General features: G+C 41.0%; 44 protein-coding genes. 18 read left to right on the top strand and 26 right to left on the bottom strand.

Annotated features, from left to right (window positions below; translation table 11 throughout):
- Positions 1-356 precede the first annotated feature (356 nt).
- Positions 357-1,334, top strand: coding sequence for a 6-phosphofructokinase (gene pfkA / locus PR725_RS14920; protein WP_004265237.1), 978 nt, complete (start codon positions 357-359; stop codon positions 1,332-1,334).
- Between the two features lie 186 nt (positions 1,335-1,520).
- Positions 1,521-2,531, top strand: a complete 1,011-nt coding sequence (locus tag PR725_RS14915) for a sulfate ABC transporter substrate-binding protein (protein ID WP_375372761.1) — start codon at positions 1,521-1,523, stop codon at positions 2,529-2,531.
- 319 nt (positions 2,532-2,850) lie between these two features.
- On the opposite strand, the gene PR725_RS14910 is transcribed toward PR725_RS14915, so the two are convergent.
- The 5 genes from PR725_RS14910 to PR725_RS14890 form a co-directional block, all read right to left on the bottom strand.
- On the bottom strand, positions 2,851-3,807 hold the full coding sequence (locus tag PR725_RS14910) for an OmpG family monomeric porin (RefSeq protein WP_004907017.1): 957 nt from the start codon (positions 3,805-3,807) through the stop codon (positions 2,851-2,853).
- Between the two features lie 125 nt (positions 3,808-3,932).
- On the bottom strand, positions 3,933-5,813 hold the full coding sequence (locus tag PR725_RS14905) for a glycoside hydrolase family 3 protein (RefSeq protein ID WP_117163000.1): 1,881 nt from the start codon (positions 5,811-5,813) through the stop codon (positions 3,933-3,935).
- A gap of 424 nt (positions 5,814-6,237) precedes the next feature.
- The gene (locus tag PR725_RS14900) at positions 6,238-7,182 is read right to left on the bottom strand and encodes an OmpG family monomeric porin (RefSeq protein WP_004907022.1); all 945 of its coding nucleotides are present in this window, start codon (positions 7,180-7,182) and stop codon (positions 6,238-6,240) included.
- 434 nt (positions 7,183-7,616) lie between these two features.
- Positions 7,617-8,387: a triose-phosphate isomerase gene (gene tpiA / locus PR725_RS14895; RefSeq protein WP_004907024.1), complete on the bottom strand. Its 771-nt coding sequence runs from the start codon at positions 8,385-8,387 to the stop codon at positions 7,617-7,619.
- A 178-nt stretch (positions 8,388-8,565) separates the two neighbouring features.
- Positions 8,566-9,195: a DUF1454 family protein gene (locus PR725_RS14890; protein ID WP_181937089.1), complete on the bottom strand. Its 630-nt coding sequence runs from the start codon at positions 9,193-9,195 to the stop codon at positions 8,566-8,568.
- Positions 9,196-9,230: 35 nt separating this feature from the next.
- Here PR725_RS14890 and PR725_RS14885 point away from each other — a divergent pair, with 35 nt between their 5' ends.
- On the top strand, positions 9,231-9,650 hold the full coding sequence (locus PR725_RS14885; protein WP_272569552.1) for a DUF805 domain-containing protein: 420 nt from the start codon (positions 9,231-9,233) through the stop codon (positions 9,648-9,650).
- Positions 9,651-9,723: 73 nt separating this feature from the next.
- On the opposite strand, the gene fpr is transcribed toward PR725_RS14885, so the two are convergent.
- Positions 9,724-10,470 carry a ferredoxin--NADP(+) reductase gene (gene fpr / locus PR725_RS14880; protein ID WP_109912962.1) on the bottom strand — a complete coding sequence of 249 codons (747 nt, stop codon included), beginning with the start codon at positions 10,468-10,470 and terminating at the stop codon, positions 9,724-9,726.
- Positions 10,471-10,948: 478 nt separating this feature from the next.
- On the opposite strand from fpr, the gene emrD reads away from it, so the two are divergent.
- A complete protein-coding gene (gene emrD / locus PR725_RS14875; RefSeq protein WP_196718897.1) occupies positions 10,949-12,133 on the top strand; it encodes a multidrug efflux MFS transporter EmrD in 1,185 nt (394 codons plus the stop codon).
- A gap of 42 nt (positions 12,134-12,175) precedes the next feature.
- On the opposite strand, the gene PR725_RS14870 is transcribed toward emrD, so the two are convergent.
- From PR725_RS14870 to PR725_RS14860, 3 genes are all read right to left on the bottom strand, one after another.
- Entirely contained in the window at positions 12,176-15,988 is a 3,813-nt protein-coding gene (locus tag PR725_RS14870; RefSeq protein ID WP_272569548.1) for a hypothetical protein, read from the bottom strand.
- A gap of 198 nt (positions 15,989-16,186) precedes the next feature.
- Positions 16,187-17,713 (bottom strand): glycerol kinase GlpK, encoded by a 1,527-nt coding sequence (glpK, locus tag PR725_RS14865; protein ID WP_115168153.1) that lies wholly within the window; start codon positions 17,711-17,713, stop codon positions 16,187-16,189.
- A 3-nt stretch (positions 17,714-17,716) separates the two neighbouring features.
- On the bottom strand, positions 17,717-18,577 hold the full coding sequence (locus PR725_RS14860; RefSeq protein ID WP_004265297.1) for an MIP/aquaporin family protein: 861 nt from the start codon (positions 18,575-18,577) through the stop codon (positions 17,717-17,719).
- A gap of 305 nt (positions 18,578-18,882) precedes the next feature.
- Here PR725_RS14860 and zapB point away from each other — a divergent pair, with 305 nt between their 5' ends.
- On the top strand, positions 18,883-19,122 hold the full coding sequence (gene zapB, locus PR725_RS14855) for a cell division protein ZapB (protein ID WP_004265299.1): 240 nt from the start codon (positions 18,883-18,885) through the stop codon (positions 19,120-19,122).
- A gap of 208 nt (positions 19,123-19,330) precedes the next feature.
- Here the strand turns inward: zapB and rraA are convergent, their stop codons facing one another.
- The 7 genes from rraA to priA all read right to left on the bottom strand — a co-directional run bounded on the left by rraA (position 19,331) and on the right by priA (position 27,578).
- A complete protein-coding gene (rraA, locus tag PR725_RS14850; protein ID WP_004907040.1) occupies positions 19,331-19,855 on the bottom strand; it encodes a ribonuclease E activity regulator RraA in 525 nt (174 codons plus the stop codon).
- Between the two features lie 119 nt (positions 19,856-19,974).
- Positions 19,975-20,898, bottom strand: coding sequence for a 1,4-dihydroxy-2-naphthoate polyprenyltransferase (locus tag PR725_RS14845; protein ID WP_004907041.1), 924 nt, complete (start codon positions 20,896-20,898; stop codon positions 19,975-19,977).
- A gap of 187 nt (positions 20,899-21,085) precedes the next feature.
- Positions 21,086-22,420: an HslU--HslV peptidase ATPase subunit gene (hslU, locus tag PR725_RS14840; protein ID WP_004265302.1), complete on the bottom strand. Its 1,335-nt coding sequence runs from the start codon at positions 22,418-22,420 to the stop codon at positions 21,086-21,088.
- Positions 22,421-22,431: 11 nt separating this feature from the next.
- Positions 22,432-22,962 (bottom strand): ATP-dependent protease subunit HslV, encoded by a 531-nt coding sequence (gene hslV, locus PR725_RS14835; RefSeq protein ID WP_004265304.1) that lies wholly within the window; start codon positions 22,960-22,962, stop codon positions 22,432-22,434.
- Positions 22,963-23,128: 166 nt separating this feature from the next.
- The gene (gene ftsN / locus PR725_RS14830) at positions 23,129-23,935 is read right to left on the bottom strand and encodes a cell division protein FtsN (protein ID WP_109912967.1); all 807 of its coding nucleotides are present in this window, start codon (positions 23,933-23,935) and stop codon (positions 23,129-23,131) included.
- A 73-nt stretch (positions 23,936-24,008) separates the two neighbouring features.
- Entirely contained in the window at positions 24,009-25,037 is a 1,029-nt protein-coding gene (cytR, locus tag PR725_RS14825; RefSeq protein ID WP_004907050.1) for a DNA-binding transcriptional regulator CytR, read from the bottom strand.
- A gap of 342 nt (positions 25,038-25,379) precedes the next feature.
- Positions 25,380-27,578: a primosomal protein N' gene (gene priA / locus PR725_RS14820; RefSeq protein ID WP_272569544.1), complete on the bottom strand. Its 2,199-nt coding sequence runs from the start codon at positions 27,576-27,578 to the stop codon at positions 25,380-25,382.
- Between the two features lie 218 nt (positions 27,579-27,796).
- Between priA and rpmE the strand changes: the two genes are divergently transcribed.
- Positions 27,797-28,012, top strand: coding sequence for a 50S ribosomal protein L31 (gene rpmE / locus PR725_RS14815; protein WP_004265313.1), 216 nt, complete (start codon positions 27,797-27,799; stop codon positions 28,010-28,012).
- A gap of 263 nt (positions 28,013-28,275) precedes the next feature.
- Here rpmE and metJ read toward each other — a convergent pair whose 3' ends face one another.
- Positions 28,276-28,593: a met regulon transcriptional regulator MetJ gene (gene metJ / locus PR725_RS14810; RefSeq protein ID WP_004265315.1), complete on the bottom strand. Its 318-nt coding sequence runs from the start codon at positions 28,591-28,593 to the stop codon at positions 28,276-28,278.
- A gap of 315 nt (positions 28,594-28,908) precedes the next feature.
- Between metJ and metB the strand changes: the two genes are divergently transcribed.
- The 3 genes from metB to ppc all read left to right on the top strand — a co-directional run bounded on the left by metB (position 28,909) and on the right by ppc (position 35,565).
- Positions 28,909-30,069, top strand: coding sequence for a cystathionine gamma-synthase (metB, locus tag PR725_RS14805; RefSeq protein WP_109912969.1), 1,161 nt, complete (start codon positions 28,909-28,911; stop codon positions 30,067-30,069).
- 11 nt (positions 30,070-30,080) lie between these two features.
- Complete coding sequence (locus PR725_RS14800; protein WP_004907068.1) at positions 30,081-32,522, top strand: bifunctional aspartate kinase/homoserine dehydrogenase II; 2,442 nt, start codon at positions 30,081-30,083, stop codon at positions 32,520-32,522.
- A gap of 403 nt (positions 32,523-32,925) precedes the next feature.
- A complete protein-coding gene (gene ppc / locus PR725_RS14795; RefSeq protein ID WP_272569541.1) occupies positions 32,926-35,565 on the top strand; it encodes a phosphoenolpyruvate carboxylase in 2,640 nt (879 codons plus the stop codon).
- A 72-nt stretch (positions 35,566-35,637) separates the two neighbouring features.
- Here ppc and gadC read toward each other — a convergent pair whose 3' ends face one another.
- The 5 genes from gadC to argE all read right to left on the bottom strand — a co-directional run bounded on the left by gadC (position 35,638) and on the right by argE (position 43,350).
- Positions 35,638-37,188 (bottom strand): glutamate:gamma-aminobutyrate antiporter, encoded by a 1,551-nt coding sequence (gene gadC, locus PR725_RS14790; protein WP_004907073.1) that lies wholly within the window; start codon positions 37,186-37,188, stop codon positions 35,638-35,640.
- 112 nt (positions 37,189-37,300) lie between these two features.
- Positions 37,301-38,701 (bottom strand): glutamate decarboxylase, encoded by a 1,401-nt coding sequence (locus PR725_RS14785; protein WP_004907076.1) that lies wholly within the window; start codon positions 38,699-38,701, stop codon positions 37,301-37,303.
- Positions 38,702-39,552: 851 nt separating this feature from the next.
- The gene (locus tag PR725_RS14780) at positions 39,553-40,965 is read right to left on the bottom strand and encodes a hypothetical protein (RefSeq protein WP_117163004.1); all 1,413 of its coding nucleotides are present in this window, start codon (positions 40,963-40,965) and stop codon (positions 39,553-39,555) included.
- A gap of 118 nt (positions 40,966-41,083) precedes the next feature.
- A complete protein-coding gene (metF, locus tag PR725_RS14775; RefSeq protein ID WP_004907080.1) occupies positions 41,084-41,968 on the bottom strand; it encodes a methylenetetrahydrofolate reductase in 885 nt (294 codons plus the stop codon).
- 227 nt (positions 41,969-42,195) lie between these two features.
- The gene (gene argE / locus PR725_RS14770) at positions 42,196-43,350 is read right to left on the bottom strand and encodes an acetylornithine deacetylase (RefSeq protein WP_164529264.1); all 1,155 of its coding nucleotides are present in this window, start codon (positions 43,348-43,350) and stop codon (positions 42,196-42,198) included.
- A 102-nt stretch (positions 43,351-43,452) separates the two neighbouring features.
- Here argE and argC point away from each other — a divergent pair, with 102 nt between their 5' ends.
- The 4 genes from argC (at position 43,453) to argH (ending at position 47,968) form a co-directional block, all read left to right on the top strand.
- Positions 43,453-44,457: an N-acetyl-gamma-glutamyl-phosphate reductase gene (gene argC / locus PR725_RS14765; protein ID WP_272569536.1), complete on the top strand. Its 1,005-nt coding sequence runs from the start codon at positions 43,453-43,455 to the stop codon at positions 44,455-44,457.
- A gap of 14 nt (positions 44,458-44,471) precedes the next feature.
- Complete coding sequence (gene argB, locus PR725_RS14760; protein WP_004907091.1) at positions 44,472-45,248, top strand: acetylglutamate kinase; 777 nt, start codon at positions 44,472-44,474, stop codon at positions 45,246-45,248.
- Positions 45,249-45,292: 44 nt separating this feature from the next.
- Complete coding sequence (locus PR725_RS14755; protein ID WP_004907093.1) at positions 45,293-46,513, top strand: argininosuccinate synthase; 1,221 nt, start codon at positions 45,293-45,295, stop codon at positions 46,511-46,513.
- 78 nt (positions 46,514-46,591) lie between these two features.
- Positions 46,592-47,968 (top strand): argininosuccinate lyase, encoded by a 1,377-nt coding sequence (gene argH, locus PR725_RS14750; RefSeq protein ID WP_109912973.1) that lies wholly within the window; start codon positions 46,592-46,594, stop codon positions 47,966-47,968.
- A gap of 63 nt (positions 47,969-48,031) precedes the next feature.
- On the opposite strand, the gene PR725_RS14745 is transcribed toward argH, so the two are convergent.
- Positions 48,032-48,382, bottom strand: coding sequence for a hypothetical protein (locus tag PR725_RS14745; protein ID WP_004907098.1), 351 nt, complete (start codon positions 48,380-48,382; stop codon positions 48,032-48,034).
- A gap of 986 nt (positions 48,383-49,368) precedes the next feature.
- Here PR725_RS14745 and oxyR point away from each other — a divergent pair.
- Positions 49,369-50,274: a DNA-binding transcriptional regulator OxyR gene (oxyR, locus tag PR725_RS14740; RefSeq protein WP_004907100.1), complete on the top strand. Its 906-nt coding sequence runs from the start codon at positions 49,369-49,371 to the stop codon at positions 50,272-50,274.
- A gap of 74 nt (positions 50,275-50,348) precedes the next feature.
- On the opposite strand, the gene sthA is transcribed toward oxyR, so the two are convergent.
- Positions 50,349-51,746: a Si-specific NAD(P)(+) transhydrogenase gene (gene sthA / locus PR725_RS14735; RefSeq protein WP_004907101.1), complete on the bottom strand. Its 1,398-nt coding sequence runs from the start codon at positions 51,744-51,746 to the stop codon at positions 50,349-50,351.
- A 462-nt stretch (positions 51,747-52,208) separates the two neighbouring features.
- Here sthA and fabR point away from each other — a divergent pair, with 462 nt between their 5' ends.
- Both fabR and PR725_RS14725 read left to right on the top strand, forming a co-directional pair.
- Positions 52,209-52,865, top strand: a complete 657-nt coding sequence (fabR, locus tag PR725_RS14730; RefSeq protein ID WP_004265350.1) for an HTH-type transcriptional repressor FabR — start codon at positions 52,209-52,211, stop codon at positions 52,863-52,865.
- Positions 52,866-52,877: 12 nt separating this feature from the next.
- Positions 52,878-53,267, top strand: coding sequence for a YijD family membrane protein (locus PR725_RS14725; RefSeq protein ID WP_004907104.1), 390 nt, complete (start codon positions 52,878-52,880; stop codon positions 53,265-53,267).
- 79 nt (positions 53,268-53,346) lie between these two features.
- Here the strand turns inward: PR725_RS14725 and trmA are convergent, their stop codons facing one another.
- Both trmA and PR725_RS21885 read right to left on the bottom strand, forming a co-directional pair.
- Positions 53,347-54,444 carry a tRNA (uridine(54)-C5)-methyltransferase TrmA gene (trmA, locus tag PR725_RS14720; RefSeq protein WP_004907106.1) on the bottom strand — a complete coding sequence of 366 codons (1,098 nt, stop codon included), beginning with the start codon at positions 54,442-54,444 and terminating at the stop codon, positions 53,347-53,349.
- 111 nt (positions 54,445-54,555) lie between these two features.
- A complete protein-coding gene (locus PR725_RS21885) occupies positions 54,556-54,681 on the bottom strand; it encodes a hypothetical protein (protein WP_421667221.1) in 126 nt (41 codons plus the stop codon).
- A gap of 244 nt (positions 54,682-54,925) precedes the next feature.
- Between PR725_RS21885 and btuB the strand changes: the two genes are divergently transcribed.
- Together btuB and murI are read left to right on the top strand one after the other, a co-directional pair.
- Entirely contained in the window at positions 54,926-56,812 is a 1,887-nt protein-coding gene (gene btuB / locus PR725_RS14715) for a TonB-dependent vitamin B12 receptor BtuB (RefSeq protein WP_196718893.1), read from the top strand.
- Entirely contained in the window at positions 56,757-57,620 is an 864-nt protein-coding gene (murI, locus tag PR725_RS14710) for a glutamate racemase (protein ID WP_004907112.1), read from the top strand. Before btuB ends, murI begins: the two co-directional genes overlap by 56 nt.
- The last annotated feature ends 51 nt before the right edge of the window (positions 57,621-57,671 follow it).

Raw genomic sequence — 57,671 nt, 5'->3', positions numbered from 1 at the left:
TGCTTTTCTTTTGTTTTATAGGTACAGCATCGAAGGAATTTAAGTGTTATCATCAATACTTAATTTTTATTTCAAACTAAGATTCAACTAGGGTAATTCGCTTTAGTTGGTACTCTAGGGCTTTTTTTGCATTGAAAGATTTACCTATTGGGGTGATCGGCTAGAATTATGTAAACTGGATCACAATAAAACATAAAAGCTTGATGGAAAGCAGATGCATAATTCACTCTTTGCCGTATTATGCTGCTAGGTGAATCAATTCAGCACTAGTAAGCCAGCGTAATTAGCGTTAAAAAGATTAGCAGCGTAACGGTTTTATCGATTTGCAATTTTATGTTCATTAATCAGAGGTCATCATGGTCAAGCAGATTAAAAGAATTGGGGTTTTAACGAGTGGTGGTGACGCGCCAGGCATGAATGCAGCGATCCGCGGTGTGGTTCGCGCGGCATTAGGTGAAGGTTTAGAAGTCATGGGTATTTTTGACGGGTACCTTGGCCTATATGAAAACCGCATGAAGCAATTAGACCGGTATAGCGTGTCAGATATGATTAACCGTGGTGGTACCTTCTTAGGCTCAGCTCGTTTTCCACAATTCCGTGATGAAAAAGTGCGTGCTGTCGCATTCGATAATCTGAAGAAAAATCATATTGACGCATTAGTTGTTATTGGTGGTGACGGTTCTTATTTGGGGGCTAAAGCACTGACGGAAGCTGGTTTCCCATGTATTGGATTACCGGGAACGATTGATAATGACGTTGCTGGCACAGACTATACCATCGGTTATTTCACTGCACTTGAAACGGTTGTTGAGGCTATTGACCGCCTTCGTGATACCTCGACGTCCCATAAACGTATTTCTATTGTTGAAGTGATGGGACGTTATTGTGGTGATTTAACGCTATCTGCTGCGATTGCTGGGGGCTGTGAGTTCTTAGTGTTACCTGAGCAGGAAATGGCTTTTGACCGTGAAGAACTGTTATCTGAAATCAAACGTGGTATTGAAAAAGGTAAACGCCATGCGATTGTCGCTATTACCGAACACGTTTGTGATGTGGGTGAATTAGCGAAATATATTGAGCAGGAAACACACCACGAAACCCGTGCAACGGTTCTAGGCCATATCCAACGTGGTGGTTCTCCGGTTGCTTATGACCGTATTTTAGCATCACGCATGGGGGCTTATTCTATTCAACTTCTGTTGGAAGGCTACGGCGGGCGCTGTGTTGGTATTCAAAATGAAAAATTAGTCCATCATGACATTATTGATGCGGTTATGAATATGAAGCGCGTCTTTAAGAAGGATTGGTTTGATACGGCGAAGAAGCTGTACTAATCCCTCTATAATTGCAAATCTCTCCTGCATAGTGATTTCCCGCTATGCAGGTTTGATCCTGTATTCCAGATAATACTCTGTTCATATATTCCTCATTCTTATAAGTTTTTCTTTTTAATTATTTCCCGTAATTGATGCTATCTGTCAGCCTCTCCTTATCGCAAATTTAATGAGGGAAGGCAAATGATACGTTCATGGCAGGTAAAAAAATCACAATTCACGACAGCATTGCTATTGCTGTTAGCGACAGGGACATGGGCGAAAAACATTCAATTGTTGAATGTGTCTTATGATCCGACTCGTGAGTTTTATCAGCAATATAATCAGGAATTTAGTGATTATTGGCAAAAGAAAACGGGGGATACCGTCACTGTTCGCCAGTCTCATGGTGGCTCAGGTAAGCAAGCTATATCAGTGGTGAATGGGTTAGAAGCCGATGTTGTGACGTTAGCTTTAGCCTATGATGTTGATGCTATTGCACAAAGTGGTCGTATAGATAAAAACTGGATAGAAAAACTTCCCGATAACTCAGCTCCTTATACATCGACTATCGTCTTTCTAGTTCGTAAAGATAACCCGAAAAACATCAAAGATTGGGATGATTTAGTCCGCAAAGATGTCTCTGTGGTGACTCCCAACCCGAAAACCTCTGGTGGAGCTCGTTGGAATTATCTAGCAGCATGGGGATATGCATTAGATAAAAACCAGCAAGACTCTGAAAAAGCGAAGCAGTTTGTTAAACAGCTGTATCAAAATGTGGAAGTCCTCGATTCAGGGGCTCGTGGCGCAACCAATAGCTTTGTTGAACGTGGTATTGGCGATGTATTAATTGCTTGGGAAAATGAAGCGTTATTAGCCATCAATGAGTTAGGGGAAAGCGGGCAGTTTGAAATTGTGACGCCAAGTATTTCGATTCTCGCTGAGCCAACCGTCGCTGTTGTCGATAAAACCGTCGATAAACGTGACCGCAGGGCGGTTGCAGAAGCTTATCTAGAGCACCTCTATTCTGCGCAAGGGCAGGAAATTGCAGCTAAAAACTACTATCGCCCACGAAATAGCGAAGTGGCCAAAAAATATCAACAACAGTTTCCTGAACTAAAACTGCTGACGGTTGATGACAGCTTTGGCGGCTGGCAAGCCGCGCAAGCAACCCATTTTGCGAATGGAGGGGTGTTCGACGAAATCATTCAACGCTAATACTCGTCATATTTCAATTTGTAGGGGTGTTGGCTGCATGCTCTCACCCTAGTCATATACTGGTGTATGCTCCTAAATACTCGTCATATTTCAATTTGTAGGGGTGTTGGCTGCACGCACTCGCCCTAGTCACATACTGGTGTATGCTCCTAGGGTCTCGTTTGTTTGCCGCCTACCTACAATTTGAACTATTTAGAGTATTATCTTAGGTGTAATAAATATTTTGAGTAATGATAGTTAAGGGCGGGGATAATAAAAACAGGATTAAAATGGGGTATTATTCCTAGCCTGTGAGGGGCAGACTAGGAATGAGGTTAATTTATTGCCACTGGTATTTGACACCTAACTGGCCAAGATAAAATGTTTGACGGTTATTGCCACCAGAGGTGATACCTGCATTTTTTGGGTTTTCCCAAGTACTAGGTTCAACCGCGAAGCCGCCCCATAGCGTTAGTTTTGGTGTTAAGTTATAAAAAACCTGTGTCCCGACACGGTAGCCGTCTTTAACTTTCTGAGTTGTACGTTTGTTGCTATCGTAGTTATGTTCATTTAAATAATAGCGAAAATAAGGCATTACGCTCCAATCCTGGTTTAACGTGATAGGAAAATAACCGCGAATTTGGTTTTGTTCCCATGTCTTATTAAAGTCTTTATCCCATGTCCAATCGGTGTATAGATAGACTTTGGCGGTTGCGGAATCATTGACCTTATAAACAAGCCCGTGCTCGGATTCCCACTCATAACTGTTGGGGGCGTGGAAATTGTCGTAGTGATAAACTGCATCCCAAAAGTTAAACGCCCACTTATCATTGAAATTGTATGTCCCGCTAGGCATTAACCAAAACATCGTATTCGATGGGCGCGCTTGTGTACCTGGTGCGGAGTCATTGGATTCTTTGCGGTAGGTGACATTTAAATTGAACTGGCCAATCTCGCTGGCATACATTTTCCGAGTAGCACCAATTTGTGTACGATTACGAATAAAAGAGTCTTTGGATGTTGAAAAATTATGGTTGTAGCTTCTTAATGATTCCTTATGTTCCAGAAAAAAGCTCCATTTTGATTCAGGATTCACTAAAAATAGCTGCCCAACCATCGTGGTTTTGTCGTAGACCTTACGACCGCTGGTATTATGATGCCCTTCAAATTTTTCGAGTTCCATATAGACGTTGGAAGAAACGCGCCAGTAATCATTATTGACTTGATCGGCTGCGAAAACGGATGTTGCCAATCCTGTGAGCGTAACAAAAAGTAAACCATTCAGTGAAGTTTTCATTTTAACCCTTTAATTTTTATGTGTATTTTATTTTTTTATACCTTTATTCAAGGCGTTAGTATCTGGCCTTTATACCGTGGAGGTATAAAGGCGGAATCAGTGGTAATAATTAATAGGCTGTGTAATTAATTGATTGTTGAATAGGTTTCGCCATGACCATAAGGGAACAGGACTTTGTTACCTTGTGGGTTTTTGATATTAACGGGTAGCACCCCTTGAGGTGGGTTTAGCGGCTGGCCATGAGTGTTGGCAAATAATGTCCGTAACCCGCTACGAATATTGGTTTCTAACGAATTGCGGTTATTATTGGTGATATCAAATCCAGTGATACCATAGATGGCAATATTTGCGCTTACATTGTTTAGGTATGCAATGTCATAGGGGTTACGTGAAGAGATAACAACAATCGGGGTTTTAAGCTGGTTTGCAGCATCAATGATACGCTGAGCATTCGTTGGCGTATCCTTTAAATTATAGGTCGTCAGTAATACCAAATCTTGGTTTTGCACCAGTTTTTTTGCTTCATCTTGAGTTAGTGTGTTTTCATTTAATTTAACGACACTTTCGCCCGTAATAATCGCAACTCCCGTTTCTTGTGCGATATCATTTAACTGTTTTTGAATTAAAGAATTACGTGGCTTTTCATCAGAAATAGTGAAAATTCGATTGAGTGGTTTTAATTGATAAGGCAGTACATTCTCATTCTTAATTAATGTGATAGCCTGTTCAGAAACCATATTTTCAATATCTTTATGACCTTTTGATGCGACGACTTGTTCCGCTTTCACTAAGTCTACAGGTTGTGCCGTAATTTCTTGCTGAAGCTTTTTCAGCACCACACGTTTTGCGGATTCATCAATACGTTTCTTCAGTTCTGGATTTTTTTCTGCTTGTGTTTCTAAATAGCGGTACATGTTATCTAAACGAGAAACCGCTTGGGAGTCCCACATTTTGATTGGCATAAGAATAATATCTGAGCCAGCAAGTAACGAGGTTTCTACCGCCCAATTAATATCGAAATTGTCTGCAATAGCCCCCATATCCATGGCATCTGTCACTATCAAGCCGTCATAGTTGAGCTCATCACGTAAAATATCATGCAAAATAGGTTTGGAAAGCGTCGCTGGGGTGCCAACTTGTTTACCTGCAAGTGTGGTGATTTTATGGTCATCCAGTGCTGGTACAATAATATGTGCGGTCATGACGGCATCAGCACCATGAGATAACGCGTATTTGAATGGGACGAGTTCAGTATCTCGCCATGTTTTTGCGTCAGAATTAACAACGGGTAAATCAACATGAGAGTCAGCAGAAACATTTCCGTGACCGGGGAAATGCTTAAGTGACGTCAATAAATTATATTTATGAATACCTTGAATATAGCTGGTGGCCAGAGTTCCAACTAAATTTTTATCATCTGAGTATGAACGTACCCCTATCACTGGGTTATTTTGATTGTTATTAACATCAACAACTGGGCCAAAATTGATATTAAAACCAAGACTGGATAGCTCATATCCGTGGATCATCCCTGTTAGCTCTGCAAGGGCTGGGTTACGTGTTGCGCCTAGTGCCATATTACCAGGCATTTCGGTACCTACGCGTAAGCGGGTGACATAGCCCCCTTCTTGGTCGGTGCCAATAAATAATGGAAGGTTACTGCGGGAAGATTGAAGTTTATTAATTAACTCCACAGTTTGTGGTGTATCAATCAGATTTTCTCTAAATAGGATCACTGAACCGAGATGGTACTGATTGATAACCTTAGAAACTTCATCATTCATAACGAGAAAAGGGGCGGGTTCTCCATGGCTGTCTTTATTCCAATATCTGAAATCTAACATGAAGAGCTGACCAATTTTCTCAGCCTCGGACATATTATCCACTATTTCTTGAGCAGACTTTTGTTTGTCTTGCCATAATTCATTCAATTGGGCTTGTGTTATTGGGTTAGCCATTGAAAATGCACTGAAAATACAAGCACTAAGTAAAGTGAATTTCTTCATTTTTATTTTCTCTAGGTTATTTTTCGAAAAATAATAAGTGGCTGAATATATTTATGATGTGAGAGTGCTCACAGTTGGTAGTATTCTCTCTTTTAGAGTAAGAGGAATAGAGTGCAAATAAATGTTGAGATGGTTTTTATTTATCTAATTGATATTAAATAGTAAATTTTTGAGAATAATTGATTCTAATCTAGAATAATTTCAGTTTGATATTATTTTGTTATGTGACGTAAGTATAAATTATAATTAAATGATATTTAAATCGACAGTGGAGCGTAAAAAGTTAATGTTTTCACTAATTATTTACTTTTCGAAATATTTTATTCTTATATTTAAATGATTTTGTAATTTAAAATATATAAGCCATATGATATTTCATATGGCTTGTTTTTTTATGAGAAATAAGTTGATGGCAAATTAAAGGTTACCATTGGTATTTTACGCCAATTTTACCGAGGTATAGCGTTTGTTTATTATCATACCCTGACGTGATCCCATTCTTTTTTGGTGATCTCCATGTTGAAGGCTCGTAGGCGAGTTCACTCCATAAAGTCAGGGATGGTGTAGCTTTGTATTCCACGCGGGAGCCAATGCGGAAGCCATTTTTAATTTCCTGTGTTAAATAATTATTTTTGTCATAGGTATTTTCTTGTAAGAAATAACGTACATATGGTGTAATTTTCCAGTTAGGCTTAATGGTAATGGGTAAGTAAGCGCGAACTTGTGATTGTAAAAAGCGGGTACTGAAATTTTTATCCCATTGGTTATCAATATAAACAGTGAGTTTTGCTTTTAGTGCATCTGAGTATTTATAGGTCACGCCATATTCGGTTTCTGCTTCATGGCTACTGTCATTGAAATAATTACTGTAATAAAAATAAGAAAGCCAAAAATTAAAAGACCAGTCATCGTTGAAGCGGTACTCACCGGCTGGGGTTAAGCCATATAAGCGATTCGATGAGCGCGCTTTGGCGTTGGGTTCGACATCGTTTGACTCTTTTCTGTAACGAAAACCAAGTTCTAAGTCTGATTTTGGAGTGTTGAGAATTTTTTTGATAGCATCAATTTGTGTACGGTTTCGAATGTAAGAATCCCGTGAAGTTGTGAAATTACGGCCATGATTCCTTAAGGATTCACGATGATCTAGGGTGAAGCGCCAGTCAGATTTAGGGTTGTATAACTTTAATTGCCCAACTGTGCTGATTTTATCGTAGACTTTATTTTTAAATGAATCACGTTGACCTTGGTATTCTTCTATTTCCAAATAGATATTGGTATTAACTCGCCAAGAGTCATTATTTAATTCAGAGAAACAAATTGTAGGGAATATAATTATGATGCTATAGATTAAACTAACTATATATTTCATATTTATCCTTCAGGGTAAAAGTTATTAATGTTAATTATCTAGTTGAGCGATTAGCGAGATAAATGTGTATTAACTTTTATAGGTTGTCTACCGTTATTATTTAATAAATGATGGATAGTATATATAAAGCAAAGTGCTAATAATCTATATCCTACTGTTATTATGGTTGTTTTTATTTATTTGGGAATAAACTTATATTTTTATTAATACTTTTCTTTGAGATTTTTAATCATTTGTTTGTTAATTGATTTTAAATTTAATTAATTGCTTATTGTTTTATTAAAAATTAAATTATAATTATTTATATGGTCTGGAATCATGGGAGGATAAAATTTTAGACATTGACTATTATTACTAATAGAGGCATTAATTAAAAAAAATAAAACAAAAAACCGCCAATATTTGGCGGTTAATCTCAAGGTATTAAAATAACCTTACTTGTTTTTTTTCGCTTCAGCGGCTGCTTTAACAATAACAGCAAAAGCGTCAGCTTTCAGAGAAGCCCCACCCACTAAGGCACCATCGATATCTGGTTGGGTGAATAGCTCAGCCGCGTTGCTAGCATTAACAGAACCGCCGTACTGGATGATAACTTGTTCGGCAATAGCAGCGTCTTTCTTCGCAATATGAGTACGAATAAATTTATGGATTGCTTGTGCTTGCGCTGGTGTTGCAGACTTACCAGTACCGATTGCCCAGATTGGCTCATAGGCGATAACGGCACCTTGGAAAGCTTCTGCACCTAAAGAATTCAATACGGCATCAATTTGACGAGCGCATACTTCTTCGGTTTTGCCTGCTTCGTTTTCAGCTTCAGTTTCACCAATACACAGTACTGGGATCAGGCCTTGCTCTTTTAATACAGCAAATTTCTTAGCGACAAATTCATCACTTTCGTTGTGATAAGTACGACGCTCTGAATGGCCGATAATGATGTATTTGGCGCCAACATCTTTTAACATTTCAGCAGAGGTTTCACCTGTAAATGCACCTGATAGGTTAACGTCAACGTTTTGTGCACCTAACGCAATACGGCTACCTGCTAACGCGTGTTTAGCTTGAGTTAAGTAAATTGCAGGTGGTGCAATAGCTACATCACAGCCATCAACGCTGCTTAGTTCATTACGCAAGCCAGCGACGAGGTCATTGACCATCTGTGTGCTGCCGTTCAGTTTCCAGTTACCCATTACCAATGGATGTCGCATGTTATTTCCTCCAACCAGAGAGTTTTAATGATTAATCAATAAGTTATTCATCACACGCTTATGTTACACGCGCAACGTGACAATGTTGTCGCCATTCACCTTCCGCATTATAAGAACAATAGATAATAATAGCTTTGCTTTTCATCATGCTTGTTCTTAGAGCGTGATCACAGTCAGTTTAGGGTGTTTGTTGTTCTAGCTTAATCGGTTCAACAGCAAAAGTAAGCACATTATTGTCACTTTTTACTAAAATATATCTTAAAGCCCCTAATCGCGCTTCTTCAGCGTGAGTCGCATTATTATTGGCAATAAATTTATTTAAAGCTTCTGTAAGTGCAGGGGCGTTGTCCAATGAAACTTCCGGGGCAAATATATGGATCATTGCAATAGTATAGTTTTCCATTAACTGCCGATTTTTTTGGGTTTCTTGTGGGTCATCTGATGGCAGTAATGTAATTTGTAAACTTTTAATTTTTTCACTACCGCGCTCTAACACTGCTGAGGAGTATATCTGTTGGTTAATACGAGACGCTGCGCGAATATAGGGCGCGGAGATATCTTGGCTAGCAATAACTTTATATTCATGGAGATATAAATCTTTATTAGCCTGATTGAATTGATTGCGTAATTTTGGAATGGTGAGTTCAAAAGAAGGGGCATCTGGGGCTAAGTAGGCGACTTTGAAATCGGTATCAGGCAAAGTGGGTACTTTTTGAGCGATAGCCAGTTGTGGCGCACTAAGTACAAAAATGGTTATGATGGCGTATACAGAACGAAATAAAATTTGGGTCATTTTTGAACCACTCATTTTTAGTTTTCCACATTGTATCAGGATAATAGGTAATGACATTACAACAATGGGCTTTTTCCTTCAAAGGCCGTATCGGTCGCCGGCCATTTTGGGTAGGTATTGCGGTCATTTTTATTTTAATGACGGCAGTTGCCCTGTTACAAAATGTACTGCTATTCTCTGAAACGCTTGCTATATCGTTATTTATTTTACTACTTTACCCTTTGGCCGCTATCTTTGTGAAGCGTTTACATGATCGTGGTAAATCGGGAGGGTGGTTTGCGCTAATTTTATTGGCATTTGCTCTCTTTTCAATCGATGTCAGTCAATTTGAACCTGTGTGGCAATGGGGTATAGGGCGTTTCTTACCCTTATTTATTACGATGATTATGGTGATAGATTGCGGCGCTTTTCTGGGAATGGTGGGTGTTAACCGCTATGGTGAAGAAACAGAAACGGTAGATTATCTATAGCGTCGATACCATATGCGCGAATACCACATAGAGTGAATACTACCCTGAAAATGCTTCAGGGTAGTGCATTGCATTACCAATATTGCTCACTAGATATATGGCCGGGTTTACGGCGCAAATGTTTAACCATTTGATGACTATTTTTTAATGTATCGCGAGTGTCCCTCACCATTTCGGGGTTTCCGCATAACATAACATGGCAGGTCTCAGGTGAAAGCGTTAGGCCAACCGCATCTTCGAGAGTGTGGCTTTCAATTAACGCAGGAACACGGCCATGTAGTGAATTTGCACAATGTTCACGGCTGACAACGGTAACTATTTTCAATTTCCCTTGGTATTGTTGTTCTAATGTTTTCATTAAGGGTAAATAGCTTAAATCTTTCTCATAACGGACAGCGTGGAGTAAAACGATTTTCTCGAAGCGCTCCAGATCTTTACCTTCCTGTAGGATAGACAAAAAAGGCCCAATAGCAGTCCCTGTTGAAAGCATCCACAGGTTTTTACATGGTGGGATTTCATCTAAAACAAAGAACCCCGTCGCTTCATCCGTAATTTGTAACGTATCATTAGGTTTTAGTTTAGCGAGTTTTGGGCTAAGTTTGCCCCCTGGTACAATGACAAAATAGAATTCGAGCCGGTCATCGCTTGGCGCATTCACATAAGAGTAAGCTCGTTGAACACGTTCTCCCTCGATTTCTAGTCCAAGTTTTGCGTATTGCCCTGCTGTAAAGGGTTTAATCGGGGCCTTGATAACAAGGCTGAATAATGAGTCGGTCCAAAATTTGGCTTCAGTCACTGTTCCTGTTACCCAATTAGCCATACATTCCACCTCTTTATAATTCAAATATCCACCGGCTAAAAATGACAAATATATAATTCGAATAACTCAAAGCACGGTTCACTAGGATTTAATACTAAAACAGTTCACTATTTATGCTTATCGATAACGTGTTCCAGTGATTTATTCTTGAAATGAGTGTTTTTTGAATTTTAATGTACAGTTATGTTGACAATACTGGCGAATATTACTGCCATTAATGAAAAACATAAAATGTCGCACTACTACGAAAAGATGACGGCTTTTGTTATCTTAGTCACACTCAAGCGAAACGCACTATTTGCCATTTATTTTAAATGACACAAAAGCTTATTTAAAATGACATCAAAGCGTGGAGCGGTATTTTATATTGATAATTAAGCACCTAAATAATTTTGCGTTATTACATTGAGATAATGCAGCGTTATTTTGTGTCTGAAAATAGGGTGTATTTGAATTATTGGATGTATCTGAGAGAAAAATGAGAAAGCTGGAACACTTTAATTTGCTATTAATGCTAATTGCATTGGCAGCGGTCGGTCAAATGACACAAACTATTTATGTTCCTGTCATTGCTGAAATTGCCACTTATTTTAATGAGCCTTCAGGTGCTGTTCAACAAGTAATGGCGGCTTATTTATTTTCTTATGGTTTTTCACAGTTAGTTTATGGGCCGTTATCTGACCGAATTGGTCGCAGACCTGTTATTTTAACGGGTTTAACGATTTTCTTATTTTCAACGATTGTGGCGATTTTTGCGCCAACATTAAATATACTCACTATAGCGAGTGGGTTGCAGGGCCTCGGAACGGGTGTTGCAGGTGTGATGGCAAGAACCATGCCTCGTGATCTGTATAAAGGCACTGCCTTACGTTATGCAAATAGTTTATTAAATATGGGTATATTAGTGAGCCCATTATTAGCCCCAATGTTCGGTGGAATATTGGCGCATTTCTGGGGGTGGCATGTTTGTTATATTTTCCTGTTTATCCTAGGTGCTTCTGTATTATTAAGCATGTATCGTTGGTTACCCGAAACGCGTCCTGTTTCACCTGAAAAACATAAAATGATTGCGTCATATCGGGAATTATTATCAAGCGGTTCATTTCTATCTTATTTATCCATGTTAGTCGGCGCGTTAGCTGGGATAGCCGTATTTGAAGCCAGTAGTGGTGTATTAATGGGCGGTGTTTTAGGGCTCAATAGTATTACTGTGAGTATTTTATTTATATTGCCTATTCCTGCTGCTTTCTTTGGTGCTTGGTATGCGGGGCGAGAAGGAAAAACCTTTTATAATTTGATGTGGCACTCCGTTCTTATTTGTCTATTGGCAGGCTTTATGATGTGGATTCCAGGTTGGTTTGGGATTATGAATACCTGGACACTGTTAGTACCTGCAGCGGTATTTTTCTTTGGTGCGGGGATGTTATTTCCCTTAGCAACGACAGGTGCGATGGAGCCCTTCCCTTATTTAGCAGGGGCGGCAGGAGCATTAGTGGGTGGCTTGCAAAATATAGGTTCAGGTGTTGCCACTTGGGTTTCGGCATTATTACCGCAGAACGGGCAGTTTAGTCTTGGGTTACTGATGTTTTTAATGTCGACGCTCATATTATTGTGTTGGTTGCCTTTAGCAAAACGTATGAATCATTCAGAGCGTATGGTTTAATTGTGAGAAAGTCAGGCTGTAAAACACAGCCTGACTTTCAGATTACGCACTTAGCAGTATATCAGCTTGCTTGTGCTGTGGAATTGACATTGTCGGTGAATAAAAGGAACTAGGTTCTTCTTCTGGTATTGATGATATTAGTTCTGGCAAAACACTTCCTGAATTAAATACTACTGGTCGGTTGTAATCTAGAAACTCAATATTTTCTGCTAATTGTCCGGTTGGGTTTTGATTGTTTTGTTGAAGCCAAATCAACTTCGGTGCAACATGGTCTTGCAAGTGCTGGTCAATATGAATGAGTATTCCATCCAGTTTTAACCCAGGAGTGCTGTCTATCGTTCCTTTTATGGTTAATTGATTTTGTTGTACTGAAAAATACCAGCTCTCTACAGGTACTTTTTCTTGGATTTGTTTTTGCTCATTACTTGTCACCAGTGTCACCCAAAAAGAGTGTTGGCCATTAGATAAGTTTAAATCACTAATATCAATCTGCTGCTCAATATTTATATCTGCGATTAATGGTGTTTCTATCATTTGGTGGTGGATCGTATTTTCCAATAAATAGCCAGTTTTGTAGGTATTAAGGTGATTAAGAGCAATAAAGTTCATTGATGTATCAACTTGCCTGTCTTGCCCAAAGGGATCTGATAATGAAAAGTATTGTTGGTGTAGGCGACCATTTTCTACCCATTTGGCGCAGAGTGCGCTTTTTGATGTAATTTTGTCGATATTAATTTTACCTGTAGAGAAATCAACGACACCTTCCTCTGTTGCAGCCCAGAAGATAGGGGCACCTTGCCAATAATTATCGAGAAGTAGATGGGGGGGTAATGTGTATCCATCCCTTTTTGCTAATAGGCGATTAGCTAAAGAATTCGGGTTACTATAGCGGGAAGTCAGCTGTCCAAGCTCTTTTTTGCGGTTCAATTCATGTATGGTGAATTGTACCAATTCACCTTTATCTGCAATATTAAAACTCGTTTCGTGTGGAATTTGTAAGACTTCGGTTAATAAACCATTTGACGTGGCATAAGTTACTGTTAAAGCATAATTATGATAAATGTAAAATTGGCGGCCAGTCCCGGTTTTTAGATTGTGGTAATTCGCAGGTAAGCTCCCCACCGTACGGTCAACGGTGATCGTACTATAAGGGTGAAGGGTATTATCCGCCATTTTAGCCGACTGGAGTTGTATCCAATAAATTGGTACATCGCGTTGATGAGGAAATTGCTCAATTTGTATCCGGTTATAATATTTTGAGTAATTCTGTTGAGTTAGTATGACCCATTGTTTTCTGATTTGATCCCAGCGCTGATAAAAACCATCCCCAGCAAATCCTCCATCTTCAATATCCAGCCCTTTCGTTTTATTACTTTGCCAGCGTACTCTTTTAGTTAAAAATTGGTGAATTTTTTGGTTGTAGGCATCTGCGTGCGGTAAAAACGCATCATAGGCATCACTGCTAAAAGGAACAAAATAAGAGAGCATCGTTGGGATAGCTTGTTTTCGAAAAGTATGGGGAGAGTGATAAGTAACGTAATATTGTCTAGATTGGTTATAAGCTGGTTTTTTACCGTGGTCATAGGGGTGGTAAGGGTATGCTGGCTGATTATTATGATCTTGCGAATTGGTATGCGGCAAGCCAAGGCCATGACCAAAAGCCTCATGGAACATCACGTTAGGTTCATGAACCCCACTTCCATGATTGCGGGACGCTTGCCCTAATAGCAAGTTATTGAAGCTTGAGGAAAAAATTTCAATCGCAGTATATTGATAGTCAGAATTAGCATTGTTAGCAATTTTATATTGTTGGCTATTATTGTAAGCCCAATGAACTTGTGCGTTAGTGTGATTGCCAATTTCTTTAGGGTTATCATAATGAGGATGAATAAACGGAATGGCGTTATTATTGGTGCCAGTCATATATGGCGTTAAGCTAGGGTGACTTACTGTGGCGGGAGAGCTATACAGTGTGAACTGCCCGATCGGTAAGATTGTTGCAGCTTCTTTTCCCCAACTTAGTGGTGATGATGAATAAACACCATGCCCTTGTTGGTATAAACTGTGGCTATCAACATGAACAATTAAGTGGTTATCAAGGGTGACATTGGGTGAAAATACACCATACTGGTTAGTTTCCTCTGTGATAATAGGTTTGCCATTAACAGTGATAATGATGTTGATATCCGGTTGTATCCACTCACCTTTTAGCGGGGCGGTAAAGCGTTGCTGATGCCAATCTTGTGCGGAGACATTGGGCTGGCGGGGAAGTGCTGTCAATATTTTAGGTAAATGGTCTGGCCCTGTAAGTCTTATTCGGCCTAATATTTTTCTTTCTTTATTACTGATAATCGCCTCAATATCGGGGGATTTCGCTGCGTTTATACTTGTTATTTCTAAATTCAATAATGCCCAGCGATTAGCCGTTAAGCTCATATGCTTATCTGTCATATTCTGCAGGTGAGTTTGCGCTAGTTGAATATTATGGATTTGCATATCGCTTGGTGTGGGGTGATAACGCCGTTGAGGTTCATGATAAACTGGGTTTTGAACGGAAAATATACGTTTCCCTGGAATACGATGTTGTGGTGCATTTTCGGTCTGTAGCTGAATTGAAATAGGCTGAGATTCCTGCCCATTAGGCAGTATGGCGATAAAATCAAACTGATCTGACTGGGTTTTAAATTTTGCGTTATTGGCAATATATTGCCACTCATTGGTAATATTATTTAACGTTAATCGACCAAATTTGGGCTGCTCAAGGATTTTGTAACCCTTAATATGAGGGATATTGGGTAGTTTTCCTGTTATAGCGCCTACGACCAGCTGATTTGGCAGCTCATCCGGGTTTTCTGTTACTAAAATAGGTAGGATTTGAGGAATCTGCTTTTGCTCATTATATCGGGAGGTTACTTGTTTTGTTTGTTTCAATTGAAATTGGCGAAAAATGATATTCTCCCCAACAAGTTTTAAGGTATTCTTTTCATAGCTGATTTTAACCGCAGGAAGCTGGTGTTCTACCATCATTCTATTAACATCGGTTTCGATTGAATGGGCAATCTTTTGCCAAGATGATGTTTCTGTAATTGGGATGTCATGTAAGGATAATATATTGTTATTATTGGTGTTTTTTATGGATACTGAAAAATATTGACTGTTTTTTCGTAATTCATCTGTTAGCTTCAATGAGCTTATTGTGTGGGGTGGTAGGGTAATAATTTGTTGGAAGTTGTGATTTTCTAAGGTATTGCTGGCTAGCTCAATGTGCTCTACTGGGCGAAGTTCATTAATTAATTGTTGAGTAGAAGCTGATATTTTTTTTTGTTTATCTTTTACTATCAATAAACTACCTCCAGTGAGCTCCAACCAATGGCGAATGAGTTCGATTTGTTTATCATTGGCACTTTCGGGCAAGACTACGATACTATAATGGCGATGCCATTCCCCACTTGGCAGCAATAAATCAGCGAGCTGGGCCTGTGCTCTAACTTCTCCGTCGATCCATTCATGGGGTGAATTAAAGCTTTCTACAAATATGCCTTGCTTGGAATGGAACTTGAAACCAGAAAATTGAGACTCTGGTAACGTGCTAGCAATGTAGCTTTTTTTAGTTTCTCCTATAATTCGCGGCTTATTTATAAGCCAGCTAAATAGCTCATGAGCGGCTTTGCCCTCTTTTGAAAACGTAGGGTCAAGGCTTAAGCTTTTTAATAATGGTGAGTTATTATCAATAACTACGACCCTACTTTTATTTGCGTATAAGCCAATTTTTAATGGTTGTTGTTTAATATTGCTATCATATTGGTTTTTAATGGATGAAATGGGTTTATTTTGTTCTTCGTATCGGTTTTCCATAACCGTATCCTTTATTTATTTCTTAAAATATCAATAGGTAATTTTCCTCTTACTAGATAACTTTAAATAAATATTTATTGTTCTTCTAATTTATTATTAATCTGATTATTGATTTTATATTTATTAGTTAATTAGTTTTATGAAAAAGAAAGGCAGCACTTCAGTGCTGCCTTTGAGCGATTTGTTTTGAATTAAAAATTAACCGCGATCTTCCCATTCTTGAGCACGGGCAACCGCTTTTTTCCACCCTTCGTATTTGAAATTACGTTCTGTTGTTTCAATACCCGGTTTGAATACGCGCTCAATGGTGGCTTTACTTTGTAACTCATCAAGGTTACTCCAAAAACCAACCGCTAAACCAGCAAGGTAGGCTGCACCCAGTGCGGTGCTTTCTCGCACTTCAGGGCGCTCGACAGGGGTACCTAAAATATCTGATTGGAATTGCATTAAGAAATTATTAGCGACAGCGCCCCCATCAACGCGCAGTGCTTTTAAGCGTTCACCAGAGTCTGCTTGCATGGCGTCAAGTACATCACGGGTTTGATAAGCGATAGATTCTAATGTTGCGCGGATGATATGGTTGCGGTTTGCACCACGGGTTAAGCCAAAGATTGCTCCGCGTGCATACGGGTCCCAATATGGAGCACCTAAACCTGTAAAGGCAGGAACAACATACACGCCATTACTGTCTTTTACTTTAGTGGCGAAATATTCAGAGTCCGTCGCTTCATCGATAAGTTTCAATTCATCACGTAGCCACTGAATAGACGCACCGCCGACGAATACTGCACCTTCAAGGGCATAATTGACTTCGCCTTTTGGGCCGCATGCGATGGTCGTCAGTAGGCCGTGATTTGAGCGTACAGCGGTTTCGCCGGTGTTCAGCAGTAGGAAACAGCCAGTGCCATAGGTATTTTTTGCCATCCCTGATTTAACACACAGTTGACCATAAAGTGCGGCTTGTTGGTCTCCTGCCATCCCTGAAATTGGAATACGTGTTCCGCCTTTCCCCCCAATGTTGGTTTGCCCGTAGACTTCGGAAGAAGGGCGTACCTCAGGGAGCATCGCACGTGGAATATTCAGTGCTTTGAGGATTTTGTCATCCCACTCAAGGTTACGGATATTGAACAACATGGTTCGGGAAGCATTGGTGTAGTCAGTGACATGAACACGCCCTTGTGTCATTTTCCAAACGAGCCAAGTATCGACAGTCCCAAATAGTAATTCTCCTTTCTCGGCACGTTCACGTGCACCTTCAACATGATCTAAAATCCATTTTACTTTGGTACCGGAGAAATAGGGGTCAACAACCAGGCCGGTATTTTGGCGAATGTATTCCTCTAGATCACGGTCATTTTGTTTTAAATGCGTACAAAAATCAGCAGTGCGGCGACATTGCCACACAATCGCATTATAAACGGGCTTACCAGTGGCTTTTTCCCATACGATGGTAGTTTCACGTTGGTTAGTGATCCCAATCCCAGCGACTTCATCGGTACGAATATCTGCTTTAGCGAGAACTTCCACAAGTGTTGAGCTTTGTGATGCCCATATTTCCATTGGGTCGTGTTCTACCCAGCCTGGTTTAGGATAAATTTGGGTGAATTCACGTTGTGAAATACTGACAATATTTGCATCATGGTCGAGTACAACAGCACGTGAGCTGGTTGTGCCTTGGTCGAGTGCAACAATATACTTTTTCGCAATAGTGGTTTCAGTTGTCATAATTTAAGCCTGTTCCGAGGATTTGGTGTTTTTAACGGATAATTTTTCTGTTTTGGTCTCTTCTTCACATACCATGCAAGGTAAGTGGCGACCAATTAGTTTGCGATAGGCGAATGCGCCTAGCAGACCACCAACAATAGGTGCTGTCAATGGGACGAGAAAATAGGGAATATCGCGGCCACCGGTGAGAGCGATATCACCCCAACCAGCGAGATAAGCGACAACCTTTGGACCGAAGTCACGAGCTGGGTTGAGTGCAAATCCTGTGAGTGCGCCAAATGACCCGCCGATGACGGCAATCAAAATACCAATTAATAATGGAGCAAGTGGGCCACGAGGGACACCATTGCCATCATCGGTTAGGGCGAGTATTAAGCAAACAAGAATGGCAGCAATAATGACCTCAATAAAGAATGCATGAGGAACACTAATTTGTGGTGCAGGGTAGGTTGAGAAAACACCAGCAGTGAATAAGCTTTCTTGTGAGCCTCTAATGATATGGTGGACTTGGTCGTAATCGAAAAATACAGGGGAATACATTGAGTAAACTAAGGCGGCAGCAAAGAAGCCTCCTAGCATCTGTGCGATGATATAAGGGACGACTTTGCGTTTATCAAAACACGCAAATAGCCATAATGCGAGAGTAACGGCTGGGTTTAAGTGAGCACCGGAAGTACCCGCTGTTAGGTAAACGGCTAAAGCAACGCCGAAGCCCCAGATAATACTAATTTCCCATAAACCTAGTTGTGCGCCAGCTATTCTAACGGCAGCAACACAGCCTAGACCAAAAAATACCAGTAGCGCAGTCCCTAAAAACTCTGAGATGCACTGACCTGTGAGTGATGTAGTCGTCATTTGGCTCATATGTTTCTATCCTACGAAAATGAAAAATATTGTAATGTTTTTTTAAGTTAAGATTTTCTAATCGAAAATCATTAACTGTGAATTTATCGTTAAAGAACATAAACGAGAAATATCGAAATTGAAAAATGTGTGTTGCATCACTAAAGCGAAACAAAACAATCAAAAATAGTGATGAATTCGACCTTTGTGATGTGATCTGACCAGTGTTTTTTTATGAAGGTTATTACGATTCAGAAGGAAGGAACTGGACACAGAGGATCATGCTACTTACAATCGTGTAAAAGCTGATAAGGGAGACCAGAATTATGTCATTTGAAGTATTTGAGAAACTCGAATCCAAAGTCCAACAAGCGATTGATACAATCACACTGTTACAAATGGAAATCGATGAATTAAAAGATAAAAATGGTGCACTAAGCCAAGAGTTGGAAACAGCAAAGTCAGGTACGGATTCACTGGTGCGTGAAAATGAACAATTAAAACAAGAGCAGCAAGCTTGGCAAGAGCGTTTACGGACTCTGCTGGGTAAGATGGAAGAAGTGTAATTTCTCGTCATACTTCGCGTTGTAGGGGTGTTGGCTTCGTCTCTTCGCCCTAGTCACATACTTGTGTATGCTCCTAGGGTCTTATCGACTTTGCCGCCTACCTACAACACGAATTATTTAGAGAAATCTTCATCACACCCCATGTTCTAGAGTATAAAAATAAGGGCTGCAAATTATTGCAGCCCTTATTTATAGAATTTTTAACGGATTATGCGTCGATATTGTCATCTTCGATAAAATCGTCGTTCTCAGACGGGATTAATGGCTCTTCAGAAAGAATAATGCCAGTATTATCGGCATAAAGGTAATCACCTGAGAAGAAAGTGACGCCGCCGAAATTAACGCGGATATCACTTTCACCGATGCCTTCATCTGGGCAACCTGCAGGCATCGCCGCAATAGCTTGAATACCGAGGTCAAGCTCCATTAGTGCATCCACCTGACGGACGGCACCATAAACCACAATGCCTTCCCAGTGGTTATCAACGGCGAGTCTTGCAATTTCAGCATCAATGAGTGCCTTACGGACAGAGCCGCCACCGTCAACCAGTAGAATGCGCCCAGTGCCGTCTTCTTCCAGCAAATCATACAGTAGGCCATTATCTTCAAAGCACTTAACTGTAATGATTTGACCGCCAAATGAAGTACGTCCACCAAAGTTGGAGAAAAGGGGTTCTACCACATTAACGCTTTCTTGGTAAATATCGCAGAGTTCGGAAGTATCATATTTCATAGGAGTTAGGTCTTTTTTGCTGCAAGAGGTAGCCAGTATATCCCTTTTCAACAGTACTTGGCAAAGTTAGCCGCCTAAAAATAGGCGGAAAAAGTCAAAAAAACGACAAATAGTGACTGTTATTTGCTCATTACAACGCCAATGGAGAATAAAACGTTGGTCACGAGTGCAGCTTTCACCATATTTTCGAGTAAAGGACGCATGCCTTCTGGGGTAGGGTCACTCAGAACGCGGCGTAAATGGTTCATTAGCATCGGTACGGCTAATAAAAATAACCAACCACTCCACCCGTGCAAGTAAATTAGGTTAAAAAATGCCAAACATAAAATTGCCGCAACAATAATAATGGTGTGATAAATTCGAGCTCCTTGGGGACCTAAACGTACCGCTAAGGTGTTTTTACCTGCTTTAATATCATTTTCGATATCACGCATATTATTGATATTCAGTACTGCGACAGAGAGCAACCCACAGGCAGTTGCGGGCAGGACAGTGATGATATTAAAACTATTAGCTTGTAAATAATAAGTCCCAATAACACTTAGCCAGCCAAAGAAAATTAAGACAGAAATATCCCCTAACCCTAGGTACCCATAGGGTTTTTTGCCAACGGTATAGGTAATTGCAGCAACGATAGCAATAAGGCCTAATGCGACGAAACCAATGGCATCCTCTGGCTTTTCACATGCGACAATAATTAATAGTAAGCCAGAAAGGCAGGCCGCTGTAATATTTAGCTTGAGCGCCTTTTTCATGTCCGCTTGCGTGATAACACCTTTTTGCATACCACGTAATGGACCAATACGTTCTGCTGTATCAGAGCCTTTGACTGCGTCACCATAGTCATTCGCAAGGTTAGATAAAATCTGTAATAAACCCGCCGTGATGAGTGCTAATAAAGCGACGGGCCATTTAAAATTATTAGTTAAATAAGCGAGTGCAGAGCCTGTCACAATCGCAATCACCCCTAAAGGTAGGGTTTTAGGGCGGAGACTTTCAATCCAAGCTTGTTTACGACTTATTGTTGTGGATGTCGACTGCATGCAGTTACCTATAATTCAAACTCTTTAGAGATGTGTTCTTAATAATTTAATAGCCCATCATATAGAGAGATACCTGAGTATTTTCAATGTAATGGGCAGAATATTTAATAGAAAAAAGTGCAGCGATAAAAGCTGCACTTTAGTCGATGTATATTAAGGATACATGAAAACCAGATAATTAATAAGATTATAAAATAAATCTACTCAGGTCTTCATCCGCCACCAGCTCATCTAAGTGTTGTCTGACATAGTCTGCATCGATTTGGATAGTTTGCCCGTTACGGTCACTGGCATCGAAAGAAATATCTTCCATTAAACGCTCAAGCACGGTGTGCAAGCGACGAGCACCAATGTTTTCGGTTGACTCATTGACTTGCCATGCGGACTCCGCAATTTTACGAATACCGTCAGTCGTGAATTCAATATTCACGCCTTCTGTTGCCATCAGCGCTTTATACTGTTCAGTTAATGAGGCATTTGGTTCCGTCAAAATACGCACAAAATCTTCAGTTGTCAGCGCTTGTAATTCAACACGAATTGGCAAGCGACCTTGGAGTTCAGGGATCAAGTCTGATGGGCTCGAAACTTGGAACGCACCTGAAGCGATAAACAGAATGTGGTCAGTTTTGACCATGCCGTGCTTAGTCGAAATGGTGCAGCCTTCGATTAATGGCAGTAAATCGCGTTGAACCCCTTCTCGAGAGACATCTGGCCCCGAGCTTTGGCCACCACGTTTACAAATTTTGTCGAACTCATCGATGAAGACAATACCATTTTGTTCAACTGCTTCAATCGCTTGTTCTTTTAGCTCTTCAGGGTTGACTAATTTAGCCGCTTCTTCTTCAACTAGCAGTTTGAATGCCTCTTTGATTTTCATCTTACGTGGCTTCTGCTTTTGGCCTGCTAAGTTTTGGAACATGGATTGTAACTGGTTCGTCATCTCTTCCATGCCAGGAGGCGCCATAATTTCAACACCCATAGGGGATGCAGCGACTTCAATTTCAATTTCTTTATCGTCTAATTGGCCTTCACGTAATTTTTTACGGAATGCTTGGCGAGCAGGGGAATGCTCATCCGTTGGTTCAGACTGCCCCCAGTTATTTTTTGCTGGTGGAATAAGAACGTCCAAAATACGCTCTTCAGCCATTTCTTCGGCACGATAGCGATTCTTTTCAATAGACTGTAAACGCACCATTTTAACGGCGGAGTCAGTTAAATCGCGAATAATCGAGTCAACTTCTTTACCGACATAGCCGACTTCAGTAAATTTAGTCGCTTCGACTTTAATAAATGGCGCATTGGCTAATTTCGCAAGGCGGCGAGCAATTTCAGTTTTACCCACCCCTGTTGGCCCAATCATCAAAATATTTTTTGGGGTGACTTCGTGACGTAACACTTCATTTAACTGCATACGGCGCCAGCGGTTACGCAGAGCAATCGCAACAGAACGTTTGGCTTTATTCTGGCCAATAATATGATTGTCGAGTTCGCTGACAATTTCGCGTGGAGTCATTTCGGACATACTAGCAATCCTTATGATTTTGAAGAAATTTCTTCAAAGTTGACATTATGGTTGGTGTAAATACAGATATCACCTGCAATAGCGAGTGCTTTTTCAGCGATCTCTTTGGCGCTTAAGTCTGTATTTTCTAACAAAGCACGTGCGGCTGATTGCGCATATGGGCCACCGGAGCCAATAGCAATTAAGTCATTTTCCGGTTGAACCACATCACCATTACCCGTAATGATCAGTGAAGTGTGTTCATCGGCGACAGCTAACAAGGCTTCTAACTTGCGAAGCATGCGGTCAGTGCGCCAATCTTTAGCAAGTTCAACGGCTGCTTTCGTTAAATGGCCTTGATGAAGTTCGAGTTTGCGCTCAAACAGTTCAAATAATGTGAATGCGTCTGCGGTGCCACCGGCAAATCCGGCAATGACTTTGTCGTTGTATAAACGGCGAACTTTGCGGACATTGCCTTTCATGACGGTATTACCCATCGTCGCCTGTCCATCACCACCAATTACGACCTGGCCATTACGGCGAACACTTACGATTGTTGTCATGAGTTAGCCCCTGGTTTATTACAAAAAAATGCGGTTGTATGTGATTTTCAAAAGAATAAATTCAAGTGATAGTTGTCTAATTAACTATCACTTGAACTAGGTTGAAGCCACAAAGTACCGCTCATGAGTACATTAAAACAGTACATGGGGGGGAAGGAGGAATTTTTCAACCCCCAGAAGCACGAAGAATACAACCGGAAACACCTGCACTTGCTGCTCGGTCACGCATTTTTTCGGCAGTTGACTTGGAATAAGGCCCTAAAACGATACGGTGCCAACCTCCACCTGCGCTTACACGGCTTTCAATACCTGAGAATGCCAAAGTAGCTTGCACAGACTCGGCTTGTTCTGCTGTACGGAATGAACCACATTGAACAACCATATTTTGCAAGCTGTTTGTCGGTTTAGTGCTTGGTGCCGTTTGTGGCTGAGCTGCGGGCGCGGTTGGTTGAGCCTCAAGTTTTGGAGGGATATTGACCGCTGGTTTACGTTGTACTGGCTCGACAGGTTGAGTTGGCTCATTGATGAGCACTTGGGAGCGCGGTACTGGTTTACCGTTTGCAGGGATTTCTTGCAAGTTAGTGACAGGCTGGCGTCTGTCAGAATCAATTTGTTCTAATAGCTGGCGCTGTTCAGGTGTTAAATCTGATGGGCGCACAATATTATTGCCAGTACTCGGTTGTTGAATATTTGGCATATCCACACCACGGCGTTCGAGCTCTTTAATATAGCGCCAACGTTCTTCAGGCTTTGGTGGAAGCGTACTTCCCGGTGTTGTTGGTGTGACAACTTGGGGGGGCGGTGTGTCCTTTTTATTTTGAGTGATATAAAACAGGCCGCCAACAAATAGCACGACAATTGCCACAGCAACAACCAATGTTGTCATTGGTAGTCCTTGTGCTTTCTTTGATTTACCTTTGCTTTTTTTACGGGCGGATGAGCGCCCCCGAGCTACATAATCTTTTTGTGCCACGCTATTAATTCACTAGTTATCAATTGTTCGTCATCATTTGGCTTAACATGTTACTTAACCCGAGCAACTTTGACTAGCTTTTAGGCGCTTTTGTGCTCTCTCTGATGATTAAATCAGAATCTAGGAGACGTGAACCCGGGTTTACATTGTGTCCATGGATTTGCTCAAGCAGTAATTGCATCGCATGATGACCAATTTCAGCACGAGGTTGATTAATAGTTGTTAGGGCTGGCAAGGTGTATTTTGATTGCTCTAAGTTATCGAAACCAACAAAAGAAAGGTCATCAGGGAGCTTCAAGCCCATTTTTTTCGCTTGCCACATCGCACCAATCGCCATGATATCACTGTGACAAAAGATAGCAGTAGGTGGTTCGGGAAGTGACATTAATGTTTTCACGGCTTCAGCGCCACCTTCATGGGTAAAATCGCCACGAATAATATAATTTTCACGCAATTTTTCGCCTGTGCGCAACATGGCTTTTTTATAACCTTCTAAACGGTATTGACTTAAAGGCATATGATCAGGCCCTGCAATACAAGCAATCAGTTTATGGCCTTGTTTTTGCAGGTAATGTGTCGCATTAAATGCAGCCGTGAGGTTATCGATATGCACAGTAGGCAGTTTTAGCTCAGGCGCAAATTCATTTGCCATCACTATCGGAGGAAGGTTTTTCTGCTCTTCCGTTGAGATATCGAACGGAATATTGGAACCCAGTAAAACCATACCATCAATTTGTTTAGTAATAATGAGATTAATAAAAGCATTTTCTTGTTTTTCTTGGTGTTTACAGTCTCCAATCAAAACAAAATAGCCTTCTTGAGCAGCGATTTCTTCAATCCCGCAGACGACATCACTAAAGAACGGATCGCGGATATTGGGAACAAGCACAAGAATAGTTTTTGATTCATTGCGCTTATAGCTTCTAGCAAGGTTATGAGGATAATAACCAACATCCATCACCGCTTGTTCGACTTTTTGGCGTGTTTGCAAAGAAACTTTTTCCGGGTTCATGAGTGTTCTTGACACCGTCGCTGTCGAAACGCCCGCGGCACTAGCAACATCTTTCATCGTTGCCGTGTTATTGTGTTTTTTACTTTCCACAACGCCTTCCTTAGATTGATTTAATCGTTTGCTTTTTTTGAATGGCGCAAGTACGTCATTATTAGTAGCTATTCTAATTGGTTTCTCAATAATATCTGTTACCTAGTTTGCATAAAAAGTGTGACTTGCGTCATTTTTTAGAGCTGCTTCGCAAATTTTGAAAATAATTCTAAGGGTAAAAAGATAAATGAAACTCAATGTGTGTAAAAAGCGCTCAATTTAGTTGTTTAGCATTATAGGGTAAATAATTCAAAGTTATCAATATGCTGCAAAGACAATATTGGTTATAGCCTATAAAGTTAAATGGCTAGATAAAATGAATCCTTTAACATTGTTCATGGGTTAACAATCAGTTGGGTCCACATCAATATTCCATTTTACTTTGCGGCTTTCTGGTTGTTGAAGAATTTCTGGTAACAGTTTCGCCATAAACTGTTGTAAATAAAGTCGCGAAGGGTGTTGCAATAGCAATTGCCAGCGGAATCGGCCGCCACGTTTAGCTTGAATCGACGGCGAGGGGCCTAAAATCCACATTTTTGCATCACTTTGTGGGTGTTGGGTTATATATTGCCGCACATTTTGCAGAAATTGACGCGAATCTTGGTTATTGTGATCTTCTGAGCGGATCAATATATGGTTGGTGTAAGGCGGTAGCATGGCGATCCTGCGCTCTTCCATCGCTTCTTGGGTAAATGCGTTGTAGCCCTCTTCAAGTAGTGTGAGCAACAGTGGGTTTTCGGGATGGTGGGTCTGTAAGAACACTTCACCTTGTTTACCGGCTCGCCCTGCTCGGCCAGAAACTTGTACGTATAATTGAGCAAACCGTTCGGCTGCACGAAAATCACTCGAGAACAAAGCTCCGTCAACATCTAATAAGGCGACTAAGGTGACATCAGGGAAATGGTGGCCCTTGGCTAACATCTGTGTGCCAATAAGAATTCGAGCTCCTCCTTCATGTACTTGATTTAAATGTTGTTCCAGTTCGCCTTTACGGCTCGTGGTATCACGGTCAATACGCGTAACGGGAGTGTCAGGGAACAGTTCACAAATACCTTCCTCAAGTTGCTCAGTTCCCATTCCAACAGGCACTAAATGCGTTGAACCACATTGTGGGCATTGATGAGGAACTGGGCGCTGGCTGTCACAATGGTGGCAGCGTAATTGATGGAAATTTTGATGCAAGGTGTAATAGTGGTCACAGCGCTGGCACTCAGCAATCCATCCGCATTCATGGCAAATTAATGCTGGGGAATAACCACGGCGATTTAAAAATAAAATCACCTGATTATTTTGTGCAAGGTGTTCTTTAATATGTTGAATTAATAAGTGAGAAAGGCCAAATTTTAGTGGCTGGCCTTTTAAGTCAATAAGATGTTGAGCCGCAGGGCGTGCATTACCGGCACGAATAGTGAGATTTAATTGCCGATATTTATGTTGCTGTACATTTAGTAAGGTTTCTAACGATGGCGTCGCAGTGCCCATCACAATAGGAATATTGTTCTTTTTAGCGCGAAAAACGGCTAAATCACGTGCATGATAACGCCAACCATCCTGTTGTTTGTATGAGCTGTCATGCTCTTCATCAATAATAATAATGCCAAGGTGGGCGAAAGGCGTGAACAGTGCCGAACGTGTACCAATAATAATGGCATTTTGACCTTGCTTGGTGCGTAGCCAAACTGCTAAACGTTCGCTATCGTTCAGCCCTGAGTGTAAAACATCAACAGGCGCATTGAAGCGCTCACGAAAGCGGCTGATAGTTTGTGGGGTCAAGCCAATTTCAGGCACCAAAACTAAAGCTTGTTTACCTTGAGCAAGAACATTTTCCAATACGCTCAGATACACTTCTGTTTTACCGGACCCCGTTATCCCTGCGAGCAGCCATGGCGAAAATTGGTTATCTTCAGCGCGTATAGCACCGACAGCGGTGGCTTGCTCACTATTAAGCCGCAACCGTTCACCGCAAACTGTAAAGTTTGGTTGCCATTTTTCGCTCGTCGGTTGAACGGGATGTAACTCAATATAAGCTTTCTTTTTCAGTGCTTGTAGAGCACTTTCACTGATTTCAAGCTCATTCACTTGATGGCGATAAACGGGTCTACGACGTAAAAGTGCGAGGGCCTGCTGTTGTTTTGGGGAGCGTTTGAGCTCATTAAGGTCAACGGCTAAGCCTTCATCTGTCACTTGCCATTGCCAAATAGGGGTAAATTCTGCAGGTTTACCTTGGCGCAATAGAGTGGGTAATGCGTGGAATAGTACTTCGCCAATTGGGTAGTGATAGTATTGGGAAGACCACAATAATAGTTGCCAAATATCATCTGGGAAGAGCGTTTGATGGTCGAGAACCAGTTCGATAGCTTTTAATTTATCTTCAGCAAACTCGCTTTTATCGCTGTGTTTTACCACAATACCTAAGGCTTGACGCTTGCCAAACGGTACCATAACACGGCTGCCAATCACTGGCAGTGGCATGTTATCAGGAAGGCGATAATCAAATGTGCGGTTTAATGGGACAGGTAAAGCCACCTGAACGACGATCATATCTGGGTTTCCGTCTATTTTTTATGCGATAATGCGAGCGATTGTTGACTAGAGTACCACAAAATTTACTCAGTTTTCATTGCGTGATAAACAGAATTTCTGTATGATCCGCCGCCTTTGGTATTTATTTTTACCAATATATTAAATTCAATCAACACGACGTGTGGTGTCCGGCGTTAGGGCTGGAATGGCGACACGGCCTTAATAGAGGTTCTCCCATGAAAAAAGGTATTCACCCTAAATACGAAGAAGTTACTGCAACTTGTTCTTGCGGTAATGTAATGAAAATTAATTCAACTGCTGGTCACTCGCTGAACCTGGACGTTTGTGGTAACTGCCACCCGTTCTATACTGGTAAACAGCGTGATGTTGCGACTGGTGGTCGTGTTGATCGCTTCAACCAACGTTTCAGCATCCCAGGTTCTAAAAAATAATCGAACTTGTGAAATGCGAAAAAAAGGGAAACTGAGTTTCCCTTTTTTAATGCCCAAAATAAGCGTTTTTATGTCTAAATGAAGAAATTAGAAGTGATAAACGACACCGAGCATGATGTCATTACTGCGTACTTTGACTTTAGACTTGAGCGTATCGCCATTATAGTTATAGCTATCTTGAATAAAATATAAGGAAAGGCACTACGTCGCAAGGTTTGCGACGTAGTTAAAACTTTGAGGCACGTAATGGCGACTAATTAGGATTAATATTCCCACGTTTCAGGGTCGATACCTAATTCGCGCATGATTTCTTTTGCGGCTTCAGGGATCTCGTCATTACGTTCTTTACGCAAGTCTTCATCATTTGGCAGTGGTTGGCCTGTGAATGCATGCAAAAATGCTTCACACAGTAATTCACTGTTAGTGGCATGACGTAAGTTGTTGATCTGACGGCGAGTACGCTCATCAGTTAAAATTTTTAGTACCTTCAAAGGAATAGATACTGTAATTTTCTTTACTTGCTCACTCTTTTTGCCATGTTCAGCATACGGACTGACATACTCACCATTCCATTCAGCCATGGGTTACCTTGGATATTTTCAGTAATAATTAAAAATAATATACATATTCTTTTTAATAGGAACTTATTCTAAGCTCTAAATCGAGAATATCTGCATATATGTTCGATGAGGATTCACTTATTTTAATAAAAAATAATGTTTAAAATTAACAAGTTAAATCCACTTATGCGATTGACTATCAATTTACACATAATTATTAAGGCTGATTATTCCATTACTTGATATAAACGTAAAGAGGTTTAGACGTCTAGATATATTGACGTCTAAACATCCGATGGGTATGATTTGGCCTATCACTGTTCAGGAGAAGCGTTTATGACTTACAAGCCGTCAACCATCGCAATTCATAATGGATTAAATGATGACCAACAATTTGGTTGTGTTGTGCCTCCCATTTATTTGTCTAGCACCTATAACTTCACTGATTTTAATGAGCCTCGCGCACATGACTACTCACGCCGTGGAAATCCAGGTCGCGATATTGTGCAAAAAACATTGGCACAGCTTGAGGGGGGGAGCGGCGCAGTAATGACCAACAGTGGGATGTCAGCGCTTCATTTACTCTGTACTGTTTTTTTACAGCCCGGTGATCTATTAGTTGCACCTCATGATTGTTATGGTGGAAGTTATCGGTTATTTAATAGCCAAAGTCAGCGTGGGGCTTACCAAGTGCAATTTGTCGATCAAAGTGATGAATCTGCATTACGAGCTGCGCTCGCTAAAAAACCTAAATTAGTCTTAATTGAAACACCCAGTAACCCATTATTAAGAATTTTTGATATACAGCATATTGCGCAATTAGCGCATGATGTTGGCGCGTTAGTGGTTGTCGACAATACATTTTTAAGCCCTATCCTCCAGCAACCACTGTCATTAGGGGCTGACTTTGTTGTGCATTCATGTACAAAATACCTTAATGGTCATTCAGATATTGTGGCTGGTGTAGTGATTGCCAAAGAGGAAAAATGGGCAATAGAATTAGCGTGGTGGGCGAATAATATTGGTGTCACTGGGGGCGCTTTTGATAGCTACTTATTATTAAGAGGCATCCGAACTCTATCCCCTCGTGTGTTACAGCAACAGCAAAACGCACAAGAGATCGTAAAATATCTTAAATCGCAGCCTTTAGTGAAAAAATTGTATTATCCTGCATTGGAAGATCATCCTGGGCACGAAATAGCGCTGAAACAACAAAAAGGTTTTGGCGCCATGTTGAGTTTTGAATTTGCAGGTGATGAGTCACAACTTCGCCATTTTCTTCGCTCACTTAGCCTGTTTACATTGGCGGAGTCATTGGGTGGGGTGGAAACATTGATTTCCCATACTGCGACAATGACGCATGCAGGTATGTCAGCAGAAGCTCGTGCGCAAGCGGGGATTACAGATAGCTTGCTAAGAATTTCAGTGGGGATTGAAGATCCTCAGGATTTAATCACAGACTTAGATCACGCATTTCAGGTTGCGGGACAACGTTAGCGGAGTTTTTGATGAGTGTACTAACAGCGGTTGAGGTGGCTCCTTGTCACCGTCAGTTACATAAGTTTGGGGGCAGTAGTTTAGCCGATGCGAAGTGCTATCAACGCGTTGCAGCAATTATGGCGAACTATAGTCAACCTGGTGATTTAATGGTGGTTTCTGCCGCGGGTAGTACAACTAATCAGTTGATCAATTGGTTAAAATTAAGCCAAAGTGATCGTATTTCGGCTCATCAAGCTCAACAGTCGTTACGCCGCTATCAACTTGATTTAATTGAATCTCTTTTACCGGAACAAAAAGCCGTAGAATTAAGCCAATTATTTATTCACGATTTAGAGCGTTTAAGTGCGTTGTTGGATAAACCGACTAATGATGCGACTTATGCAGAAGTGGTAGGGCACGGTGAAATTTGGTCTGCGCGCCTTATGGCTGAGGTGCTTGCACAGGCCGGCATGACGAGTGCTTGGTTAGATGCGCGTTTATTTTTACGCGCTGAGCGTGCGGCACAACCGCAGGTCGATGAAACACAATCGCGTTATTTATTGCAACAACAGTTAACTCAGTTACCGAACCGACGTATTGTCGTGACAGGTTTTATTTCGCGTAATCAGCAAGGTGAGACGGTACTGCTTGGGCGTAATGGGAGTGACTATTCCGCAACACAAGTCGGTGCACTGGCAGATGTGGGAAAAGTAACGATTTGGAGTGATGTCGCTGGAGTATATAGCGCTGACCCTCGTAAAGTGAAAGATGCCTGTTTATTGCCCTTATTGCGCCTAGATGAAGCCAGTGAATTGGCGCGCTTAGCGGCTCCTGTTTTACATACACGCACTTTACAACCCGTTTCCGTGAGCAATATTGATTTGCAATTAAGGTGTAGCTATCAACCGGAGCAGGGCTCAACAAAAATTGAACGGGTACTTGCGTCAGGAGCAGGGGCAAAAATCGTGACTAGCCATGATGATGTGTGCTTAATTGAATTGCGCATCGCTGCTGGCCGTGATTTTAAACAAATCTGCAAAGATGTGGATTTATTACTTAAGCGTGCTCAATTGCGTCCTTTGGCGCGTGGTATTCATCATGACCGCTCTTTGCTGCAATTATGTTATACCTCTGAAATTGTCGAAAGTGCCTTAAATACCCTTGAAGAAGCCGGGTTGCCGGGGTCATTATCATTACGTGAAGGTTTTTCTTTGGTTGCGCTAGTCGGTGCAGGTGTGTGTAAAAAGCCATTACATAGCCACCGTTTTTATGAGGAATTAAAAGGGCAGCCTGTTGAATTTATTTGGCATTCAGAGGATGCCATCAGCTTAGTCGCTGTTTTGCGTTCTAACCAAACAGAGCACTTAATTCAAGGGATGCACCAGAGCTTATTCCGTGCAGAAAAACGCATTGGTTTAGTGTTATTTGGTAAAGGGAATATTGGTGCGCGTTGGTTAGAACTTTTTGCTGCGGAGCAATACAAGATTTCGGCACGTAGCGACTTTGATTTTGTCTTAGCAGGTGTAGTAGACAGCCGCCGTAGTTTGTTGAATTACCAAGGGATTGACCCCAGCCGTGCGCTGGCTTTCTTTGATGACGAAGCTGTAGAGCATGAGGACGATAGCCTATTTTTATGGATGCGTTCCCATCCTTATGATGATTTAGTGGTATTAGATGTCACCGCAAGTGAGACACTGGCAGATAACTATGTGGATTTTGCGAGTTATGGTTTTCATGTGATCAGTGCAAATAAAATTGCAGGGGCAGCGCAAACGGCACAATATCGTCAAATACGCGATGCGTTTTCGAAAACAGGTCGTCACTGGCTATACAACGCAACAGTAGGTGCAGGGTTACCGATTAACTATACGGTACGGGACTTAAAAGAAAGTGGTGATTCGATCCTGGCTATCAGTGGTATTTTTTCTGGAACGCTATCATGGCTATTTTTACAGTTTGACGGTTCTATCCCATTTAGCGAGCTAGTAGAGCAAGCTTGGCAGCAAGGGTTAACTGAACCAGATCCACGCATTGATTTATCAGGGCAAGATGTCATGCGAAAATTAATTATTTTAGCCCGTGAAGCAGGTTATGACATCGAACCCGATGATGTGAGAGTGGAATCTTTAGTACCGAAACAGGCTCAGACGGGTTCACTCGATGAGTTCTTTGAAAATAGCGCCATTATTAATGAGCAGATGCAGCAACGTTTAGAAGCGGCGCAAGAACTAGGGTTAGTGCTACGCTATGTGGCACGGTTTGATGCAGTAAAAGGCAAAGCGAAAGTCGGTGTGGAAGCCGTGAAACCGGAACATCCGCTGGCCTCATTATTACCGGGTGACAATGTGTTTGCTATCGAGAGCCGTTGGTATCGAGACAACCCATTGGTGATCCGTGGGCCAGGAGCCGGGCGCGATGTGACCGCTGGCGCTATTCAGTCGGATCTCAACCGGCTCTCTCAACTTTTATAATCATTTTTCAGGTGTATTGGTGTTCTTGGTGGTATTGAGGGCACCGATGCATTATGAATATTTTTAATTTACCCCTTCATTTTCTGTTTTTTATTCTGATGATTTAATTCTTAAACATTATTCATGTCTTAAAAGTGCTGAATCGACGATATATTGCGCTGAAACAATACTTAAATAAGAAAAATTAATAAAAATAAGGCTGTAATTAAATTTCAGAAAAATCCCCCAAAGTCATTTTTTTCTGATATGAATATACACTGAAGGGTAAATTTAGCGGCCTGCATCACAAAACGACAACTCTAACGCAGCCGACTGAAATTTTGTTACAGGAAACTGGGTGCAGTCTGTTAACCGTGAACCGTGCGGGAATGCATTCTGCCAGAAGCACAAGGTCAGGAGTCTCATGAATCAGCAATATTCCGCAATGCGCAGTAATGTCAGTATGCTGGGTAAGCTACTCGGCGATACCATCAAGGAAGCCTTAGGTGAGGATATACTCGACAAAGTTGAGTCCATTCGTAAGCTTTCCAAATCTTCCCGTGCAGGTAATGAAGTTCAGCGCCAAAAACTGCTGATGACATTACAAAATCTTTCTAATGATGAATTGCTACCCGTTGCAAGGGCATTTAACCAATTCTTAAACCTGACAAACGTTGCTGAGCAATATCACAGCATTTCGCCTCACGGTGAAGCGGCAAGTAATCCAGTGGCATTGAAAAATCTGTTTAGCCGATTAAAAGGCAAAAACTTCACGGATGGCGATATTCAAAAAGCGGTTGAACAGCTTTCAATTGAGCTAGTTTTAACGGCTCACCCAACGGAAATTGCCCGCCGTACGTTGATCCATAAACTGGTTGAGGTAAACAACTGCTTATCACAACTCGACCATGATGATATTGCAGATTATGAACGTAATAATATCATGCGCCGCTTACGCCAATTAGTGGCGCAATCATGGCATACCGATGAAATTCGTAAAATTCGCCCAACGCCCATTGATGAAGCGAAATGGGGATTTGCCGTTGTTGAAAATTCATTGTGGGAAGGGGTGCCCGCTTTCTTACGTGAATTTAATGAACAGTTGGAAGATTCAATCGGCGCGGTATTACCCGTTGAAGCGAATCCAATCCGCTTTACCTCATGGATGGGAGGCGACCGTGATGGCAACCCGAACGTGACTGCGGATGTGACTCGTCAGGTGCTATTACTGAGCCGCTGGAAAGCGGCGGACTTATTCCTCAAAGATATTCAAGTGTTGGTTTCAGAGCTTTCAATGACAGAAGCAACCCCAGAGCTGCGTGCGCTAGCAGGGGGAGATGACGTTGATGAGCCTTATCGCCAAATTGCGAAAAATTTACGTAGTCAATTATTCTCGACATTAGAGTATTTAGAGCGCCGTGTTAAAGGCGAGCAAGTTTTACCACCAGCAGACTTATTGGTAGACAACGCCCAGTTATGGGACCCGCTATATGCATGTTATCAATCATTAATTGCCTGCAATATGAAAATCATTGCGAATGGTCAGTTGTTGGATACTCTGCGCCGTATTCGTAGCTTTGGTTTGCAACTGGTACGTATTGATGTCCGCCAAGAAAGCACTCGTCACACTGAAGCCATTGCAGAGCTAACTCAGTATTTAGGGTTGGGTGATTACTCACAGTGGTCAGAAGAGGAAAAACAACAATTCTTGCTGGCAGAGCTACAATCGTTACGCCCACTGATCCCTCAAGACTGGCAACCGAGCGCAGAAACACAGGAAGTATTTGAAACTTGCCGTGTGATTGCGAAAGCCAAAAATGATTCTATCGCAGCTTATGTTATTTCAATGGCGAAAGTTCCGTCAGACGTGTTGGCGGTAAAATTGTTGCTGAAAGAGAATGGAGCATCAGTCCGTTTGCCAGTAGCGCCACTATTTGAAACACTGGAAGATTTAAACAACGCTGAAAGCGTGATGACCAAGCTTTTAAGCATTGAGTGGTATCGTGACCTTATTGATGACCGCCAAATGGTGATGATTGGTTACTCCGATTCGGCTAAAGATGCAGGGGTAATGGCGGCGTCATGGGCGCAATATTGTGCACAAGATGCACTCATTAAGCTGTGTGAGAAAGAAGGTGTCACACTGACATTATTCCATGGGCGTGGCGGTACAATTGGCCGCGGCGGTGCACCTGCACATTCAGCATTACTTTCTCAACCACCAGGTAGTTTAAAAGGTGGGCTGCGGGTAACAGAACAAGGCGAAATGATCCGTTTTAAATTCGGCTTGCCACAAGTCACGATTAGCAGCCTTGCCTTATACGCGAGTGCAATATTAGAAGCGAATCTTTTACCACCACCAGAGCCAAAAGATGAGTGGAAGTCCGTGATGGATTCACTATCTGATGTGTCTTGCGCGATGTACCGTGATTATGTGCGTGAACAACCGGATTTTGTCCCTTATTTCCGCGCTGCGACGCCTGAACTAGAGTTAGGTAAATTACCGCTTGGGTCACGTCCTGCAAAACGTAGACCAACGGGTGGCGTGGAAACTTTGCGTGCTATTCCATGGATCTTTGCATGGACGCAGAACCGTTTAATGCTTCCCGCATGGCTAGGCGCTGGTGCAGCACTGAAACATGTCATTGAGAAAGAAGGCAAACAAGCTGTTCTTGATGAAATGTGGCAGCAGTGGCCATTCTTTAATACACGTATTGCGATGTTAGAAATGGTTTATGCAAAAGCAGACTTATGGCTGGCAGAATATTATGACCACCGCTTAGTGGAAGAGCGCTTATGGCCATTAGGGCAAAAACTACGTGACCAGTTGTCTGAGGATATTAAAAGCGTATTGGCGGTTTCGAAAGACGAAGCGCTAATGGCGGATTTACCTTGGATAGCAGAATCTATCGCGTTACGTAATGTCTATACCGACCCATTAAACGTCTTACAAGCAGAGCTTTTACATCGTTCTCGCCAACAAGAGCACCCAGACCCACGTGTCGAGCAAGCCTTGATGGTAACGATTGCAGGGGTTGCTGCAGGTATGCGTAATACGGGTTAGTTTGTTGATTTTTAAAATACTTGAATAATATGAGGGCTACCAAATGGTAGCCCTCATTATTTTTACAGGGTATTACGAATTGGATGAGCCATCATCTGGTTTATCATGATGAATCAAGTGATATGTAGAGCGAGCTCGAGGGTGAATAAAGAAATGGTTAGCTGGCGCATTGTGCGTTTTGATATGCACCATCGCGACATTCGTTTTTTTACCTTGTTTGTTATGGAAAGCATAAATCACAAAGGGAAGTAAGAAAATAATCACAAAGCTAACCGTAAGTAATGTCACATAGGTATTATCACTCGCCCCCTCAGGTAAAGAGCTCGGTGGGAAGAATGAAACAATAAAGGCTAAGATAGAAATAATGAAGCCAACTAATGCGACGAGAACTTTAACGCCTTTTCCTCCGGGAATATTAAATGCACGTTTTTTCTCTGGTTGCTTGCACACTAAATGCATGTAACCGAGAAATAGCATGAAATAGCTACATAAATAGATAACTACGGTTAAGGCGAGCGCAATAAGGAATGACATATTGCCACCGCCCCCAGTATTGGTGAGGACAATAATTGCCACTGTTGTGATCAGTAATTGGGAAATCACCAGTGTTACCGGCACGCCATTTTTATTCACCTTGGCAAAGCTTTGCGGCAGAATGCCTTTCTGTGCCGCGACATACATACCGCGGGATGGCCCCACAATCCAAGAAGCAATCTCAGCCAGCACACCAAGTAATAATAATGCAGCAATAATTCTTACGGCCCATTCAAGGGAGGAATTAAAGTGTGTGACAAGCACATTGAATGTCTGTACTACACCAGCAGATAAATTAATTTCACTGTTTGGGATCACGGCTGCCACCGATAACCCACCAATTGAGCTTAAACAAATTGCCGCTATCATCAGTAAAAACATCGCTGCGGGGTAATCTCGGCCGGGGTTTTTCATCTCATTGACGTGGGTTGCGGATGCCTCAACACCCATATAACTCAAAATAAAGGCAACAAATACCACTAGTGTGCCAATTTTGGTGAAATCAGGAATAAAAGTTTCAGTACTAATTTCAATAGCTAATGGTGAGCCGCTAACTAAATAGCTGATCGCTAAAAAGACTAAAATTAGAGCTGGGAGCAAAATACCTGCGAAGAAACCGATTTTTGCAATGGTTGCCGTGTATTTGGTTCCACCAAATTGAGTGAAAGCCAATACCCAGAGAATAACAAGCGCCCCTATTGTTTTAGTGATAGGGTCTGTATTAAGTTCTGGCCAATTTAAAATATAAGACAGTGCCCCTAAGACGAAATACAGCATAGGAATAAAGCCAATTGCTATTTGTAAATAACCAAATGAAATGGCGGCAAATCCCCAGCGTTCGCCTAATGTGTTAGAAACCCATGCAAATACACCACCTTCCTCCCAACCTTCCACGGTTGCCATTTCTGCGGCACACAAGGCGACAGGAATAAACCACAATAATCCTCCCAATAGCAGGAAAAATACGAGGCTAAAGCCAGATGTCGCAAATGTTGGATATTCATAAACGGCCATCACCATCGATGCGGTAATGGCAAAAAAGCCGAGTAATGTGAGCTGTTTTGCGGCTGGAGCTGTCGTTGTTGCCATACGAGTTCTCCTCAAATCGATAAACAATCAGCCTTTGCTGGGCGGATCTCAGTAGGAGCCAAAGAACCTAAAGCTCTTTGGCTCGTTAACAACACAATCATGAATAAAAGAATTAACTATGATTAAAGCCGCCGCCTTCTTCTTCCGTTAGCGGTTGATTGACGGGGTGCTTATCGAAATATTCTAAAGTACGTTTGAAGTCATCAATCAGTAATGCCGCTAAATCTAAACTAACACCATGACGTACTAGAATACGTTGAATAACAAGGTCTTCACGGTTTGCTGGCATGGAATAGGCGGGAACTTGCCAGCCGCGACTACGCAGTTTGTCTGCGATGTCATAGAGGGAATATTTGCTGGTGGTTGTGCCTTCTTTTAGTTTCCAGGCTAATGCCGGGATACCAGTTTGGCTATCACCATCAAAAATCATTTCAAATGGCCCTAATTTTTCAATTTCACGGCTGAGATATTGTGCGGTTGCGTAGCAAGCGTTGTGGATTTTTGCATAGCCTTCGCGACCTAGTCTCAAGAAATTATAATATTGAGCAATGATTTGGCCACCAGGACGAGAGAAATTGAGTGCGAATGTTGGCATGTTGCCACCTAAATAATTCACATTAAAAATCAATTCTTCTGGGAGATCTTTGGCTTCACGCCAAATTACCCAGCCAGCGCCTAATGGGGCTAAACCAAATTTATGGCCGGATGCATTAATGGATTTTACGCGTGGTAAGCGGAAATCCCATTCTAAGTCTGGCGCACAGAATGGGGCTAAGAACCCGCCACTCGCACCATCCACATGGATAGGGATATCCAATCCAGTCTCTTTTTGCAGTTTATCGAGCGCATCATGTACGGCTTTGACGGGCTCATATTGGCAGGTAAATGTCACCCCAAGCGTTGGGACCACACCAATGGTATTTTCATCGACGCGTTTGAGCACCTCTTCCGGTGTCATGATAAGGCGGTCGCCTTCAAGTGGAATCTCTCTGAGTTCAACATCGAAATAACGGGCAAATTTGTGCCAACAGATTTGAACTGGGCCACAAATTAAGTTGGGTTTATCAGTCGGCTTCCCTTTAGCGGCTTGTTTTTTGCGCCATTGCCATTTTAACGCGAGCCCACCAAGCATTGCAGCTTCTGAGGACCCGATGGTTGAACAACCAAGGGTATTTTCTGCATCTGGTGAATTCCATAAATCTGCTAACATATGTACACAGCGGTTTTCAATTTCAGCCGTTTGTGGATATTCATCTTTGTCTATCATGTTTTTGTCGATAGACAAATCCATCAAATCACGAATTTCATCATCTACCCATGTCTGGCAGAATGTCGCTAAGTTTTGGCGTGAATTCCCATCTAACATTAATTCATCGCGTACTGCACTAAATACATTACGTGGTGCTTGTTCTTTCAATGGAAATTTGGTTTTTGGTAATGATTTGGATAATTCTAATGATGCGTAGACATCATCCATTCCATTGTGTTTTGAATTTAATGCATTATTACTCATTTCTTAATTCCTCAATAACCATGTGGTAATTAAATAGTATTAATTTTGAGCTCAATATTAAATATACGCTGACTTTTGAAAAATTCAAAAGCGTTCAAATAAAAAAGATAATTTAATGAAAAATGTCATAATTAGAAAGTAATAGTGGAGTGAATGATGGTTTGCGATTGTTTTTTTGATAGATAATTTTATCAAAGGGTGATTTGTGTTTATAAGATGATACTAAAAACTGCATAATTTAACTGAATTATTACATTTTTATGGTTTTTATTTCTATGAATTTAGCTTTTTAGCTATTTTTATTTGATTTTGCATGGGGCGATAATTGTAGGAGAAATACATGATTATTTGTGGGGATTTAATATTTCAGTAATGTTAAATTCTGTGGTTGATATTTAAGCTATAATTTTCATTATATTAAAAATTAATTTATACCATTAACCGTTAAATATATTTATTGCGGTAAGATAAACTTGAATATAGAAGATAATAACACTGGTTTTATTATGGATATGTGGGTCGGAAAACTAACCAGTTTCGATATCACGTCAATGTATTTTTGTAAAAAATAGAAGCTCTTTTGTAAACAATAAATATAAATAGCCAGTTCCGGATAATTGATGATCTTTATTTTTAAGCTAACTAAAGTAGTGCTAGCTAACCAATAGCATATCACGAGCGACAAATCACATATGCTTTCTGAGCGGCTTGTAGGCACAATGAACGAAACAGATTCATGTATTGGATTTATTTCAATATAGATAGGAACCGCCATATACGGAGCCGTACATACATTGGTGTGAAAGGATGGCGGAGTGATCCCGCTTTCTGCTCGATTAGTGACTTGCTTTCTACTGATCCCATCTTTTCCATTCTTTTTTTGGCGTGATGAACTCACGAATTTTACCATTGGCTTTTAAGCTAGCAATTTTCTTATTAGTTGCCTCTTCTTGAGCTAATTGTTCTGGAGTCGGTGGAATATACTGGGTTGCATTTAAATAGAAAGCCCTAGTGCCGCCATTAAGTTTGTAACCACTGATTTTAGAAACCATAGTATCTTTGGTTCCATGTTGTTCTGCATACTTGATTAAGCCATCAGCAACTCCCTCTTTCCATGGTTGCATGTCGTAGTAAGGCACGGCGTTTTTTAAGGATAAATACTCACTAAGTGACTGATCACCGCTCATCATGCCGGAATCAGCCAAGCACATGAAATCCTCAAAAATATTTTTGGGGAGGGATTCAGTTACAACAATATTAATTTGTCGGTTTCCAGTACCTTTAAGCTCAAAAAGTTTTTCTAATTTCCCTTGTTCTGTATCTGCAAGATATAATTGTGCTTTTGAAAATAACATTGGCGAACCAAATTTCCCTGCTTCTTTTTTTGTCAGTATTTCTTGTATGGCTGAGGAAACAGTTTCTTTACCGTCAAAGTAGTGTTTTGTATGCCTAACAAATTCTTCTATATTGAAATTATCACGATAGCAATTGGCTAGCTGGCGTATCACAATAATAAAATTTGTATCTTTATTATCATGCTGTGTCTCTATAAGTTTATTAGTTATGAACAATTGTGCACTGTGCATGGGGAGCTTGGCTTGCCGGTACACAGGTTCAGCACTGAGATAGGCTAAATAGTGGTGGGTATCTTTTGCTAACGATAAATTATAACTATCCATTAAGTTGGATAACTCATATCTGAAACGGTGTTTAATATTATCTATCTGTTTCTGTTCTGTTGCTAAATAACCTATCCCATTATTTAACCCTAAGTTATAAGCGTGGATATTTTTAAACCCATTATGATATAGGTGCTTTATACATTCTCGTAGTTTACTGTCTTGAGGAAGGACATCCATTTCATCAAGGATCATTACTTTTTGTTTGTTAAAATCAAGATATTGACATAGCCGCGTGATGCAAAACTCAATTTGTTGAGATTCCAGTGTGCTAATTGGAGTAATAATAAGTAATGGATTTCTCAATTGGTCAATTGAATTAAAAGTGGGGTCATTTAACGACAAATTACGACAGTCCATTTTTGCAATATCGTCAGCATTCATTGAAATTATGGATACTCTGCAGCCATCATTTAATGCAATGTTTGCGACTTTATTACCCAGTGCTTTATCCCCACCTCCATTCATATAGGGATTAATAATCACGACATCCCGTTGTTCAAATGATCCAGTAGGGAATGCGGCTGTTTTAATCGAGGTGGATGGTGAAGTATTCACCGAAGAGATATTGGACTCAACTTTCATATTTAATACTCATTGTTGGAATTTTTCGGTTTCAATGAGTTTAACTAAGTGGAATTAGGAAACTTTCATAAAGCAATGTCGTGATGTACTTTTAAAAATATATCACGACATTGAGGGGCTAAGGCCTAACGCCTAAAGTATGGCAGATAGCATAGGTGAGCTCAGAACGGTTCAATGTGTAAAAGTGGAAATCTTTTACGCCTTCACGGCTAAGAATTTTAACCATGTCCATGGCAATGGATGCACCGACAAGATTACGGCTTTCTGGGTCATCGTCTAATCCTTCATACATTTTGCTCATCCACGCAGGAATGCGTACGTTAGTCAGTTTAGCAAAGCGCTCAAGTTGGCGAAAGTTAGAGACCGGTAAGATCCCCGGTACAATTTCCACATCAATGCCAGTTGCGACACAGCGGTCACGAAAACGTAAATAGCTTTCAACATCAAAGAAAAATTGAGTAATTGCACGGTTAGCACCCGCATCAATTTTCTTTTTTAAACTAATTAAATCGGCTTGAGCACTTTTGGCTTCTGGGTGGACTTCAGGGTAGGCAGCGACAGAAATATCAAAATCCGCCTCACCTTTTAGCAACTCAACCAAATCAACGGCATACATATCTGGTTTACGGCTGTTGTCAGGTAAATCACCACGCAGAGCAACAATATGACGAATACCATTATTCCAATAGTCACGAGCAATGGCTTTCAGTTCATCAGGGCTTGCATCAATACAAGTTAGGTGAGGGGCGGCAATTAAACCGGTTTTATCTTTAATATCTTTGATGATGCTGTGCGTTCTATCACGTTCACCGGAATTCGCACCATAAGTCACGGAGACAAATTTAGGTTTCAGGTTTTTGAGCCGATCGATGGATTTCCATAGTGTCTGCTCCATCTCTTCACTGCGAGGTGGGAAAAATTCAAATGAAACATTAATTTGGCCATCTAACTCAGCTAAATTTTGATTTAGCGCTTCGCGCTGATTTGCGTGAAAAAAGCTCATACCCTGTAACCTCGCAATTTGCAGACTAACTATTTTTTGTACGTTATTATATCCATTCGTGCGTCTATACGTTTAGACGTCTAAAAGAAATTACCAGATCGGTATCAATAGTCAATACTTAAATTAAATTATGACGCTGAGGTTTTTTCAAAGGCAACAGGAAAATAATTCATGATAAAAAACGCGACTCTTTTCAGTGTCGCGCTTGAATCTATGGCTAGTCAGATTTACTCAGTGAAACAGAAGTGCTCAATCATTTGGCTAATTAATTGGCGAGTAGGCTCAATAAAGCGCATATCAATAAACTCATCAGGTTGATGTGCTTGCTCAATAGAACCAGGGCCAAGAACCAACGTTGGGCAGAGCTCTTGGATAAACGGTGCTTCAGTACAGTAATTCACGGTATCTGCTTTTTGCCCTAACAATTGCTCAATCACTGCGACCATTTTGTGGTCCGTTGGGCATTCATAGCCAGGGATCGGCGGATGCATGGATTCAACCGTCAAGCGACCTGGCCAACGGGCACTAACCGGCTCAAGAGCTTCATTAAGTAGTTCATCTAAATCTTGCAAAGTTAACCCAGGTAGCGGACGAATATCCATATGTAATTCACAACAACCACAAATTCGGTTGGCTGCGTCACCACCATGAATATGACCAAAGTTCATCGTCGGGTAGGGAATGACAAATGCAGGGTTGTTAAATCGTTCTTTTAACGTATTTCGTAAGTCCATTAGGTGGGAAATAGACTCATGCATCAATTCAATTGCATTGACGCCACGTTCTGGGTCACTAGAGTGCCCCGATTGCCCAGTAATGCGGATAGCATTTGATAAATGCCCTTTGTGCGCGCGAATCGGTTGTAACGATGTTGGCTCGCCAATAATTGCAAAATCTGGTCTTAATGTTGTACTGGCTGCAAAATAACGCGCACCAGCCATCGATGTTTCTTCATCTGCTGTGGCTAATATATGCAGTGGGCGTTTGAGTTGTTTTAAATCCATATCACGTAACGCATCAATAATAAAAGCAAAAAAGCCTTTCATATCAGCGGTACCAAGCCCGTAGAGTTTGCCATTATGTTCAGTTAGTTCGAATGGGTTTTTGCTCCAACGCCCATCATCAAAGGGCACGGTATCGGTATGACCGCATAGCATCAACCCACCATTTCCTTCGCCAATGGATGCAAGCAAATTATATTTATCACGCGTTTCCGGTACAGGTTGAATGTTGACCGAAAAACCTAACGTCTCCAGCCATCCACCGAGAAGTTCCACCAGAGCTTTATTGCTCTGATCCAAATGAGAATCAGTCGCACTAATCGACGGAATGGCAATTAATTGACGATAAATCTCAATAAATGCAGGTAATTTAATATTCACTGTTGACAGCCTTTATCCATAATAGTATCAATATTCATGCACTTTATTTGAATAAAAATACACATTAAACTGTTTGGGTCACGAGTACAAGGTAGAAAGCATATGTTGAACACACTCATTATCGGGGCCAGTGGCTATACTGGAGCAGAATTAGCCGCTTATTTGCAACGCCATCCGGAAGTTAATCTTCAAGGATTGATGGTATCGAAGCAAAGTGCGGATGCAAATAAACGTTTTTCTGATTTACACCCTCAGTATAAAGGCATCATCGACCTTCCCGTTCTGCCATTAACCGATGTCGCGGAAGCAGCGAAAGGTATTGATGTTGTTTTCCTTGCCACGGCACATGAAGTGAGCCATGACATTGCACCTCAGTTTCTTGAAGCGGGCTGCGTAGTGTTCGACTTATCCGGTGCTTATCGTGTTCAAGATCCTGCGTTTTATACGCAATACTATGGCTTTGAACATACAAATACTGAATGGCTAATGCAAGCAGTTTACGGTTTAGCAGAATGGCAGGCTGATAAAATTTATCAAGCACAATTGATTGCAGTACCAGGGTGTTACCCAACGGTTTCCCAATTAGCACTTAAGCCATTGATTGAAGCAGATTTACTGGATGAAGCTATGTGGCCAGTCATTAATGCCACTAGCGGTGTTTCCGGTGCAGGCCGTAAAGCCTCAATGACCAACAGCTTTTGTGAGGTGAGTTTGCAACCTTATGGCCTCTTTACGCATCGTCACCAGCCAGAAATCGCGACTCATTTAGGGAGAGAGGTTATTTTTACACCGCATTTGGGTAATTTCTCTCGAGGCATTCTGGCAACGATTACTTGCAAAGTAAAAACGGGTGTGACGGCAGAAAAAATCACACAAACGTTTAAAGATGCCTATCAAAATAAACCATTAGTGCGGTTATATGAAAAAGGTGTTCCTGCATTGAAATCGGTAGTCGGTACGCCGTTTTGTGATATTGGCTATGTATTGAAAGGTGAACACCTGATTTTAGTGGGTACAGAAGATAACCTACTTAAAGGTGCAGCAGCACAAGCCGTTCAGTGCATGAATATTCGTTTTGGTTTTGCTGAAACGCAGTCTTTACTTTAAGAAGGATTAACCCCATGCAACCTTTAGTGATTAAATTGGGCGGAGTGTTACTTGATAGCATCGAAGCGCTTGAAAAATTATTTACAGCTATCCAAACCTATCGGCAAGCTCATCAACGCGAATTGGTGATTGTGCATGGTGGTGGTTGTTTAGTTGATGAATTGATGCAAAAACTGCAATTACCCGTGGTTAAAAAGCAAGGGTTGCGAGTCACGCCAGCAGACCAAATCGATATTATTACGGGGGCATTAGCAGGCACTGCGAATAAAACATTATTGGCATGGGCAACGAAGTATCAACTTTCGGCAGTAGGTCTTTCTCTCGGTGATGGCCAAAGTGCCACGGTGACGCAACTAAACGAAGAATTAGGCCATGTCGGTAATGCTAAACCTGGTGATGCAAAATTATTGAAATTATTGTTGGGGGCGGGTTATTTACCCATTATCAGCTCTATTGGTATCACACCAAAAGGTGAGTTGATGAACGTGAATGCGGACCAAGCCGCAACCGCTATCGCCCAAGCATTAAACGCAGATCTGGTCTTATTGTCCGATGTGAGCGGTATTTTGGATGGTAAAGGCCAAAAAATTGATGAAATGACGACGCAAAAAGCGCAAAAGTTAATTGAACAGGGAATTATTACTGACGGAATGATTGTGAAGGTCAATGCAGCATTAGACGCTGCGGCAGCCTTGCAACGTTCTGTGGATATCGCAAGCTGGCGTCATGCAGAACAACTTCCCGAACTGTTTAATGGAACAGCAATCGGAACACGGATCTTGGCATCATAAATGAGCCATGGAATAACAATATTAATTGAGCGGATAGGTATGTTATGAAAAAGGGCATTAAAAAGATTGTATTAGCATATTCAGGTGGTCTGGATACATCAGCAATTATTCCATGGCTAAAAGAAAACTATGATGATTGCGAAGTCGTGGCCTTCGTTGCGGATGTGGGGCAAGACCGTGAAGATTTAGTGGGCGTTGAGAAAAAAGCCCTGCAATCAGGTGCATCTGAATGCTACGTAGTGGATTTACGCGAAGAGTTCATCAAAGAGTATATTTACCCTGTATTAAAAACAGGTGCATTATATGAAGGTAGCTATTTATTAGGTACGTCAATGGCTCGCCCAATTATAGCTAAAGCGCAAGTCGAAATTGCCTTAAAAGTAGGGGCAGATGCTGTTGCCCATGGCGCAACAGGTAAAGGTAATGACCAAGTGCGTTTCGAAAGCACCTATACGGCATTAGCACCACAGTTACAAGTCGTTGCACCATGGCGTGAGTGGGACTTACGTTCCCGTGAAGCACTGCTCGATTACCTGAAAGAACGTAATATTCCAACAACAGCCAGCTTAGAAAAAATCTATAGTCGTGATGAAAACGCATGGCACATTTCTACTGAAGGTGGCGTATTAGAAAGCACATGGAATGCGGCAAACCAAGATTGTTGGGTATGGACTGTCGACCCGCAAGATGCACCGGATGAAGCTGAACTGGTTACCGTTGGTGTTAAACATGGCGAAGTCGTTTCGGTGAATGGGCAAGCATTGTCCCCACTTGGTTGTTTAGAAACATTAAATACTTTAGGTGCAAAACACGGAGTGGGTCGTATCGACATCGTTGAAAACCGTTTAGTCGGTATGAAATCTCGTGGTTGTTATGAAACCCCGGGAGGCACCATTATGATGGCTGCTCTACGTGGTATTGAACAACTGGTTCTTGACCGTGACAGCTACAAATGGCGTGAGCAACTCGGTTTAGAAATGTCATATGTGGTTTATGACGGGCGCTGGTTTGCACCATTACGTCATTCATTACAAGCTGCTGCGGAGTCATTAGCACAAGATGTGACAGGTGAAGTTGTTCTGAAATTATATAAAGGGCAAGTGACTGCGATTCAGAAAAAAGCAGATAAGAGCTTGTATTCAGAAGAGTTTGCCACATTCGGTGAAGATGAAGTTTATGACCACAGTCATGCAGGTGGGTTTATTCGTCTTTACTCGCTATCTTCACGTATCCGTGCGCTGAAAGAACAAAACAAAGCGAAATAAATCAAATAGTAGTCCCCCGGCAGCCAAGACCGCTGTTGGGGTTAAAAACTTATTTTATCAATCAGGTAGGGATTAGTTATGGCACTTTGGGGTGGACGTTTTAGTCAGCAAGCAGATCAACGGTTTAAACAGTTTAATGATTCACTGCGTTTCGATTATCGCTTGGCGCAACAAGATATTATCGGCTCAGTCGCATGGTCAAAATCACTGGTAACAGTTGGTGTATTGTCTGATAGCGAACAACAAACTTTAGAACAAGCACTAAATGCCTTACTTAAAGAAGTACAAGATAACCCTGAAATTATCCTGCAAAGTGACGCAGAAGATATTCATAGCTGGGTTGAGGGTCAACTGATTGATAAAGTCGGTGATTTAGGTAAAAAATTGCATACAGGCCGTAGCCGTAACGACCAAGTCGCAACAGATTTAAAACTGTGGTGTAAAGACCAAGTTGCATTGCTACTTGAAGCGGTAACAGAGCTACAAAAAGCGCTAGTGCTGACTGCGGAAAATAATCAAGATGCCGTGATGCCAGGTTATACGCATTTACAACGTGCCCAGCCTGTCACTTTTGCACATTGGTGCTTAGCTTACAGTGAAATGTTAGCGCGTGATGAAAGCCGTTTAAAAGATACACTAAAACGCTTAGATGTCAGCCCATTAGGATGCGGGGCATTAGCAGGCACGGCTTATGATATCGACCGTGAGCAGCTGGCATCATGGTTAGGTTTTGCTTCGGCAACGCGTAATAGCTTAGATACCGTTTCAGATAGAGACCACGTGCTTGAACTATTATCCAACGCAAGTATTGGTATGGTTCATTTATCCCGCTTTGCTGAAGATTTAATTTTCTTTAATAGTGGTGAAGCTGGTTTTGTCGAGTTATCAGACAAAGTGACATCAGGTTCATCATTAATGCCACAAAAGAAAAACCCAGATGCATTGGAATTAATCCGCGGAAAATGTGGGCGTGTCCAAGGGGCGCTAACAGGTATGATGATGACCCTTAAAGGATTGCCTCTTGCGTATAACAAAGATATGCAAGAAGACAAAGAAGGGTTATTCGACGCATTAGATACTTGGTTAGATTGCATGCATATGGCTGCGTTGGTGCTTGATGGTATTCAAATTCGCCGTAGTCGTTGTGAAGATGCGGCGAAACAAGGTTATGCCAATGCAACTGAGCTTGCTGATTACCTCGTTGCTAAAGGTGTTCCATTCCGCGAAGCGCATCATATCGTGGGTGAAGCGGTTGTTGCAGCAATTGGGCAAGGTAAAGCTTTGGAAGAAATGGCTCTCAGTGATTTGCAAAAATTCAGTGACACTATTCAGTTGGATGTCTATGAAATTTTATCGCTACAATCTTGTTTAGATAAGCGGTTAGCAAAAGGTGGGGTATCTCAGAAGCAAGTGGCAAATGCTATTGTGGAAGCAAAAAAACGATTAGAACTGTGATTAGTTGTAGAAGAAAAAATGGGGGGTAGTATGACTACCCCGATTCCCATAACGCGTTTGTTTTTAAATATATTTAATGGTTAGCATTCCGAGTTGTTTTTCTTCATTCACCCAGTTATATGAATACTCTCCTCTACCTTCATTGATTACCTTCCAACCTTGAGTATTTGCAACATCATTCAAGTTTATTTTGCTGGCAACCATATCAGATTGGTTATTTAAGCAATTCAGTGTGACATGATTGTCGGTCACTTCATTAAAGCAAGACGGAAATACGACTGCCCCAGAGAAATGAATAACCCCATTTTGTTGGTCATTACTTGCATAAGCATGAATAGATGCGGTTGTAGCGAGTAACAATACACAGAGTGAACGAAGGCCAAATTTTTGAGTTTTTGTTAATAAATTTTTCATAATAGTATCCCGTCATTGATTTTTGATTAATCAACTTGCTGTATGTTTAAATTAGATTTGTGTGCGATTAAATAAGAATAATAATAATGAACTGATATTCCTTGGTGTTTTTGATGTGGGAATTATAAATTTAAAAACACTATTTAGGTGTAAAATTAAAAAAGGAAATGTTTAAAAATATAAAGAAAACAAAATTACTCTCATTGTAATTTAAAGTTATCCATTTGTATTTTGGTGGTTAATAAGACTGTGTATTAAGAAATTTGCAGTGTTTTGTTTTATTATTTGTGTTTTCTGTTAGTTTTTATAGTTGGATTCTCTAGTGATTTTCTGTTGTTATCAATCTGTAATAGTGATTAAAATAAAATTTAACAAAATTAAGCTGCAATTTACATTTACTTTTATATAAAAACTTACAAACTTTAATAGAGAGTGAAAGGAAAGATAACAAAATGTTTCTTTTGTTTGAGATGAATATAATAAATATTTGTATGTTTTAATTAATTCAAAACTGATGAAGTGTGACTAAATACATATTAAATTCTAATAATTTGGTTATTTTAGTGATATTCACTAAATGTTAAAATAAAGTTGATTTTATCTATTATGTGAATTAATGACACAAATAGTCTATATTTTTTGAGGAGAATGTTGGGATTTTACTTGGCAACGTTAGGATGTAATTTATTGAAATTTTATTCTAAAAAAACATGGTTAATGCTTTTATTAGGAATGTTATATTGAAATGCTAATGGTAAATGAATTTAATCATTAATTAACTATTCTCTCTGTTGAAGAGTCAGGAATGAGATACATTTTATTTCTAAATATTACACTTTGTTTCATTATATTGCGTATATCCTTCAAAAAATGAGGTTTTCCCCCTATTTTTCAATTTATCAATAGATAAAACAAAACAATATCGATATAGTGATTGGTATTATCTATCTTTGGTTTGACAGAGAATTCACGAAAGGAAAAGAAATATGAATATTCGAGATTTAGAGTACCTCGTCGCACTCGCCGAACATAAACACTTTAGACGTGCCGCGGATTCTTGTCATGTTAGCCAACCTACTCTTAGTGGCCAAATTCGTAAATTAGAAGAAGAACTTGGCGTGATGTTGCTAGAAAGAACTAGCCGTAAAGTTCTTTTTACTCAACAAGGTTTGTTATTGGTTGAGCAAGCCCGTACTATTTTGCGTGAAATTAAAGTATTACAAGAAATGGCAGCCCTCCAAGGGGAAAGCATGTCAGGGCCATTACATATTGGTTTAATTCCAACGGTTGCGCCGTATCTATTACCTCATATTATTCCGCAATTGCACCAAGCTCACCCTAAATTAGAAATCTATTTGCATGAAGCGCAAACTCAGCAATTATTAGCTCAGTTAGACAGTGGTAAATTAGATTGTGCCATTCTTGCGGAAGTAAAAGAAACAGACCCTTTCATTGTTGTACCGTTATTTGAAGAACCCATGAAATTGGCTATCTATGAGAGTCACCCATGGCATGATCGTGATACGATTGAAATGAGTGAATTGTCAGGTGAAAAACTATTAATGTTAGAAGATGGCCACTGTTTACGTGACCAAGCAATGGGCTTTTGCTTCCAAGCGGGTGCTAAAGAAGATACACACTTCAGGGCAACGAGCTTAGAAACGTTAAGAAATATGGTGGCAGCAGGGAGTGGAATTACACTTTTACCTGATTTATCGGTGCCAAATGAAGTTTGTCGTGATGGGGTATGTTATTTAAATTGCATTGAACCTGAACCGAAACGAACTATCGTATTAGTTTATCGCCCGGGTTCACCGTTACGTGGGCGCTATGAACAATTAGCAGAGACCATCTATAACTCAATGGATAACTATTATAAAAATAGAGTTTAGGGTTAAGCTACCAATATTATTTTTTTAGTTGATGATGGTTGCCAGATTATTGGCAACCATTAATCACTCAATAATTAAAAGAGTCGATTTAAACCATTTAAAGCTGCAACACGGAAAGCTTCCGCCATCGTCGGGTAATTGAACGTCGTATTGACGAAATATTCGATAGTATTACCTTCACCTTTTTGTTCCATGATAGCTTGGCCGATATGGATAATTTCAGCCGCTCTCTCACCGAAACAGTGAATGCCTAATATCTGTAATGTTTCTCTATGGAATAATATTTTCAAACTGCCGACATTCATACCTGCGATTTGTGCACGTGCTAAATGTTTAAACTGTGCCCGGCCAACTTCATAAGGCACTTTCATTGCGGTCAGTTCTTGTTCTGTTTTACCAACTGAACTAATTTCAGGAATGGTATAAATCCCTGTTGGAATATCTTCCACTAAATGCGCATTACCTAAACTACCCCCAATGGCTCGGGCTGCAATTCGGCCTTGGTCATAAGCTGCAGAGGCCAAACTTGGGTAGCCAATGACATCACCAACAGCATAAATATGTTCATTAGTGGTGCGATACGCTTTATTGACTTTAACTAAACCGCGGCCATCTGCTTCGATCCCGACATTAGCCAGGCCTAAGCTATCAGTGTTACCGGTTCTTCCGTTCGCATACAGTAAACAGTCTGCCTTGACTTTTTTACCTGACTTCAGGTGAACAATAACGCCGTCTTCAACCCCTTCGATTTTTTCATATTCTTCATTATGGCGAATAACAACACCACTATTCCAAAAATGATACGACAAGGCATCTGACATTTCTTGGTCAAGAAAGGCCAAGAGATGATCACGGGTGTTGATTAAGTCAACTTTAACCCCTAACCCACGAAAAATAGATGCATATTCACAGCCGATAACACCTGCACCATAAATAATCACATGGCGAGGTTCATGGGTTAGGTTGAGAATAGTATCACTGTTGTAGATTCGAGAATGGTTGAAATCAACGTCAGAAGGGCAGTATGGACGAGAGCCAGTGGCAATGACGATTTTATCTGCACTTAAAACATCACAACTTCCATCCGCGTAGCGGACACTGATATGTTGTTCATCGATAAAGGTGGCTTCACCCGAAAACATTTGGCAACCATTACGTTCGTAAAATCCTTGGCGCATGCGTGTTTGTTGGCTAATTACCGTTTCAGCATGTCGTAGAATTTCGGAGAAAGAGGAGCTTAAGCTACGGGAGTTATCACTATAAAGCGGGTTTTGGTTGAATTCGATAATACGACTAACAGCATGACGGAGGGCTTTTGAGGGAATGGTTCCCCAGTGGGTACAGCCTCCGCCGACATTATTATAACGTTCTATAACAGCAACGTTTTTTCCTTGTTTCACTAGCCCCATGGCGGCGCCTTCACCACCAGGACCGGAACCAATGACTATTGCATCAAAATGGGTAAGTTGCATGAGGTAAGACCTGCTCTAAAACAAAATGACAACAAGATGTTATCATTAGTTGGTTATTTCACCTAATTTCCTCGCTGTCTTTCAAATCGATACAACGTTGGCGACATTCGCTTACTCTAGTCACATACTTATATATACTTTCAGGAGTTCGCTTGTTTTGTCGCCTTATCTCAATTTGAAATTCTTAGGAGAAAATATTTTAGTTCAAGAGCCTCAGAAAAATACCTAAATATAATTCATGGGTTCATAAAGTAGGGGTTTGCTGAAGTATTGTTTAGTGAAAGGTTGGTAGTATATCAGCGTTAAAAAACTAATTGAAAAAAGGCTAAGTTAAATTCTGAAAATGAGTAAATTGCAGCGATAGTCGCTTTTTCTCCAAAACAGTTTAATTATTTTCAGGTATGCTAGGCGAAGAGTAATACTTATTACATTGACCTTCCATGATAAGAAATTAGGATCACCGTGAGCAACACAATTGGCGTTAGAGCAAAACAAAAAGAAAAAACTCGGCGTTCACTCGTCGAAGCCGCATTTAGCCAATTAAGCGCTGAACGGAGCTTTACTAGCCTCAGTTTACGGGAAGTTGCACGTGAAGCTGGGATTGCACCGACTTCATTTTACCGTCATTTCAAGGACGTTGATGAACTTGGGCTGACGATGGTTGACGAAAGTGGCTTGATGTTACGCCAGCTAATGCGCCAAGCAAGACAGCGTATTGCAAAAGGCGGGAGTGTGATCCGTACATCAGTCTCAACTTTTATGGAGTTTATTGGTAATAACCCTAATGCCTTTAGGTTATTATTGCGGGAGCGTTCGGGAACATCTGCGGAGTTTCGTGCAGCGGTCGCTCGGGAAATTCAACATTTTATTGCGGAATTGGCCGATTACCTTGAACTTGAAAGCCGTATGCCTCGCCATTTTACTGAAATGCAAGCCGAGGCCATGGTAACGATTGTCTTTAGCGCAGGAGCGGAAGCGCTAGACATTGATGAAGAAAAACGCAGGAATCTCGAAGAACGGCTGGTATTACAGTTAAGAATGATCGCGAAAGGCGCCTATTACTGGTACCGCCGGGAACAGGAAAAACAAAATCAAACTGACCCAGACCTTACTAAATAATAAGGAGAATCAATGACGGATCAAAAAAGTTATGAAAGAAGCACATTATTGCTAGCCTTTGTGATTGGCCTTGCAACCCATGGGACGTTTTCAACGCTGTTTAACTCGTTGGTCGACTTTTCATTTTTTCCAATTTTAACCCTAATATTGGCTGCGTATTGTTTACACCAGCGCTATTTACATCAAGCCATGCCGATGGGGTTGCCAAAATTTGTTGCTGGTAGTTTTTTTATTGGCCTATTTGGTTATGCCGCGATTTTACGCGTTCAAAACCCTGAAATAGGCTCTAACTTTATCCCAGCAACCTTTATTGTCATTATCGCATTGTGGATGTACTCAAGCTGGAAAGCACGTAAGAAAGAAAAAGCGGAGCTGGCACTTGAGCAAGAAGTCGAAAACTAAGTTTAGACGACTTTTCTATTGATAAGGCGCCGCAGTAAAATGCGGCGTTTTTGCTTTTAATAACCGAGTTTTCAGCCAACTAATAGCGGCTCAGTAATACCCCACTTTCCATATGATGGGTATACGGAAATTGGTCGAATAAGGCTAATTTCTCTATTTTATGCGTTTTAGTCAGCTCAACTAAGTTATCGCATAGCGTTTCTGGGTTACACGAAATATATAGGATATGGTCATAACCCTGAACTAGCTTCACGGTTTCTGCATCTAAACCACTGCGAGGCGGGTCAACGAAAATGGTATTGCACTGGTAGTCTGCTAAAGAAATACCCTCTAGGCGCCTAAATTCACGAGCACCTTGCATGGCTTGGGTAAAATCCTCTGCAGACATACGAATAATTTGTACATTTTCAATATTATTGGCTTCGATATTATATTGAGCCGCAGCCACAGAAGGTTTTGCAATTTCAGTGGCTAATACGCGTTCGAAGTTTTGCGCTAATGCCAATGAAAAGTTTCCATTTCCGCAGTAAAGTTCTAATAAATCCCCCGTCGAATTCTGTGTTGCCCCAATTGCCCATTCCAACATTTTGATATTGACCTGTGCATTAGGCTGCGTAAAGCTATTTTCGACTTGGCGATACACCATATTTTTACCCATTACCGGTAATATTTCATCAACATAATCATTGTCTAACATGATTTTTGTTTTTGACGCTCGGCCGATTAATTGCACATCAAAGCCTTGTTCAACTAAAACGGCTTTTAAGGCTTTTGCCTCAGCAACCCACTCTTCACTGAGTTTTTTATGGTAAAGCAGCGAAACAATCAGCTTATTACTTAGTGTTGATAAATAGTCAATTTGAAATAATTTATGACGCAGTAATTCATTTTGCTTAATTAACGGCAATAACGCTGCCATCATGTCATTAATTAACTGACTTGCGACAGGGAACTGGTCAACACGGATCCTTTCTTTAGTTTCCTTATCAAACATAATATGAAATAAATCGTCATTATCGTGCCAGACGCGAAATTCAGCGCGCATCCGGTAATGCGACTTTGGTGATGAAAAAATTTCAGGTTCAGGTGCGTTAAAAGGAGCCATCATCGCCTTTAAGCGATCCGTTTTTTCTACGAGCTGTTGTTCGTAGTCTTCAGTGTGCAAGGTGTTTGGCATGTTTGGCTCCATAAAACAGTAATAAATTCGTATCAGGAGCGAAATTGTAGGGAATGCGGCGAAGATGTCCAGTTTTCATTATCCATCCATAGACACTCATAACTATTCAACTTACGATAATGGCTGTGGTTTAGGGAACTTGGTGTAAGTCCAAGACTGACGCGCAACGGTAATTAAGGTATCCCCGTCATTCTTCAAGCTACATGGGTGTTGGCATCGCTCAGCTACCCTAGTCACATACTTCAGTATGCTCCTAGGGATATCTTCGCTTGCCGCCTACATGTCACTTGAATTATTTAGGGGATATAACAGGTCGAATTTTCATTTTATATATCGTTTTTATTTCATATATAGAAACCCAACTTGTTACTTTATAAGTCCGATACCTGCCACGCTACCAATCGCTTTGTTGAATATCTGCGCGAATCTATATTCAACCTCGCGGAACATTAATTGAATTGATTTTCCGAGTGTAATCATAATGAATAATAAAAAGTCGCTGCCGTTATCGGCCGCTGCGCTGGCTGTGCTGTGCGCTACTTCTTCTTTGGCAAGTGCAAATAATAAAACTGACCAAGTGGTTGTCTCCGCTAACCGCTTTGAACAACCCATCTCTTCTATATTAGCGCCAGTGACGGTGGTCACTCGTGAAGATATCGATCATTGGCAATCCAATACCGTGATAGATGTATTAAGGCGCCTGCCGGGAGTGGATATTGCGCAAAACGGGGGAATGGGTCAACAAAGCTCTCTATTTATACGAGGCACAGAATCACGTCACGTTTTAGTGCTGATTGATGGTGTTCGTTTGAATCAAGCGGGCATTTCTGGCTCTTCCGATATGAGCCAAATTCCTATCTCACTGGTGCAACGCATTGAATATATTCGCGGCGCCCGTTCAGCGGTTTATGGTTCTGATGCAGTAGGTGGAGTAGTAAATATTATTACTCGCCGTGATAACGATGGCACAACTTTAAATGCAGGTATTGGCTCACACAGTTACCAAAACTATAACGGTTCGACTCAGCAAAAAATTGGTGAAAATACAACGGTAACCGCAGCCGGAGCTTATACACATACCAAAGGGTTTGATTTAGCACCAAAAGAAGTTAGCCCAAGACAATATGATAAAGATGGCTTTTTGAGCAAGTCATTGTGGTTAGGTGTTGAACATCAATTTTCTTCAGAAATCTTAGCGTATGCAAGGGCGTACGGTTATGACAATCGAACGAGTTATGACGTATCAGAATATGCGGGAGTTAGTGTTGATACGCGTAAGCTTTATAGCCGTACTTATGAAACAGGTTTGAAATATCATCAAGGAAAATATTCATCATCATTGATGGGAAGCTATGGTTATTCAAAAGATTACAATTTTGATCCTAGAAAAGGGCAATATAGTGAATCTGCAAATCTTGATGAGTCTAAGCAGTACAATATTCAATGGGGTAATAGTTACCTATTAGATAAAGGTAATATTAGTGCGGGGATTGATTATCAACGCCAAAGTATTGAGCCTAGCAGCTACGCGATGATCAATGAAAAACAAACGTTAAATAACACTGGGATATACCTCACAGGGCAATATGCAATTATTGATTCAGTAACTGCAGAGGCCGCTATACGTTCTGACCATCACTCTGAATTTAATTGGCATACAACATGGCAATCAGGCCTTAGTTGGGAGTTTCATGAAGGTTACAAACTTGTTGGTTCATATGCAACTGCTTATAAAGCACCTAATCTAACTCAATTATATGCGTATTCTTCATCGGCATATGGAACAACGCTAGGTAATCCGAACTTGAAACCCGAGGAAAGTAAGCAGTGGGAGATTGGTGTTGAAGGAACAACGGGACCACTTTTTTGGCAGGTCAATGCATACCATAATGATATTGATAACCTGATTGCATATAAATCAGGTTATCCGACTAGCACTTATGAGAACATTGGCGAAGCTGAAATTAAAGGTGTTGAATGGGTTGGTGAGTTCGAAACAGGTATCCTTCATCACCAAGTTACCTATCAATATGTTGACCCTCGTAACAAAAAGACGGATAAGGTTCTTGAGCGACGGGCTAAGCAGCAAGTTAAATACCAGCTAGATTGGGCTATTGATAAAGTAGATATGGGGCTAACCTACCAATATATAGGCTCTCGCTATGATAATGACTATAGCCAATTTCCTTCTAGACGTGTAAAACAAGGCGGTGTTAGCCTCTGGGATCTCACAGCTGCATATCCAATCACTTCACATCTCACAATTCGTGGTAAAATAGCTAATATGTTCGATAAAGACTATGAGACCGCGTATGGTTATCGCACCGCTGGAAGAGAATATTTCCTCACTGGAAGCTACAACTTCTGATAACACCCTATCTGTTCGCCCGACCATTCTAGTGTTTGACTCTGGAGTGGGCGGGTTATCTGTCTATCGTGAAGTCAAAAAAATGATCCCGAATGCCCACTATATCTATGCATTCGACAATGAAGCCTTCCCTTATGGTGAAAAAAGTGAAGAGTTTATTATTGATAGGGTCTATCAAATCGTAAATGTAATTGCTGCAAAGCATCCTTTAACTATTGTGATTATTGCGTGTAATACCGCAAGTACGGTCAGCCTCCCTAATTTGAGAGCACATTTTACGTTCCCAGTTGTTGGGGTTGTTCCAGCCATTAAACCCGCAACTAAGTTAACGCGTAATGGCGTGGTGGGTTTATTGGCGACGAAAGGCACTGTAAATCGTGAATACACCAAAGAGCTGATCGAACGGTTTGCTACAGACTGTAAAGTGATTTCCCTCGGTTCTGCGGAATTAGTTCAACTCGCAGAAAGAAAGTTACATGGGGAAACCTTACCACTCGATGAAGTCGCTCAAACTGTTAGGCCATGGATTCGAATGCCAGAGCCGCCTGATACCGTTATTTTGGGTTGCACGCATTTTCCTTTATTAATAGAAGAACTCGAAAAAGTGCTACCAGATGGAACTCGATTCATTGATTCAGGTTCTGCAATCGCCAGAAGAACTATTTGGCTCATTAATAATCAAGCTGAAATCATCAATTCAGATGAGGAAAACTTCGCATATTGTTTATTAATGGATGACAACGTAAAAGGGTTACAACCAGTTCTCGAAGCCGAAGGGTTCAAAACGCTGCAAAAACTAGCTATTTAAGTTAAATTTGATGGAAAGCTGAGCGAACGAAAAAAAATATGAAAAAAAGGG

This window comes from Providencia sp. PROV255, from assembly GCF_028478065.1.
GTDB lineage: Bacteria > Pseudomonadota > Gammaproteobacteria > Enterobacterales > Enterobacteriaceae > Providencia > Providencia rettgeri.
Note: the sequence above shows the minus strand (reverse complement) of the source record. Positions and strands in the feature narration are given on the sequence as shown.

What these genes read in the sequence shown, in the direction of transcription:
- PR725_RS14900 (WP_004907022.1), bottom strand. Translation starts at nt 7,182, where the DNA reads ATGAAATATATAGTTAGTTTAATCTATAGCATCATAATTATATTCCCT.
- rraA (WP_004907040.1), bottom strand. Translation starts at nt 19,855, where the DNA reads ATGAAATATGATACTTCCGAACTCTGCGATATTTACCAAGAAAGCGTT.
- PR725_RS14725 (WP_004907104.1), top strand. Translation starts at nt 52,878, where the DNA reads ATGACGGATCAAAAAAGTTATGAAAGAAGCACATTATTGCTAGCCTTT.
- PR725_RS14755 (WP_004907093.1), top strand. Translation starts at nt 45,293, where the DNA reads ATGAAAAAGGGCATTAAAAAGATTGTATTAGCATATTCAGGTGGTCTG.
- metJ (WP_004265315.1), bottom strand. Translation starts at nt 28,593, where the DNA reads ATGGCTGAATGGAATGGTGAGTATGTCAGTCCGTATGCTGAACATGGC.
- PR725_RS14780 (WP_117163004.1), bottom strand. Translation starts at nt 40,965, where the DNA reads ATGAAAGTTGAGTCCAATATCTCTTCGGTGAATACTTCACCATCCACC.
- trmA (WP_004907106.1), bottom strand. Translation starts at nt 54,444, where the DNA reads ATGCCAAACACCTTGCACACTGAAGACTACGAACAACAGCTCGTAGAA.
- hslU (WP_004265302.1), bottom strand. Translation starts at nt 22,420, where the DNA reads ATGTCCGAAATGACTCCACGCGAAATTGTCAGCGAACTCGACAATCAT.
- argH (WP_109912973.1), top strand. Translation starts at nt 46,592, where the DNA reads ATGGCACTTTGGGGTGGACGTTTTAGTCAGCAAGCAGATCAACGGTTT.
- PR725_RS14910 (WP_004907017.1), bottom strand. Translation starts at nt 3,807, where the DNA reads ATGAAAACTTCACTGAATGGTTTACTTTTTGTTACGCTCACAGGATTG.
- tpiA (WP_004907024.1), bottom strand. Translation starts at nt 8,387, where the DNA reads ATGCGACATCCATTGGTAATGGGTAACTGGAAACTGAACGGCAGCACA.
- PR725_RS14890 (WP_181937089.1), bottom strand. Translation starts at nt 9,195, where the DNA reads ATGAGTGGTTCAAAAATGACCCAAATTTTATTTCGTTCTGTATACGCC.
- btuB (WP_196718893.1), top strand. Translation starts at nt 54,926, where the DNA reads ATGAATAATAAAAAGTCGCTGCCGTTATCGGCCGCTGCGCTGGCTGTG.
- metF (WP_004907080.1), bottom strand. Translation starts at nt 41,968, where the DNA reads ATGAGCTTTTTTCACGCAAATCAGCGCGAAGCGCTAAATCAAAATTTA.
- PR725_RS14785 (WP_004907076.1), bottom strand. Translation starts at nt 38,701, where the DNA reads ATGAGTAATAATGCATTAAATTCAAAACACAATGGAATGGATGATGTC.
- pfkA (WP_004265237.1), top strand. Translation starts at nt 357, where the DNA reads ATGGTCAAGCAGATTAAAAGAATTGGGGTTTTAACGAGTGGTGGTGAC.
- PR725_RS14905 (WP_117163000.1), bottom strand. Translation starts at nt 5,813, where the DNA reads ATGAAGAAATTCACTTTACTTAGTGCTTGTATTTTCAGTGCATTTTCA.
- sthA (WP_004907101.1), bottom strand. Translation starts at nt 51,746, where the DNA reads ATGCAACTTACCCATTTTGATGCAATAGTCATTGGTTCCGGTCCTGGT.
- hslV (WP_004265304.1), bottom strand. Translation starts at nt 22,962, where the DNA reads ATGACAACAATCGTAAGTGTTCGCCGTAATGGCCAGGTCGTAATTGGT.
- zapB (WP_004265299.1), top strand. Translation starts at nt 18,883, where the DNA reads ATGTCATTTGAAGTATTTGAGAAACTCGAATCCAAAGTCCAACAAGCG.
- PR725_RS14745 (WP_004907098.1), bottom strand. Translation starts at nt 48,382, where the DNA reads ATGAAAAATTTATTAACAAAAACTCAAAAATTTGGCCTTCGTTCACTC.
- PR725_RS14860 (WP_004265297.1), bottom strand. Translation starts at nt 18,577, where the DNA reads ATGAGCCAAATGACGACTACATCACTCACAGGTCAGTGCATCTCAGAG.
- PR725_RS14800 (WP_004907068.1), top strand. Translation starts at nt 30,081, where the DNA reads ATGAGTGTACTAACAGCGGTTGAGGTGGCTCCTTGTCACCGTCAGTTA.
- murI (WP_004907112.1), top strand. Translation starts at nt 56,757, where the DNA reads ATGGTTATCGCACCGCTGGAAGAGAATATTTCCTCACTGGAAGCTACA.
- oxyR (WP_004907100.1), top strand. Translation starts at nt 49,369, where the DNA reads ATGAATATTCGAGATTTAGAGTACCTCGTCGCACTCGCCGAACATAAA.
- glpK (WP_115168153.1), bottom strand. Translation starts at nt 17,713, where the DNA reads ATGACAACTGAAACCACTATTGCGAAAAAGTATATTGTTGCACTCGAC.
- argC (WP_272569536.1), top strand. Translation starts at nt 43,453, where the DNA reads ATGTTGAACACACTCATTATCGGGGCCAGTGGCTATACTGGAGCAGAA.
- PR725_RS14885 (WP_272569552.1), top strand. Translation starts at nt 9,231, where the DNA reads ATGACATTACAACAATGGGCTTTTTCCTTCAAAGGCCGTATCGGTCGC.
- metB (WP_109912969.1), top strand. Translation starts at nt 28,909, where the DNA reads ATGACTTACAAGCCGTCAACCATCGCAATTCATAATGGATTAAATGAT.
- ppc (WP_272569541.1), top strand. Translation starts at nt 32,926, where the DNA reads ATGAATCAGCAATATTCCGCAATGCGCAGTAATGTCAGTATGCTGGGT.
- priA (WP_272569544.1), bottom strand. Translation starts at nt 27,578, where the DNA reads ATGATCGTCGTTCAGGTGGCTTTACCTGTCCCATTAAACCGCACATTT.
- argB (WP_004907091.1), top strand. Translation starts at nt 44,472, where the DNA reads ATGCAACCTTTAGTGATTAAATTGGGCGGAGTGTTACTTGATAGCATC.
- emrD (WP_196718897.1), top strand. Translation starts at nt 10,949, where the DNA reads ATGAGAAAGCTGGAACACTTTAATTTGCTATTAATGCTAATTGCATTG.
- PR725_RS14870 (WP_272569548.1), bottom strand. Translation starts at nt 15,988, where the DNA reads ATGGAAAACCGATACGAAGAACAAAATAAACCCATTTCATCCATTAAA.
- rpmE (WP_004265313.1), top strand. Translation starts at nt 27,797, where the DNA reads ATGAAAAAAGGTATTCACCCTAAATACGAAGAAGTTACTGCAACTTGT.
- PR725_RS14845 (WP_004907041.1), bottom strand. Translation starts at nt 20,898, where the DNA reads ATGCAGTCGACATCCACAACAATAAGTCGTAAACAAGCTTGGATTGAA.
- fpr (WP_109912962.1), bottom strand. Translation starts at nt 10,470, where the DNA reads ATGGCTAATTGGGTAACAGGAACAGTGACTGAAGCCAAATTTTGGACC.
- gadC (WP_004907073.1), bottom strand. Translation starts at nt 37,188, where the DNA reads ATGGCAACAACGACAGCTCCAGCCGCAAAACAGCTCACATTACTCGGC.